Annotated in this window: 49 protein-coding genes, 6 tRNA genes and 3 pseudogenes (2 of these 58 cut by a window edge); 34 read left to right on the forward strand and 24 right to left on the reverse strand. The window is 36.5% G+C overall.

The features are described 5' to 3' along the window. Nucleotides 1-90, reverse strand: the 5' portion of a protein-coding gene (purN, locus tag PVV70_RS01455) for a phosphoribosylglycinamide formyltransferase (protein ID WP_273757651.1). 522 nt of this gene lie to the left of the window's left edge; the window shows 90 of its 612 coding nt (coding positions 1-90); the start codon lies at nt 88-90; its stop codon lies beyond the left edge, outside the window. Beyond that, nucleotides 87-1,178 carry a phosphoribosylformylglycinamidine cyclo-ligase gene (gene purM, locus PVV70_RS01460; RefSeq protein ID WP_273757652.1) on the reverse strand — a complete coding sequence of 364 codons (1,092 nt, stop codon included), beginning with the start codon at nt 1,176-1,178 and terminating at the stop codon, nt 87-89. Before purM ends, purN begins: the two co-directional genes overlap by 4 nt. A gap of 159 nt (nt 1,179-1,337) precedes the next feature. Here purM and PVV70_RS01465 point away from each other — a divergent pair, with 159 nt between their 5' ends. From PVV70_RS01465 to PVV70_RS01485, 5 genes are all read left to right on the forward strand, one after another. Next, a complete protein-coding gene (locus tag PVV70_RS01465) occupies nt 1,338-2,549 on the forward strand; it encodes an AI-2E family transporter (protein WP_273757653.1) in 1,212 nt (403 codons plus the stop codon). Next, nucleotides 2,546-3,250 carry a DnaA regulatory inactivator HdaA gene (gene hdaA, locus PVV70_RS01470; RefSeq protein ID WP_273757654.1) on the forward strand — a complete coding sequence of 235 codons (705 nt, stop codon included), beginning with the start codon at nt 2,546-2,548 and terminating at the stop codon, nt 3,248-3,250. The genes PVV70_RS01465 and hdaA overlap by 4 nt, the downstream gene beginning before the upstream one ends. Nucleotides 3,251-3,616: 366 nt before the next feature. Further along, nucleotides 3,617-3,693, forward strand: a tRNA-Pro gene (locus PVV70_RS01475). A gap of 89 nt (nt 3,694-3,782) precedes the next feature. Then, complete coding sequence (locus tag PVV70_RS01480) at nt 3,783-4,088, forward strand: ETC complex I subunit (protein ID WP_273757655.1); 306 nt, start codon at nt 3,783-3,785, stop codon at nt 4,086-4,088. Nucleotides 4,089-4,126: 38 nt separating this feature from the next. Further along, nucleotides 4,127-4,203, forward strand: a tRNA-Arg gene (locus tag PVV70_RS01485). Between the two features lie 1,868 nt (nt 4,204-6,071). Here the strand turns inward: PVV70_RS01485 and PVV70_RS01490 are convergent. The 3 genes from PVV70_RS01490 to PVV70_RS01500 all read right to left on the reverse strand — a co-directional run bounded on the left by PVV70_RS01490 (nt 6,072) and on the right by PVV70_RS01500 (nt 8,317). Continuing rightward, a tRNA-Val gene (locus PVV70_RS01490) sits at nt 6,072-6,146 on the reverse strand. Between the two features lie 98 nt (nt 6,147-6,244). After that, on the reverse strand, nt 6,245-6,607 hold the full coding sequence (gene cpdR, locus PVV70_RS01495; RefSeq protein WP_005773448.1) for a cell cycle two-component system response regulator CpdR: 363 nt from the start codon (nt 6,605-6,607) through the stop codon (nt 6,245-6,247). Between the two features lie 804 nt (nt 6,608-7,411). Beyond that, nucleotides 7,412-8,317, reverse strand: coding sequence for a serine aminopeptidase domain-containing protein (locus tag PVV70_RS01500; protein ID WP_273757656.1), 906 nt, complete (start codon nt 8,315-8,317; stop codon nt 7,412-7,414). A gap of 277 nt (nt 8,318-8,594) precedes the next feature. Here PVV70_RS01500 and PVV70_RS01505 point away from each other — a divergent pair, with 277 nt between their 5' ends. Further along, nucleotides 8,595-9,062, forward strand: a complete 468-nt coding sequence (locus PVV70_RS01505; protein ID WP_273757657.1) for an Hsp20 family protein — start codon at nt 8,595-8,597, stop codon at nt 9,060-9,062. Between the two features lie 239 nt (nt 9,063-9,301). On the opposite strand, the gene PVV70_RS01510 is transcribed toward PVV70_RS01505, so the two are convergent. After that, a tRNA-Pro gene (locus PVV70_RS01510) sits at nt 9,302-9,378 on the reverse strand. Nucleotides 9,379-9,983: 605 nt separating this feature from the next. Here PVV70_RS01510 and PVV70_RS01515 point away from each other — a divergent pair. Further along, entirely contained in the window at nt 9,984-10,358 is a 375-nt protein-coding gene (locus tag PVV70_RS01515; RefSeq protein WP_273757658.1) for an iron-sulfur cluster assembly accessory protein, read from the forward strand. 61 nt (nt 10,359-10,419) lie between these two features. On the opposite strand, the gene mazG is transcribed toward PVV70_RS01515, so the two are convergent. The 8 genes from mazG to PVV70_RS01555 all read right to left on the reverse strand — a co-directional run bounded on the left by mazG (nt 10,420) and on the right by PVV70_RS01555 (nt 24,040). Continuing rightward, a complete protein-coding gene (mazG, locus tag PVV70_RS01520; protein WP_273757659.1) occupies nt 10,420-11,226 on the reverse strand; it encodes a nucleoside triphosphate pyrophosphohydrolase in 807 nt (268 codons plus the stop codon). Nucleotides 11,227-11,258: 32 nt separating this feature from the next. After that, nucleotides 11,259-12,188, reverse strand: a complete 930-nt coding sequence (locus PVV70_RS01525) for a lipid A biosynthesis lauroyl acyltransferase (RefSeq protein ID WP_273757771.1) — start codon at nt 12,186-12,188, stop codon at nt 11,259-11,261. A 6-nt stretch (nt 12,189-12,194) separates the two neighbouring features. Continuing rightward, nucleotides 12,195-13,223 carry a zinc-binding dehydrogenase gene (locus tag PVV70_RS01530; protein WP_273757660.1) on the reverse strand — a complete coding sequence of 343 codons (1,029 nt, stop codon included), beginning with the start codon at nt 13,221-13,223 and terminating at the stop codon, nt 12,195-12,197. A gap of 68 nt (nt 13,224-13,291) precedes the next feature. Beyond that, entirely contained in the window at nt 13,292-14,566 is a 1,275-nt protein-coding gene (locus PVV70_RS01535) for a beta-ketoacyl-ACP synthase (RefSeq protein WP_273757661.1), read from the reverse strand. Between the two features lie 15 nt (nt 14,567-14,581). Continuing rightward, complete coding sequence (locus PVV70_RS01540) at nt 14,582-15,757, reverse strand: beta-ketoacyl-ACP synthase (RefSeq protein ID WP_273757662.1); 1,176 nt, start codon at nt 15,755-15,757, stop codon at nt 14,582-14,584. A gap of 10 nt (nt 15,758-15,767) precedes the next feature. Next, nucleotides 15,768-16,052 (reverse strand): acyl carrier protein, encoded by a 285-nt coding sequence (locus PVV70_RS01545; protein ID WP_005773457.1) that lies wholly within the window; start codon nt 16,050-16,052, stop codon nt 15,768-15,770. A gap of 188 nt (nt 16,053-16,240) precedes the next feature. Then, entirely contained in the window at nt 16,241-18,559 is a 2,319-nt protein-coding gene (locus tag PVV70_RS01550; protein ID WP_273757663.1) for an NADP-dependent malic enzyme, read from the reverse strand. Nucleotides 18,560-19,480: 921 nt separating this feature from the next. After that, nucleotides 19,481-24,040, reverse strand: a complete 4,560-nt coding sequence (locus PVV70_RS01555) for a hypothetical protein (RefSeq protein ID WP_273757664.1) — start codon at nt 24,038-24,040, stop codon at nt 19,481-19,483. 664 nt (nt 24,041-24,704) lie between these two features. Here PVV70_RS01555 and hfq point away from each other — a divergent pair. The 4 genes from hfq to PVV70_RS01575 all read left to right on the forward strand — a co-directional run bounded on the left by hfq (nt 24,705) and on the right by PVV70_RS01575 (nt 29,535). Next, nucleotides 24,705-24,944: an RNA chaperone Hfq gene (hfq, locus tag PVV70_RS01560; RefSeq protein ID WP_005773461.1), complete on the forward strand. Its 240-nt coding sequence runs from the start codon at nt 24,705-24,707 to the stop codon at nt 24,942-24,944. 54 nt (nt 24,945-24,998) lie between these two features. Continuing rightward, entirely contained in the window at nt 24,999-26,342 is a 1,344-nt protein-coding gene (gene hflX, locus PVV70_RS01565; RefSeq protein WP_273757665.1) for a GTPase HflX, read from the forward strand. Between the two features lie 144 nt (nt 26,343-26,486). After that, nucleotides 26,487-28,313, forward strand: a complete 1,827-nt coding sequence (locus tag PVV70_RS01570) for a hypothetical protein (protein WP_273757666.1) — start codon at nt 26,487-26,489, stop codon at nt 28,311-28,313. A 130-nt stretch (nt 28,314-28,443) separates the two neighbouring features. After that, nucleotides 28,444-29,535, forward strand: coding sequence for a COX15/CtaA family protein (locus PVV70_RS01575; RefSeq protein WP_273757667.1), 1,092 nt, complete (start codon nt 28,444-28,446; stop codon nt 29,533-29,535). Between the two features lie 21 nt (nt 29,536-29,556). Here PVV70_RS01575 and argC read toward each other — a convergent pair whose 3' ends face one another. Further along, on the reverse strand, nt 29,557-30,489 hold the full coding sequence (gene argC / locus PVV70_RS01580; protein ID WP_273757668.1) for an N-acetyl-gamma-glutamyl-phosphate reductase: 933 nt from the start codon (nt 30,487-30,489) through the stop codon (nt 29,557-29,559). Between the two features lie 340 nt (nt 30,490-30,829). Between argC and glyA the strand changes: the two genes are divergently transcribed. The 6 genes from glyA (at nt 30,830) to nusB (ending at nt 35,366) form a co-directional block, all read left to right on the forward strand. After that, nucleotides 30,830-32,143, forward strand: coding sequence for a serine hydroxymethyltransferase (gene glyA / locus PVV70_RS01585; RefSeq protein ID WP_273757669.1), 1,314 nt, complete (start codon nt 30,830-30,832; stop codon nt 32,141-32,143). A 13-nt stretch (nt 32,144-32,156) separates the two neighbouring features. After that, on the forward strand, nt 32,157-32,639 hold the full coding sequence (gene nrdR / locus PVV70_RS01590; protein ID WP_273757670.1) for a transcriptional regulator NrdR: 483 nt from the start codon (nt 32,157-32,159) through the stop codon (nt 32,637-32,639). Continuing rightward, nucleotides 32,632-33,759, forward strand: coding sequence for a bifunctional diaminohydroxyphosphoribosylaminopyrimidine deaminase/5-amino-6-(5-phosphoribosylamino)uracil reductase RibD (gene ribD, locus PVV70_RS01595; protein WP_273757671.1), 1,128 nt, complete (start codon nt 32,632-32,634; stop codon nt 33,757-33,759). Before nrdR ends, ribD begins: the two co-directional genes overlap by 8 nt. Continuing rightward, nucleotides 33,741-34,358: a riboflavin synthase gene (locus PVV70_RS01600; protein ID WP_273757672.1), complete on the forward strand. Its 618-nt coding sequence runs from the start codon at nt 33,741-33,743 to the stop codon at nt 34,356-34,358. Before ribD ends, PVV70_RS01600 begins: the two co-directional genes overlap by 19 nt. A gap of 79 nt (nt 34,359-34,437) precedes the next feature. Next, a complete protein-coding gene (locus PVV70_RS01605) occupies nt 34,438-34,893 on the forward strand; it encodes a 6,7-dimethyl-8-ribityllumazine synthase (RefSeq protein WP_273757673.1) in 456 nt (151 codons plus the stop codon). A gap of 2 nt (nt 34,894-34,895) precedes the next feature. Continuing rightward, nucleotides 34,896-35,366 (forward strand): transcription antitermination factor NusB, encoded by a 471-nt coding sequence (gene nusB / locus PVV70_RS01610; RefSeq protein WP_273757674.1) that lies wholly within the window; start codon nt 34,896-34,898, stop codon nt 35,364-35,366. A 78-nt stretch (nt 35,367-35,444) separates the two neighbouring features. Here the strand turns inward: nusB and PVV70_RS01615 are convergent, their stop codons facing one another. Beyond that, the gene (locus tag PVV70_RS01615; protein ID WP_273757675.1) at nt 35,445-35,924 is read right to left on the reverse strand and encodes an outer membrane protein assembly factor BamE; all 480 of its coding nucleotides are present in this window, start codon (nt 35,922-35,924) and stop codon (nt 35,445-35,447) included. Nucleotides 35,925-36,146: 222 nt separating this feature from the next. On the opposite strand from PVV70_RS01615, the gene PVV70_RS01620 reads away from it, so the two are divergent. From PVV70_RS01620 to PVV70_RS01640, 5 genes are all read left to right on the forward strand, one after another. Continuing rightward, nucleotides 36,147-36,704, forward strand: coding sequence for a DUF177 domain-containing protein (locus tag PVV70_RS01620; protein WP_273757676.1), 558 nt, complete (start codon nt 36,147-36,149; stop codon nt 36,702-36,704). Nucleotides 36,705-36,860: 156 nt separating this feature from the next. Then, a complete protein-coding gene (gene plsX / locus PVV70_RS01625) occupies nt 36,861-37,931 on the forward strand; it encodes a phosphate acyltransferase PlsX (protein WP_273757677.1) in 1,071 nt (356 codons plus the stop codon). Nucleotides 37,932-37,980: 49 nt separating this feature from the next. Beyond that, nucleotides 37,981-38,955, forward strand: a complete 975-nt coding sequence (locus tag PVV70_RS01630) for a beta-ketoacyl-ACP synthase III (protein WP_273757678.1) — start codon at nt 37,981-37,983, stop codon at nt 38,953-38,955. Between the two features lie 77 nt (nt 38,956-39,032). Next, complete coding sequence (locus tag PVV70_RS01635) at nt 39,033-39,347, forward strand: integration host factor subunit alpha (protein ID WP_273757679.1); 315 nt, start codon at nt 39,033-39,035, stop codon at nt 39,345-39,347. A gap of 192 nt (nt 39,348-39,539) precedes the next feature. After that, on the forward strand, nt 39,540-40,043 hold the full coding sequence (locus tag PVV70_RS01640; RefSeq protein ID WP_273757680.1) for a MerR family transcriptional regulator: 504 nt from the start codon (nt 39,540-39,542) through the stop codon (nt 40,041-40,043). A gap of 1,014 nt (nt 40,044-41,057) precedes the next feature. On the opposite strand, the gene thrS is transcribed toward PVV70_RS01640, so the two are convergent. The 3 genes from thrS to PVV70_RS01655 all read right to left on the reverse strand — a co-directional run bounded on the left by thrS (nt 41,058) and on the right by PVV70_RS01655 (nt 43,924). Then, entirely contained in the window at nt 41,058-43,034 is a 1,977-nt protein-coding gene (gene thrS, locus PVV70_RS01645) for a threonine--tRNA ligase (protein ID WP_273757681.1), read from the reverse strand. Nucleotides 43,035-43,145: 111 nt separating this feature from the next. Beyond that, on the reverse strand, nt 43,146-43,496 hold the full coding sequence (gene yidD, locus PVV70_RS01650) for a membrane protein insertion efficiency factor YidD (RefSeq protein ID WP_273757682.1): 351 nt from the start codon (nt 43,494-43,496) through the stop codon (nt 43,146-43,148). Next, complete coding sequence (locus PVV70_RS01655; RefSeq protein ID WP_273757683.1) at nt 43,463-43,924, reverse strand: iron-sulfur cluster assembly scaffold protein; 462 nt, start codon at nt 43,922-43,924, stop codon at nt 43,463-43,465. The genes yidD and PVV70_RS01655 overlap by 34 nt, the downstream gene beginning before the upstream one ends. A gap of 126 nt (nt 43,925-44,050) precedes the next feature. Here PVV70_RS01655 and folE point away from each other — a divergent pair, with 126 nt between their 5' ends. The 7 genes from folE (at nt 44,051) to PVV70_RS01690 (ending at nt 48,217) form a co-directional block, all read left to right on the forward strand. Then, nucleotides 44,051-44,674 (forward strand): GTP cyclohydrolase I FolE, encoded by a 624-nt coding sequence (gene folE / locus PVV70_RS01660; protein WP_273757684.1) that lies wholly within the window; start codon nt 44,051-44,053, stop codon nt 44,672-44,674. A gap of 136 nt (nt 44,675-44,810) precedes the next feature. Beyond that, nucleotides 44,811-44,895 (forward strand) — tRNA-Leu (locus PVV70_RS01665). Nucleotides 44,896-45,094: 199 nt separating this feature from the next. Next, a complete protein-coding gene (locus PVV70_RS01670; RefSeq protein WP_273718487.1) occupies nt 45,095-46,282 on the forward strand; it encodes an alpha/beta fold hydrolase in 1,188 nt (395 codons plus the stop codon). A 134-nt stretch (nt 46,283-46,416) separates the two neighbouring features. Continuing rightward, entirely contained in the window at nt 46,417-46,911 is a 495-nt protein-coding gene (locus PVV70_RS01675) for a hypothetical protein (protein ID WP_273757685.1), read from the forward strand. A gap of 286 nt (nt 46,912-47,197) precedes the next feature. Continuing rightward, entirely contained in the window at nt 47,198-47,527 is a 330-nt protein-coding gene (locus tag PVV70_RS01680) for an HNH/ENDO VII family nuclease (protein WP_273757686.1), read from the forward strand. Next, nucleotides 47,520-47,687 carry a hypothetical protein gene (locus PVV70_RS01685; RefSeq protein ID WP_273757687.1) on the forward strand — a complete coding sequence of 56 codons (168 nt, stop codon included), beginning with the start codon at nt 47,520-47,522 and terminating at the stop codon, nt 47,685-47,687. The genes PVV70_RS01680 and PVV70_RS01685 overlap by 8 nt, the downstream gene beginning before the upstream one ends. A 65-nt stretch (nt 47,688-47,752) precedes the next feature. Further along, a complete protein-coding gene (locus PVV70_RS01690) occupies nt 47,753-48,217 on the forward strand; it encodes an SMI1/KNR4 family protein (protein ID WP_273757688.1) in 465 nt (154 codons plus the stop codon). A 583-nt stretch (nt 48,218-48,800) separates the two neighbouring features. Here PVV70_RS01690 and PVV70_RS01695 read toward each other — a convergent pair. After that, nucleotides 48,801-49,236, reverse strand: a pseudogene (locus tag PVV70_RS01695) (late control protein); the annotation flags it as partial. 319 nt (nt 49,237-49,555) lie between these two features. Here PVV70_RS01695 and PVV70_RS01700 point away from each other — a divergent pair. After that, a pseudogene (locus PVV70_RS01700) lies at nt 49,556-50,175 on the forward strand (lambda exonuclease family protein); the annotation flags it as partial. Between the two features lie 70 nt (nt 50,176-50,245). Then, nucleotides 50,246-50,448 (forward strand): annotated as a pseudogene (locus PVV70_RS01705) (helix-turn-helix transcriptional regulator). A gap of 99 nt (nt 50,449-50,547) precedes the next feature. On the opposite strand, the gene PVV70_RS01710 reads toward PVV70_RS01705, so the two are convergent. From PVV70_RS01710 to PVV70_RS01725, 4 genes are all read right to left on the reverse strand, one after another. After that, nucleotides 50,548-50,623, reverse strand: a tRNA-Thr gene (locus PVV70_RS01710). A 200-nt stretch (nt 50,624-50,823) separates the two neighbouring features. Then, on the reverse strand, nt 50,824-52,182 hold the full coding sequence (gene accC / locus PVV70_RS01715) for an acetyl-CoA carboxylase biotin carboxylase subunit (RefSeq protein ID WP_273757689.1): 1,359 nt from the start codon (nt 52,180-52,182) through the stop codon (nt 50,824-50,826). Nucleotides 52,183-52,196: 14 nt separating this feature from the next. Next, complete coding sequence (gene accB, locus PVV70_RS01720) at nt 52,197-52,697, reverse strand: acetyl-CoA carboxylase biotin carboxyl carrier protein (protein WP_273757690.1); 501 nt, start codon at nt 52,695-52,697, stop codon at nt 52,197-52,199. A gap of 255 nt (nt 52,698-52,952) precedes the next feature. After that, on the reverse strand, nt 52,953-53,825 hold the full coding sequence (locus PVV70_RS01725) for a DsbA family protein (protein WP_273757691.1): 873 nt from the start codon (nt 53,823-53,825) through the stop codon (nt 52,953-52,955). Between the two features lie 334 nt (nt 53,826-54,159). Here PVV70_RS01725 and glpD point away from each other — a divergent pair, with 334 nt between their 5' ends. From glpD to cobT, 3 genes are all read left to right on the forward strand, one after another. Continuing rightward, complete coding sequence (gene glpD / locus PVV70_RS01730; protein WP_273757772.1) at nt 54,160-55,692, forward strand: glycerol-3-phosphate dehydrogenase; 1,533 nt, start codon at nt 54,160-54,162, stop codon at nt 55,690-55,692. Nucleotides 55,693-56,223: 531 nt separating this feature from the next. After that, nucleotides 56,224-57,207, forward strand: a complete 984-nt coding sequence (dusA, locus tag PVV70_RS01735; protein ID WP_273757692.1) for a tRNA dihydrouridine(20/20a) synthase DusA — start codon at nt 56,224-56,226, stop codon at nt 57,205-57,207. Nucleotides 57,208-57,504: 297 nt separating this feature from the next. Beyond that, nucleotides 57,505-57,671, forward strand: partial view of a nicotinate-nucleotide--dimethylbenzimidazole phosphoribosyltransferase gene (gene cobT, locus PVV70_RS01740; protein WP_273757693.1) — the 5' end (the start) only. It continues 841 nt past the right edge of the window; 167 of the gene's 1,008 nt are visible here — the first part of the coding sequence; its start codon is at nt 57,505-57,507; the stop codon falls past the right edge of the window.

Below are 57,671 nucleotides of genomic sequence, written 5' to 3' on the forward strand. Positions count from 1 at the left end.
AGCGGGATATTCCTTTTGTTGACTTGCTTGAGCAAGGGCGACCATATTGGACCCATTACCAGAAATAAAAACGACGATTTGTTTTTTCATAAATGCAGTCCCCCTTTATAAAGTATACCTTTATTTTGATCTTGGCGTTTTGTTAAAATGCCAAGGGGAGTCACAATTTCTCCATTTTTTTCAAGAGCTTGTGTAACTGTTTCAACTGCATGCTGTGCTACGATAACGATCATACCAATACCACAATTGAACGTTCGTAACATTTCTGTTTCTTCTATTTGACCTTGTTTGGCAATCCATGAAAAGACGGAGGGAACCTTGATGGTAGAAAGATTAATTTCAGCGCAAAGAGAAGAAGGAATGACACGTGGAATATTTTCAAGAAAGCCTCCACCTGTAATATGCGCTAGAGCTTTAATTCCTTCGCATTTTTGCATGACAGGAAGAAGCGATTTCACGTAAATGCGTGTTGGTGTCAGGAGTGCTCTACCAAGGCTGTCTTTTGGGGAAAAGGGGGCAGGGTCATTCCATTTTAGATGATTTTGTTGACTGATTCGTCGAACAAGCGAAAAGCCGTTGGAATGAATTCCAGAGGCGCTTAGACCTAAGATAATATCGCCCTCTGTCAAGTCTTTTGAAGGGAGAAGCGCACTGCGTTCACATGCGCCTACCGCAAAACCCGCTAGATCATAATCTCCTTCTGCATACATTCCTGGCATTTCTGCAGTTTCTCCCCCAATAAGAGCAGCGCCGGCTTGTTTACATCCTTCTGCAATGCCAGAAACAATTGCAGCACCTTGTTCAGGGTCAAGCTTTCCAGTTGCAAAATAATCCAGAAAAAAGAGAGGTTCCGCTCCTTGTACAAGTAAATCATTGACACACATAGCCACCAGATCAATTCCTACAGTGTGATGATAGCCTACTTCAATGGCAATTTTTAGTTTTGTTCCAACACCATCATTGGCTGCGACTAAGATAGGATCTGTAAAGCCTGCTGCTTTTAAATCAAAAAGGCCACCAAAACCGCCAATTTCTGCATCTGCTCCAGCTCGTTTTGTCGCGCGTATAAAGGGTTTAATTTTTTCTACCATAGCATTACCCATATCGATGTTTACACCGGCTTTTGCGTAGGTAAGACCAGCTCTGGATTTAGTATTTGTAAGATCTTGATTGCTCATTGGAGCCTTCCTTTAGTGGAAAATCAGGTTTTGACGTTATGCAATGCCATGATAGAGTTTTCTCTGCAAGAGATATTGATAAGAAAATAAGCAACTTTACTTGTACCTTATTTTGAAGATGTTTATAATTTTTGTGAAGAATTTTTTTTAGGATATTTTATGAGCAAGGTATCAGATAATCAGGGACAGTCTTCTTGGCAACTTATGAAAAAGAAAGTGAGTGAGAGTACATCCCGTGATCGTTATAAAACTTATAAGCCCGCATATACACAATTACCGTTGCCAAATAATATGAAAAGACAAATCTTTTTTTGGCTGGGGACGCTGTTTTTTTTCATTTTTTTTATGGTTGTTTTTGGATCAATTTTGCTTCCTTTTGTGGCAGGAATTGTGTTGGCTTATTTTCTTAATCCCATTGTTCAACTCCTTGAAAAGTTTGGTATTCGCCGTGTTTTTGGTACTGTCCTTATTACCTTATTTATTGTTATTATCTTTGTTGCTTCTTTAGTTATTCTGATTCCTATTATTAGTTCGCAAATACAGCAATTTGTGAGTGATGGCTTACCTGTTTATATTAATCGTATTCAAACTTTTTTCGTTGAGCATGATTTTGATTGGATAAGGCACTATTTTGGAAGTGATCCAAATGAATTACGGAGTAATATTAAAGGGCTTTTAGGAGAAGGTTCTGATTTTATTACATCTCTTTTGAATTCACTTTTGAAATCAGGGAAGTCTATTGTTAATATTGTTAGCTTATTTATTGTGGCGCCTGTGGTGACATTTTATATGTTATTAGATTGGCCACGTATGGTGACAGCAATTGATTTGTTAATACCACGTGATCATCTTGAAACCGTTCGAAGTATTTTTCATGAAATGGATAGAGCTATTGCAGGTTTTGTTCGTGGACAAGGGACTGTTTGCCTCATATTGGGGGGCTATTATGCTATTGGTTTAACGATTGCAGGACTCAATTTTGGTCTTTTGGTTGGTATGTTTATTGGCCTTATTAGCTTTATTCCTTATATTGGAACCATGAGTGGTTTGGTTCTTTCTGTTGGGATTGCATGGGTTCAATTTTATCCTAATAATTGGGGGGGAATCATCATTGTGATGGTACTTTTTTTAATTGGTCAATTTATTGAAGGTTATATTCTTCAACCAAAACTTGTTGGTTCATCAGTGGGATTACATCCCGTGTGGTTAATGTTTTCGCTTTTTGCTTTTTCTTCACTCTTTGGTTTTACTGGTATGCTTGTTGCTGTTCCGGCAGCAGCGGCTGTGGGCGTTTTAGTTCGTTTTGCCCTTCATACTTATCTTAGTTCTCAGATGTATTTGCGAAGTGGAAAGTCGGAGCCACTAAAATGAATGGGCGAGAAACGCAATTATCTTTAAACTTCCCTTATGAGCCGATTTTTCAATTTGATGATTTAGTCGTAACGGATAGCAATCGTATGGCTTTTCAGCTTATTGATCACTGGCCCAATTGGAGCGTGCCTATTGCAGTTTTGGTTGGAAAAGAAGGATCTGGAAAAACGCACTTTTCGAGTATATGGCAGCAAAAAGCAAATGCATTCAGGATTCAGTGCAATAAAATTGATCAGGCTGTTGCTATGGCTTCTTTAGGCAGATCATTTTTAATAGAGGATATTGATGCAGAGGAAATTAATGAGACAGAACTTTTTCATTTAATTAACAGTGTTAAGCAAGCAAATGTCGATACACGACAAGCTACTTTATTGATGACGGCACGGACACTCCCTTCCGCTTGGAAGTTAAAGTTAAATGATCTTAAAAGTCGTCTTAATTCGGTGATGTTTGTTGAAATTAATCAGCCTGATGATGCATTGTTAACAGCCGTTGCCTTTAAGCTTTTTTCCGATAGGCAGCTTATTGTACATCCAGATACAGTTTATTATCTTATCAGCCGTTGTGAACGTTCTTTATTTTCATTAAAGCATGTTATTGATTCTGTTGATCAGTTGGCGTTACAAAGAAAAAGAAAAATAACGCGTGCTGTGATTGCTGAAGTTTTGAATAGAAAAAAATATAAATGCTCCTTATCATGATTTTACATGTTTTTGTTAGAATATGAGGAGAGACAAGTATTTAATTTTTTTACTTTTTTATACGTTTCTTTTAAATGGCTTTCAGATTTTTTTGGATGAATATTCTTTTTACCACTTTTAGACGCTATATATTTTTGTGTTTGTAAATATTTCTAAAAAGAGGCTTATTATTTTTTTATATTGATGGAATTTTGGTACCGATGCTATTTTCTATTTTCGTCAATAAATATGTTATGGGGGGAGGAAAAAATTTGAAAACGTTCTTTTTTGTAAAGAAATGCAACAAAATTGAAAAAAAGTGTGTTTTTCTCTTGCACTTCTGTTGTGAAAATTTTAGGAAATGTGCATCAAATAAATGTTAAATGGCGGAGCGTAGCGCAGCTTGGTAGCGCACCTGATTTGGGATCAGGGGGTCGTAGGTTCGAATCCTATCGCTCCGACCATGTTTGATAAGATGTATGAGAATGAACCCAGTTGGGTACGTGTGGTGAAAACGATCATTCAAGCATTGTGTAATCTGAAGGGAAAAGGCATGATCGCACGTATTTATAGTCCTGCTAAAACAGCTATGCAGTCAGCGAAGGGGAATACAGGCTTTTGGATTCTACAGTATGAGCCGATGAAAGCAAAAATGCTGGAGCCTCTTATGGGTTACACGGCAACATCTGATATGAATAGTCAGGTAAGAATCCGATTTAATAGAAAGGAAGAAGCGATTGCTTTTGCACGCAAGAATGCTATCCCTTATCGTGTAGAAAAGACACATATGTCGATTCGGCGTGTTATTTCTTATTCTGATAATTTTCGCAGTGATCGGCAGCAATCTTGGACACATTGAGTTAAAGATGCTATTTTGAATTGAGGAAATAACAGTTGGGTCCCGTAGCTCAGTTGGATAGAGCAACGGCCTTCTAAGCCGTGGGTCACAGGTTCGAATCCTGTCGGGATCACCATTTTAAGAAAATTAATAGATAAAAAATTCGGGAATTTCCCTTTTTTGTTGGCTGTTTTGGTGTAAAGTGACGGCATGCTGTTTTCTGGCCAGCCAGAAGTATTTTAAGTTGTGATATCGTAGCTCCTATATTTGCTTACCACGTATTGCTGATCATTTTTTCACTCATTGCTACTGTTTTTTTTAATGCAGCTACATTCTATGCTTTAGAAAACAAATTGCCAAAGCTTTTTTTAGGCGCTTTTTTCCATTTTTCTAAAAATGAGTGTGATATTTCTTAGATGAGATTTAAGCATTGCGACTAATGCCGGTAAAATTGCACAAAAATGTCTACTTTAAATTTTTTTATGAATAATATTATTATGTTTTTCAGTATGATCTTTGGTAAGATTGGTTTTCAAGGCATGGAAGATTCTATTTAGAAATGTTTTATGGGATATTGAAGAATAAAAATCTATCTGTTTATAATGAGAGTTTAGAGACATATTCCTAGGAATGAAGTGTGTCTTCTTGTATTGAAAGCTGTGCCTTATAGCGCATTACGATTTTAGAGTCCTTTGGTATAATAAGAAGCTGTGTGTGCTACGCAGATAAGATATTTTTTCTATAGATACATTTATTGCCAATCTGATTGAGTGTGGTTGTCACTGTTTCTCAGGGTAAGGCTATATTCAGCAATGTTTATGGTTTACTTAGGTTTTATTTGTTTAAGAATGTATGCTGCGTATTTATGGGTTATCTTGTACATATTCTGTTTGAATTATGAATGAAGATGAATGGTATCTTAGAGTTAAGTTATTAGATTTCGCATTTATATTTTCAAACGTTTTTTCTCGTTTGTACCTCATGCAAGAGCTATTTTAGCCTTGAATAATGATTACACTAAAATGTTATGTGATAAGATCTGATGTTCTCAAACACATAGGATTTAAGGTGCTCATTGTTTTAGGAATATCGTGTGAAGAACAGAGCGCCATTGTATATGGTATATTTATGCATTTGTTTTAAAGAGACAGCCCTTAAAGCTCCTAAAAGCCCATTTCACACCGACTCTCATGAATGGTATAACGCTAAATCTATAGAGCTCTATCATTTTTACGCTTATAAAGAATAAGCGAGGATATCATACACTTTGCCTATTTGCTAGCCGCCAATGTTGCTATAGACCTTAGCTTTACAGATCATTATAGGTATTTTAGTGCTTTCTTGTGCAACTATTATCTACATGCCCATCCTTCTTGTGATGTACAAGGGAGATAGTTTTGATGATTCAACAGGGGAGAGGCTTGAAATGAAAGAACTTTATAATATTCGGATTTCTTATTCAACATGTCTAATAGTAATATATGATTATAAATCAATGTTTTTAGCAAATAAAAAAGTTTTTTTTATCGTATTTTTTACTCTTTTAGATATTTTATAGTAACCTGCCATTGGTGAACTTAAAATATCGCTCTAAAAACCAAGTTTTTTACGTACTGAAAAGACTGTTATTATATCTCTAAGTATTTTAACAATAGGTGTTCCATCAATAGAGAAGAAAGAATCAAAAAAATAGAAGATCGATCAAAAAATAAACAATTTTTTTTAGAAAAATAGTTGGAGTTTGTCGGAAGAATTTTACAATAAAACCCTCTAAGCCGTTGCAACTGAAACTGTTTTGGCTTTTATGATTCTTTCAAATAACGCATCAAAAGAGGCGTTAGCAGAACTCAGAAAATACCAGAAATATCCCATAGAGCATGCTCTTTATAGAGACATGTTGCAGGATCTTATTCTCTAATCATTATTTATGAATCCCGTATTCTGAAAGGAATATGACAAATCGGTAAGTCACTTATGGCATAAAGCTTATGGTATAAAATTAAATGGTGGGCGTGACAGGGATTGAACCTGTGACCCCTACGATGTCAACGTAGTGCTCTCCCGCTGAGCTACACGCCCATTCACCGATGTTGCATACACCATATAGAATGGCAAACGTCAATGCTTAATTTCATTTTCTCTTACAACAGATGCAAATAACTTAGAAAAATATCCTTTTAAGCAGCAATAAGGATCTTTTCAACCTCATTGACGAGCTCTCGTAAGTGAAATGGCTTAGAGAGGACCTTTGCATCAGGAGGAGCATCACTATTTGAATTGAGTGCAACCGCTGCAAAACCTGTAATGAACATGACTCGTAAATCAGGGTCAATCTCAGTAGCACGTCGTGCCAGTTCAATTCCGTCCATCTCTGGCATTACAATATCAGTCAGGAGAAGAGAAAATGGTTCTTCTTGTAAACGTTCATATGCGCTAATACCATTATCGAAATCGGCGACTTCGTAGCCTGCACGTTCTAGGGCCTTTACGAGAAAGCGACGCATATCGTTATCATCTTCTGCGAGCAGGATTCGTTTCATGATTGTGTTCCAATGGCTCCATTTGTCAGAGTTTTTGCCATATCAATTATACAATATAGAGTATTTATAAAAAAGATCGAAAAATACTCATAATCGAAATGAATGGCAAAATGGTTAATTCTTATATTTTTATTCAAAATACAGCATATTCGTTGTGAGTTGGTTAAATTCGCAATATATGTGATTTGGAAAAAAGCAGGGACGATCCAAAACTTTTAAAATGATTCATTACTATTTTTTCTTTTAAATTTTCTGTTTCTTATCAGAACTCCATTAAAAAAAATTATGAAAACCGTTACTGTACGGATTGCTTCTGTCGAGAAATGAGAAGAATATTATGTTAATTTATTGTTTTTAAAAGGCTATCCTAGAAAAATAGAATTTTTATAGAGACTTACAAATAAATATTATAAATAAAATTTATTTTCAAAGTTATTTTAATATGTAAAAATATTATTTTTTATTTATACTATAAAATAATCACTTAATAATATATCAAAAACATTATTTTGATTTTTTAATTATAAATCTTTATAAAGATATATTAATATAAATTTATTATAGTTATTTTATTATTTATTATTATAATAATATTATATTTTGATATGATAATATTTTATACATTCATTATTTTTATTATTTATTGTGATGAATATTGGTTTCATGGTTTGCTTATAGAGTCTATAAAAAGAATCATATGAGTGGTTAGAAGATGGAATCCATTATATAGGAGATATTTATCGAGCGATGTCGCTGATAGAAATCTTCGTTTTGGCAGAGCAAAATGGAAGTTAAGATTTTGTATTATTTTATAGAGGCATTATCGAGAATAAATGCATCAAATGCCGCCCAAAATTGTTTTTTATAATCCTCGTTATACATAATTGTATCAAGTTCAGCGCCTGTAATGGTAATACTTTCTGTCAGACGTGTGTGTTGGCATAATTCCCGTACTTCAATGTTGTTGGCGAAATTGTCTTGGTTGGCGAGAATAAAGAGTGTTGGAATTTGTAAATGCCCGTGGAGTATATTTTTCTTCACAGAATCAATCGCGTTAAATACCGATGCCATCCATCGGGATGTTGTGGGTTTAATGGAAGGGAATGCGTACTCCAATTGGATATTTTTGAGGTTTGTTTTTTTTAATTTTTTTCCACCTTTCACGGGTATAAAGCCAAGACCTATATCAGAAAGAAATTGTGTTAATTTATGTTGAAAACCATTTGTTTTATTGCCGAATGGAGCAAAAAGAGGAGAAACGCAGAGCAATCTATTAAATTGATGGTTAATAAGATCTAAGCTGCTAAGGGCTATCAATCCACCTATGCCATAGGCAAGCATGGAGTAAGGTGGAGGACAATTAGGATAAATAACATTTTTAAGAAATTCATATAAGTCATTAATATCATTATTTATATCAAAGTTATAGTGTCGGCTTTTTTTTCTTGTTGTGAGGGATGTTTTTTTTTGATCAAACCAGTCAAATATTGCTGTATGAAAACCGCGTTTAGAAATTTCATTGATGGGTAAAAAATATGTTTTTAAAGAATTTACGTCGTTTTCAAGAATAACAATTGTTCCCTTAGATTTTTCCGCTTCAGGATATGTTATTGCAAAACGAATTTCACGATCTATTGCTATTTTAAGGGTACCATGATGGATATGAGGAGGAGTGAAACCCAAATCTATGGGATAAAGAGGTGTTTTCAATTGAAATCCTTTAAGTGTATTTTCGCTGAGTTCAACGTGAGATAATGAGAGGACTTGGATATGTATGTAATGACGCAGAAGGATTAAGAAAGGGGTAGGTTGTTTTTTAGATAGTTTTTGTCAATTTAGGTATAAAAGAGTTGAAATAAGAGAAAACAATTACCAGATAATACAATGTGGTTGCCATGATGGGACCACGGCTTCACAAGTAAGTTTGCCATTTGGGAACTTTGTGAATCAATTATAAATTGTAGTCGCTCTAGAGGAGGGCAGTATTATGCGTCAAGTAGACTTTTCACCATTTTATCGTTCCACAGTAGGTTTTGATCATCTTTTTAACTGGTTTGATTCAAGAACACAACCAGAAGAAGTTTCTTCTTATCCCCCTTATAATATTGAACGTTTAACCGAAGATTCTTATAGAATTTCTATGGCTGTTGCTGGTTTTTCTCAAGATGAAATTGATATTGAAACGCATTGTAATCAGCTGATCGTTAAGGGAGACAGAAAGCCTGAAAAGGATGATGAAGAACGAGAATTTCTTTATCGAGGTATTGCTTCGCGTGCTTTTGAACGGCGTTTCCATTTAGCTGATCACGTGAAAGTTATCGGGGCAGAGCTTGGAGATGGGCTTCTTCATATTCAGCTTAAAAGGGAAATGCCAGCTGAATTAAAACCCAAAAAGATAACCGTGCAGATGTCACCATCCATTACAAAAAATGATAACAACGGCATTGTCGCATAAAGAAAATTTAGAAAATATGAGAAGCAAATAATCATAAATTTTTTAAAGAATAACGTAACGCGAGGCACAGATCTCGCGTTTCCTGTGTATTCTCATGAGAACGAAGGTGATTCTCATAAAAAGGCTCTCTCTCAAATTGATGATAAAAGTTTATCGCACTATTCTATGCTGAAAAAAATCATGGATGTGCAATTGAAATAAAAAATTCTAAATAAGCTTATTTTATAGCGTTTTTAAAATGGTCGGAGCGGCGGGATTTGAACCCACGACCCCTTGACCCCCAGTCAAGTGCGCTACCAAGCTGCGCTACGCTCCGAGTCCGTGTGAAACGATTAAATGACTGTTTCTTTAAAGGCAAGAGAAAAAATAAACAGAACAAAATCTAAAATGCCCTTACACCTACGATTTTTGAAAGTGAAAAATCTTTCCCATTAATAGATCGTTATTCGTTCAAAATAAGTCATAAATCTGTAAAGTTCTTTGTTATCATTAAATTTTGAGCTCTATAGTCGATAGATTTATGCATTGAATTCTTTTGCAGATTGCGAAGGGAGAAGATTTGCGCTTCGGAGAATTGGGGAAGGAGAGGAGAACCCATAAGTACGGGAGATATGTTTTTTATCGCATAGGTCATAAAAAATGAATATTTTAAAAACTTTGGAATTGAATGTATGGCATTGAAATGTTTTCTTTGCTTTAGAGTTTTTATAGCAGAAATATTTTGCATTTTACGGGGACAAAAAATTTTAAATTCTAGATTATATAATCAAAAATCTTATTTTATGAGGATGCATTTTTATCCCAATAAAAAGGTTAGAATGTTTTCATTTATGTCTTGTTGTTTTTCTTCTAAAATACCAGATAGAATATGGTAGAGAAAAAATGTTTAAAGTGTCTATTGAGCTAAGAAAAGAGTAAACGATGAGTCGTTTTTCAGTAATAAGTTTAACACAAACCGCTGTGAATCGTGTTAAAGCGATTATGGATACTAAAGATGCACGAGGTATTCTTGTTGGGATTAAAAAAGGCGGCTGTGCAGGGATGGAATATACAATTACTCTCGTCAAAGAAGAGGGGATAGATGCGGATGTTGTTGAAGTGAATGGTGCTCGTGTTTTTATCGCGCATGATGCGGTGTTATTTTTATTAGGAACACAGATGGATTATGAAGTGACAACGCTTCGTTCTGGTTTTGTTTTTAAAAATCCTAATCAAGTTTCAGCATGTGGGTGTGGCGAGTCGGTAGAACTTCGTCCTGTTTCCCAAAATCAATATAAAACAAATCGAGCGTCGTGAAATTATCATTAAATAAATTCTGGGAGGTTTATTCTTTTGGGTAGGAAAAATCTGATATTTTTTATTGTTCTTTTTTAGCTTTCTTCCAAAGTGCTTCCATTTCGTTCAAGGATGCGTCAGTGAGTGTTTTAGATTGAGTGGATAGCTTTTTTTCAATATAGGCAAAACGGCTTCGGAATTTTGTATTTGTCTTTTTTAATGCTTTTTGTGAATCAATTGCTAAGTGGCGTGCGAGATTGAGAAGAATAAAGTAGAGATCTCCAAACTCTGCTTCTATCTCTGATTTTTTTTTATTTTTGATAGCTTCTTTGAGTTCTTCGAGCTCTTCTTCTATTTTTGCAAAAACTTTACCACTTTCTTGCCAATCAAAACCCACTTTAGCCGCAGCTTCTTGTAAAGCAAGGGCCTCTTGGTTTGCTGGCTGGATTGGTTTTATTTTTGCAAGAATGCTTGAATTGTTGTTTTCTTTGTGCAATTTCTCTTGTTTAGCCTGTTCTTCTTTTTTTATATATTCCCACTCTTCTTTTATAAAACCTCGTTTTTTTTGCTCGGCATTTCTAAAAACATGAGGATGACGGCGAATCATTTTTTCCGTAATTGCATAAACGACATCTTCAAAAGTAAAGCTACTTTCTTCTTGTGCAATGGTAGCATGATAAACAACCTGTAAAAGAAGATCACCAAGTTCTTCACAGAGATCTTTTTGGTTTTTTCGTTCAATGGCGTCGATGACTTCGTAAACTTCTTCGAGCAGATAGGGTATGAGGGATTCAAAAGTTTGTTTTTTATGCCAGAGACAACCATTATCAGGATTTCGTAATGCAGTGATAATTGCGGTGAGATCTTTGATATTTTTTGAGGCTAACATTTGTACTTCCTCTGTAAGCAATAGAGCTTATGTTAGATGTCCCAACGTCTATGTAACCACATCCATTGTCCGGGATATTCACGCACCCAAGTTTCAACAATATCATTTAATTTTTGCGTAGAAGCAGCGATATCGATATCATTTTTTTCATCTCGTGGAAGTTCTACACGTTCATATAATTCTAAACGATGACGTCCTCCAGGCAGACGAATACAACGTGCTGGATAAATATCACAGTTATATTGTCGTGCAAGCTTTATAATTAAGGGATTTGTTTTAAGGGGTCTGTTAAAAAATGTTCCCATGATACCGCGGCGAAATTTTTGATCAACGAGCATACCAACATTTTCACCTTCTGCTAATTTACCTGCTAATGCCCACGCTGCACCGGCTTTTGAGGGAACAAGATGTCCCATAGAAGTTTGTCGTGCTTTAAGGACTCGTTTGGCAACATAAGGGTTATTGGGTGGTCTAAATAAGACCGTAACATTCAGATCAAAACTTTGTGCGCAAATAGGCAGAAGTTCAAAATTTCCAGTATGCGCTGTGAAAAAAATATGGGGCTTTTTTTCTTTTTTTAATCGTTTAAAGATTTCAACTCCCTTAACCTCAATAAAACCTGGCTCTTCCGCATGAGGATCAAAATCAAAAATTTTATCAAGAAAAATATATTCGGCTAGGAAGCGTCCTATGTTTTCCCACATTTCGATTGCAATCGCGTAGCGTTCTTGCTCTGTTTTTTCTGGATATGCATTCCTAAGGTTCGAAAGGGTTATTTGATGACGATGTACGAGGGGGCCGATTTTTTTTGCCAACCAAGAAAAAAAAGAAATTCCCATTTTGGCTGGAAAGCATTTTAGAATAAATAAAGAACCAAAGAGCAGATATGCCCATAACAAGTAGGATATTTTTTTAGCTATAACTTTAATACGATAGATGAGATTGTTAAGAGAAAGCTTCATCATAATTTAATTGATTTTAAGAATAATTTTACCAAAAATATCACGGCTCTCCATTCGTTTTAAAGCTGTATCTATTTCATCAAGTCCAACAATTGTATCAATGACAGGGTGTACGGCTTTTTGTGCCATTTTTTGCATGGCATTTTTCATATTTTTCATACGGCAGCCAAATGAACCGAATATCTTAAGTTGTTGCTGAAATAATTGCATGAGATTTATTGATGCTGAAACACCAGAGGTAGAACCGCAAGTTACTAAGCGTGCTCCTTTTTTCATACACAACAAAGAACCGTTCCATGTATCGACCCCAACATGCTCGAAAACAACATCAACACCTTTTTTTTGGGTTAATTTACGCACCACACCTTCAAAACGATCTTTACGATAATTAATCACATGATCTGCTCCAAGAGACTGTGCTTTTGCAATTTTTTCATCTGAACCTACCGTCGTGATAACGGTACATCCCATATTTTTTGCAAGTTGAATGGCAGCAGAGCCAATACCGGAACCACCAGCTTGTATCAGGATTGTTTCTCCTGCTTGTAGTTTTGCGTTATCGAAAAGCATATGTTCTACGGTCCCAAAAGTAATTGGAGCAACAGCGGCTTGGAGTTCATCACATTGGGGAGGAGCTGGAACCAATAAACGTGCGGGTAAATTGACAAATTCACAAGCAAAACCATCAAGATGAAAACCATAGACTCCTTTTACATCCGTGCAAAGATTATCTCGTCCTTCATGACAAGCTTGGCATACCCCACAGGTTTGTGCTCCATAAATTGAGACAATCTGTCCAAGTTGAAGATGTTTAACGTCATCTCCTACTTGTATAACCTCACCGGAAGCTTCTGCACCAATGATAAGGGGCATTTTTCTTTTTGCGAAAGCCATCCCACGCCAGCCCCATACATCAATATGATTAAGAGCAACAGCTTTGATCCGTACTGTTACTTCATCGGGGAGTGGAGATGGTGGCGGTGCAATATTGGTAATTTCAAGCTGTCGTTCATTTAGCAATTGTAGCGCACGCATTATTCTTCCCCTTCAATTGATAATTGCTATTGCTTCAGTATGATTAATTTTGGTCAGTATGGAAAAGATTATCCTTTATAGGCTGTGAGAACAAGACTCGTATTTTGACCACCAAATCCAAATGAGTTTGACAAAACCGCATTGACATTGGCTCTACGGCTATGATGAGGAACAACGTCTAAAGGGATAGCAGGGTCAGGATTATCGTAATTTATTGTAGGTGGAAGTATTCCCGATTGAATAGTCAAAAGCGAAAAAACAGCTTCTATGGCACCAGCAGCCGTTAAGGTATGCCCAATCATTGATTTATTAGAAGAAACTGGAATATGCTCTAGAATGTCACCGAAGACTGTTGATAACGCAAGATATTCCATTTTCTCATTTTCAGGCGTTGAAGTTCCATGGGCATTAATATAGTCAATTTCATGGATGGCTATTTGTGCATCATTTAAGGCTTTGCGAACGGATCCGATGGCTGGTGATGCATCTGGTTTTGAACGTGTACGGTGAAAATCATCGGCTGTTTCTCCACAGCCCGCTAAAATTCCTAAAATTGTAGCATTACGGTTTAATGCGCTTTGAAGAGATTCAAGCACAAGAGCGCCGGAGCCTTCTGCCATAACAAATCCATCTCGATCTCGGCTGAAGGGCTTTGCTGCTTTTTCTGCAGGTTCATTCTGAGTGGAAAGAGCAGAGAGTAATGAAAAGCGAATGAGAGATTCTGCTGAAACGGATCCATCTGTTGCAATGGTAAGAGCCCGATCTGTTTCTCCTCGTCGAATAGCTTCAACACCTAATTGAATTGCTGTCGCACCAGATGCACAAGCTGTGGAAAGTGTAATAGGAAGTCCTTTTGTACCAAATGTTTTTTGCAGTTTTTCTGCAATTGCACCAAATTGTGTGGTTTCAAAAAGTGCCTCATGGCGTTTATACTTACAGACTTTAAGAAGATGTGCATAAGAGGACTCATTATTGAATTCCTCCTCTTGATCAAGACTAAAACGTGCTTGCCATTCGAGTTCAACAGGAGGCGCAGCTAAAAAGAGTGGTCCATTAAAGTTTGTTTTATCAAGAGCAGCTTGTTCTAAAGCTTCTTCAGCAGAAAGATGGGCAAGCTTTTCAGAAAGAGCCGAAGCACCAAGCCTACTTTCTTTGAGAAAATCAATTGTTCCAGCAATATATGTATTTAATCCCTCAATAGGAAAACGCGTTATTTTGTGGATACCGCTTACACCGCTTGTTAATTTTTGCCAATTCTCATGTTTTCCCTGTCCTAGTGATGTAACAACGCCTGCTCCAGTGATAGCTACGAGTGGACGTCCAAAATGATCATGATATTTCACGATAGAAATTCCCCTTCAAACAGCTGTGAGACGCACAACACCTTCAGCTCTTTTTATACCAATAGTGGTAACAAATATTTCATGGACTTCTTTAGAAAAAGGTTTTTCATGAGGACACAACGCTGGAAAACAGCGTTTTTTTTCAATTGAAAGTGCTGCAAGGGCAAGTGCTAAAGGAAATTGTGTTTCTCGCATATAACCGAATAATGTTGTAATACCCCGATAAGATAGATTAGCATCATCAAGAGCATTTTTTTCTGCTTTTGTTGCTTCATGAGCACCTGAGGCTGCTGAAATGGCTAAGGAATCTTTAGCACCTATCGTTTTCAACATTGTTGCAATTGATTCCTTAAGCGGCATTTTGGTTCTATCTGTTTGGTCTGTGAGGATTTGGTTAATTTCAGCATAAGCACGTGCATTCCGTTTTTTTGCATGTTCTCCACTTTCAAGAACCAGAAAGACACCACCAGAACCGGTGATAATACCACCACCAGAATAAATTTCACGATCCCACACTGGGCTCCACCCATTATGGGTTAAAAGACCACCAAGCTCGTGGGCCAACAACATGTCATAACTTTGTGCATTATAGGAGCTTCCTACAAGAGCATGGGTACTTTGTCCTGATTTAATACGAGCTACAGCAATTTGAAGTGCAGAAAGTCCACTGCCTTCTTCTCCCATAAATGTGCGAGATGATCCAGTGACTTTATGAACGATTGAAATGTTTCCTGCCAGAAGATTTGAAAGTTGTGCTAAAAATAATGTTGGACGAAGCTCAGACGAAAGTGCGACATTTAATATAGAGGTTTGATCGGTGACTGCGCGCGCTTTAGAAAGAATCTGTGTATCAACAGTAATATCACGTTCTCCTCCACTTGCTGCTACAATCATGTCCATTGTTGACGTGAATTGTTCATTATTTTTCATGCCGGCATCATCAAGAGCAAGACCAGCCGCATAGGTACCAAGACGTTGCCATATCCCCATTTGCCTTTGGTCACTTTTTTTGGGAATTTGTAAACTCCAATCAATTTCAGGCAATTTATGAACTGTGTAGGGCGAAAAAGTTGTACAATCTAGATTTGGTGTACAGATTGGATCATTTAAGAACTTCCAATGTTGATCAGTTCCTTCCCCCAGAGAGCTTATGAGACCTATACCAGTGATGAATACAGATTGATCATGCATAGTGAAAAAATTACTCCGCCTGTTTTAAGGCAACGAGATCATCAATTTTTGCACAAAGGTTTTTAAGAACAAAGTATTCTTCTGTAGCAACTGTACCTTCATTGACTTCTTGAGTCCATTGTTCTAGGGGAACTTTTATCCCGAAAGCTTTATCAATAGCGAAAACAATATCAAGAAAATCAAGACTGTCGATTCCCAAATCATCAATTGTATGACTTTCAGGTGTGATTGTATTGCGATCAATTTCACTGATTTCTGCAATAATATCAGCAACTTTATCAAACGTGGAAGGCAATGTATGGATTCCTTATTATAGAGTTAGTAAATTCAAAATACATTTAATATCACCCTTCTAGCCTTTTTTCTCTTTAAAAAAAAGCCTTAATCCAGAATATAACTGTCTTTTCTAGAGAGAAAAGAGCTTTACAGTATGTGAAATATTATACCTCAATATTTAAAAAACTTTGAAGTTTTATTGTACATTTATTTTATAAGTTTATTTTTTCTATTTGCTGCAAGGACGGCAAGGGCTGTGATATTAACAACGCCTCGTGAAGTTACTGAAGGCGTTAGTATATGGGCGGGACGTGCGGCCCCAATTAAGATAGGACCAACATGGAGTGCATTTGTGAGGCTTTTAACAGTGTTGAGCGTGATATTGGCTGAATCAAGAGTTGGAAAGACAAGCAAATTTGCTTCACTTTTGAGACGAGAATCAGGAAAAACACGATCACGAAAAACTTTGGAAAGGGCAGCATCACCATGCATTTCACCATCTGCTTCTAAATGAGGGTGTAATTTGGCAAGAATTTCCGTTGCACGGCGCATTTTACGCGCACTTTCTGTGTTTTTAGAACCAAAGTTTGAGTGTGATAGTAAAGCTGCTTTGGGTGTTATTCCAAATGCTTCAACTTCTTGAGCTGCCAATACAGTCATTTCAGCGATTTCTTCTGCAGAAGGATTTTCATTAACGTAAGTATCGGTGAGAAAAAGAGTACGCTGTTGAGAGATAAGCAAACTCATAGCAGAAAAACGATGGACATGAGGATCAAGCCCGATAATTTGTTCAATCAATTCAAGTTGACGTTCAAAACGCCCCTCTAAGCCGCAAATCATCGCATCTGCTTCTTCACGCATGACGGCAAGGGCAGCAATCGCCGTTGTTGATGTTCTCACGATTGTTTTTGCCATTTCAGGCGTAACGCCACGTCTTCCTGTATAACGAAAAAATAAATTAACATAATCACGAAAACGTGGATCATCTTCAGGATTTGTTAATTCAAAATCTATATTAGGGCGAATTTTCAAACCAAAGCGTTTTAATCTTGCTTCTACGACATGTGGACGGCCAATCAGGAGAGGTGTTGCTGTTTGTTCTTCAATGACAACTTGTGCTGCACGAAGGACGCGTTCATCTTCACCATTGGCATAGATGACGCGTTTATGTTTTGCTGTTTTTGCGGCAGCAAATACAGGCTTCATTGTTAAACCAGAAAGAAAAACAAATCGATTGAGGATATCATGGTAGGCTTCCATATCTTCAATGGGACGAAGGGCAATACCCGTTGCCATTGCTGCTTTAGCAACAGCAGGAGCAATACGTAGGATTAAACGCGGATCAAAAGGAGAGGGGATCAGATAGTTGGGTCCAAAATTAGGCGGTGCTTTTGCATATGCACGAGCTACAACATCTGAAGTTTCTTCACGAGCAAGGGCAGCAATCGCGTGAACAGCAGCCATTTTCATTTCTTCATTAATTGCAGTCGCACCTACGTCTAATGCACCACGAAAGATATAGGGAAAACAAAGGACATTATTAACTTGATTGGGATAATCAGAGCGTCCTGTGCAGATCATTGCATCGGGTCGTATAGAATGTGCTTCTTCGGGCATAATTTCTGGTGTTGGATTAGCCAGCGCTAAAATGAGTGGATTTTGCGCCATTCTTTTAAGATATTCAGGCTTTAAAACTCCCCCCGCCGATAGGCCTAGAAAAATATCTGCATCATTAATAATATCAGATAAAGTTCGTGCGTTAGTTTTTTGTGCATAATTGACTTTCCAACGATCCATAAGGGTCTTGCGACCTTCATAAACAACCCCCTCTAAGTCACTCAACCAAATATTTTCAGCTTTTGCCCCAAGACGGACCAAAAGATTAAGACAGGCTAGGGCGGCAGCACCGGCACCTGAGGTAACTATTTTTGCATTTTCAATTTTTTTTCCAGAAAGATTTAAGGCATTTAATACAGCTGCAGAAACAATAATGGCCGTTCCATGTTGGTCATCATGAAAAACTGGAATATTCATCTTAGCACGCAGTTTTTCTTCGATTTCAAAACATTCAGGAGCCTTAATATCTTCAAGATTAATACCACCAAATGTAGGTTCTAAAGTCGATACCGTTTGTACCATTTGTTCTATATCGGATGCATCAATTTCAATATCAAAAACATCAATATTGGCAAACTTTTTGAATAAAACGGCTTTGCCTTCCATAACTGGCTTTGAAGCAAGTGGGCCAATGTTTCCTAAACCAAGAACAGCCGTTCCATTTGATATAACAGCGACTAAATTAGAACGAGACGTATATTGAGCAGCAAGATTGGGATCTTTATGAATTGCAAGACATGGTGCTGCAACACCTGGGGAATAAGCAAGAGCTAAATCACGTTGATTATCAAGAGGTTTTGTTGCTTGTATTTCCAATTTTCCAGGTTTGGGGTGTTGGTGATAAAAAAGTGCAGCACTGTCAAGTTCAGCTATTGGTGAACTGAAATCATTATTTCGTTCTCTAGACATTTTTATGATATCCAAGTTAGTGTATGTTTATATGAGTGTTCCATCTACGATAAGGTTTTGTCCACTAATAGATCCTCATTTCTCTGAATATCAAAATGCATGAGCATGAGAAATTTCTTCTGGATCATAAAACCAGTTTGATGTTTTTTTTCATTTGTGCGCAGGAATAATTTTATTGACAGCGGCACGTTTGTTTTTCTTTCCTTAATAAAATGCGTAAAAATTGATTAGTCTACAAACAAATAAAATATTTAATAATGATCACATTACCAAGCCATTATTGTTTTTGCAATGCTTACAAAATAAGGAAAGAACAGAAGAGCTTATTTATTCATTTCATCCGCTTTTTATAAAATATATATTTTATTTAAATTTCTATACGGAAGTAGAAGAAATTTTAAAACATAAATTTGAACGTTATAAACTGTTTGTTCAGCTCTTTATAAGAAGATGGGAGCATTTGAATTGTTAATCGTTTAAAGCTGTATTTTTATATACTGGTAAGTTATGTGTTTTTAAACGAAAATGTCACTGAAAAAGCTGACATTGCACATTTCATATATGAATTTATATATTCTGTCTGATACGTTACTTTATAATTTAAAATGAAATAGCTCGTAAGTTGAATGGGAAACTTAGATATAATAAGATTCATCCATTTCAAATTTATCATATAATAAAAGGATTAAGGAGAGGATAAAGAAGTAGAAAATATGTCTTATCATTTTTAAGAATGATAGATTGTTTGATAAGTTATTATGCTTTTTTTAGGGTTATCACTTAGGTTATCAAAGAAAACGCATGCCAATTATCAGTCTTTGAAGTACAAAGCTCGAGCTGATCGCAAAGCACTCTATGATAAGCAATTAAGACAACTGGAAATAAAAAAGTGGAAAAATATTTTCTCCACTTTTTTATTGTCTATTGGATTCGTCCACTTGCATGAGCAAGCATGGTATAAACTTTTCCTGTATCTGATATCAGGTATTTGCGAACTGAGTTGGAAGAACCAGAACTGCGCGATATATCACGTAAGAGCTTTTCGAAATCCGCAACATATTGATTCACTGAACGTTTAAACTCAAAATCGCTCATATATTTTTTCTTAATCATTTCAAATATCGTTTTTCCATTCAAGGTATAAAGGTGTTCTGTTACGATGTTTTTTTGGCCGCGTTGATAATGATCCCATAGCTCAACAATGGCATTATGATTAATTGCTTGCACTATACCTGATGCTAATGCGTTAAGAGAACTGTTTGTAGGACGTGGTTTTGTTTGCATTGATGTTAAAACAACATCGTTTGGGGTTTCATCATAAAATGTTTCTTCACGTGAAGCTCTTTCTAAGAGATTTGACACCCATTTATTTGGTCTTTTTATGCTTTGATCTTGTTGTAAAACAGGTTTAGGAGGAATGATCTTTTTAATGAACTCAGGAGAATTCTCACTTCTCTTATTAAGCACTGATGATGTAGGAAATGCTGACATTAACTGCTCTTTTGCGTCCTTTTGATCATTTTGCATAACACTGATGAGATCTTTTAATGCTGTAATTTGCTCATTCAAAGCCGTACGAATTGTTTGCGTTGTTTCTTTTGTTTTTTCAGGAAGCTTTTTAGCATTTTCATGAATATCATTATTAATCTTTGAAAGCTCTAAACGAACTTCATCCGCGGAGCGACGTATATCTTCTGCTGCTCCTGAAAAACGCGTTGATGCTTCACTAATAAGCTTATTAAGGGATTGTTGGAATGAATCTGTGGCGTTACGCGCATTCTTATCAGAGCGTTCAAGAGCTAAGTTGAAGATTTTTTCATAATGCTCAATCATTTGATTAATTTCATGAGACTTTAAAACAAGAGCATCGCTTAATGCAGAAAGTGTATTATGTTTTTCTTCAAGCGTTGTATTTAGTGAACTTTCAGACTGTTCAAGAACGTGAATAGTTTGGGAAAGTGTTTTCGCATGTTCACCAAAACTGTTCGTTATATGATTAATTTGTTCAAAGGTGTTGTTTGAGAGTCCTTGCAGAATTTCAACATTATTATTAAGCGCTTGATTTGAGGCTGATAAACGCTCTGCTACTTGGTTCGTGTTGCGGAAAAAATTGTTCGTCGTTTCATTAAACTGACCATCAATATTTTGAACAGCTGATAATAAAACATTACTATTTTCTTGGAAGTTGTAAATTGACTGATTCAACTGCTGTAAGATGGATGAGACATTATTTACAAGCTCTTCCTTCATAGCTGTTACTGTTTGAAGTGTTTCAGAGTTCGCTTTGTTCAAGCTATTCACTAAAGATTCATTATGTGCATAAATCCTTTGTTCAGCATCTTGTGTGGAGAGAGAGAGTTGCTCACCGATATGCTGCGTTAAAGAATCAATTGATTCTGTTGTACTTTGTGCTGCTTGATTTAAGTGGTTTGTCAGTTCTGTTATTTTTCCAACATGTTCTGAAATTTGTATTGCTGTCTGATTCTTCGCATCTTCCAGACGGCTTGTTACATCAGAAAGCTGATATCCTAAATTACTTTTAAGATTTTGCATAGAATGATAAAGAACATCACAACGTTCATTAAGGACTTGCTCTATTGCTGTTGTTGATGTGTGAATTGTTTCATTCAATAATGCTTGTGCATTATGACTGGCTGTTGTGAAAGCTTCGACAGTATGCGCTGTTTGTTCAGATAGCACAGACAGAACTTTTTCACTGGTATCATAAACTGTTTTCTTAACGTTTGATACAATTCGATTGCCTGATTCTGAGAGGATATTTTCAGCTTGTGCAGTAGCATTTGTAACAGATGAAAGAATTTGTTCACCCGTAGAAGAAAGCATATCAGAAGCTTTTATAATCTTATTATGCAGACTATCTGTGACTGTATTCACAGAATCTTCTAAGCTAACACGCATATTGTCAACACTGCTCTCCAGCGCTTGTTGAATTATCTGACTTTGCTCATTACTCAGCATGAGAGACGTTTTTAACGTGTCAGAACGTTCCTCAATAGCAGATGTTTGCATATCAATGGCTTCACAGACTTGGCTAAATTTTTCAGATAATGTTTCCTCTAGCGTTGTTGTCCGTTCAAAAATTTTGTGTGCATGATCTTCTAAATTTGTATCGAATGATTCCATACGTGTTTCAAGGGTTTCAAAGAAAACACCACTCGATTGAGAGAGAGTATTCTTTAAAACTTCAGCGTGGCTTTCAAGGTTTTTTATATGATCTTGAACCATTTCAGTAATGTTTTTATTATTGGCGGCGATTGCACTCTCAACTAAATCTATTTGTTGTTTTAATGCAACATCGACACGTATATCACTTTTTGCGATAAGGTTATGGATTGTTTCCATGCGTTGCTCAAGTGTACGTGCTTGATCAGCAAGAACTTCATTGAGAGAAAAGCTATTAATTGCCAAAGAGTCACGTAGAGCATCAGCACGGATATCAATATTTCTCGCTTGTGCTTCTAAAGCGTCTTGCGTTGTATTGCAACTTTGTACAATGACTTCTTGTAGTTTGTCAGTGCATTGAATGATATTTTCAATATGATTTTCAGCTTGTTTATCAACGAGTTGAGCGTTGTCCGTCAAAACTTTTTCAATATGAGACGTATTTTGGACCAAGACATCAATCTGATTTCTTAATGCATCAGCGATTTTATTCTTCTCGCTATCAAGCATGTCTGCCATGAGAGCTCGTTGATCAGAAAGTTGCAGTTTAAAATCTTGTGAACGTTCTTGTATAATATCAACAATGGCATTGTCGACATGTTGAATTTCTTCTCTCAGATTTTCTTTACTTTTATCAATTGCAGACAGAATAGCTTCACGTCCACTTGTAAATGCATGGGTAATGTCTGCTGTTTTTTCTTGGAGGTTTTCATTTATTTTCAAAACATGAGCTTCCAAAAAGTTACCAAGTTTTTCAGCATTATCCTCTAAAGCTTGACTGCGTTCTATAAAGGAATCAATAATGGAGTTACTGTGTTCTTTAAGAGAAAGATCAACAGTTGCTAAACGTTGTTCAAAGGCTCCAATTGCTTTTGATGTGACGTTATCAAATTTAGAAGAGAGTTTATGTGTTTGATCATCAAGCTTTAAGATCTTCTCATCAAAATTCTGTAGAGATTGATTATTGCGATCAAGAAGAGCTTTATCTAAGGCTTTAAACTTTTCATCGACAACGTGCAAAGTTTGATCTGTTACTGCTTGTATATGCGTTGCAATTTTAGCAGCATGCACTTCTGCTTTTGCTGCTGTTTCATTAAAGGTTTTTTCTATTTGTTTCTCATTATAATCAAATCGTTTTGCAAAACCATCAAAGTTTTTTCCTAATTCATCAAAAAATTTTGTGTTCTTCTGCTGAATTTGGGTTGTTGTTTCGTTAAATTTTTCAACAAGCTGATTTGTTACACCATCACCGGCATAGGAAAGTTTTTCAACAAGGTCCTCCCCTTGTTTTTGTAAAGTTTGGGAAAGGGTTTGTGCAAGCTTTTCAACATTGGTTACAATTTTAGAGGTAACCAAGCCAAATTCATCGCTCAGTTGTTCTTGGGTTCCTTTAATTGTTGATTGTACGCGATCGGCGTGATTCAAAATGGCTATGCGTTCATTACTCAATTCTTTGATGAGCGTATGAATGCGTGATTCATTCTCAGCGTAGGCCTGTTCTAGGTTGTGAACTTCACCTTGTATGATTGCTTCAAGTTCAACAGCACGTCCAAGGGTCCGTTCAATACCTTCGTTCATTGCCGCGACTTCTTCACGAATGGTTTGTCCTATAGCAATAGCTTGTTTTTCAGATAACTGTTGTGGTTCACTAAGGCGTTGCGCAGCATTTGTCATAAGAAGAGCAATATTATGCAATTCGTTCGAACGTTTTGTTAATTGAGCAACGCCCCAAGATATAAGGATAGGAATCGCTGTTCCAGCCGCTACAGCGAGTCCTGTTGGGGATGTCACAAAAGTGCTGATATTAGACAAGGAGCTTAGTCCGACAGGGGCCAGTTTATGGGCAACAAAAGCTCCCCCAGTTGCCCATAAAGCACTAAGCGCTGTTGTATACCAGTAGATTCGAGAGGAAGAACGGTGCTTTAAGAGTCCAAAATTTACAGGCGATGTTATATCATCATTTGCAGGAAGAAGTTTTGTCGACAACAATGTATTGTGAACCGTTCCCCCTGAAGTATCAGGTGAAGGTTTTGGAGCAAAAAGCTGTCCAACAACGGATTTGTCAATAACAGCATCATCATGAATATTAGAGACAAAAGTTGAAGGACCATTTTCAGCAAAAAACTCTTCTTCTGCCATTGCAATTTTTTGAATCAAATCATCGACATTCACAATATTTTCAGAATTATTGGATGATATTGTCTCAAATGCTGTGTCATCGAAATCAAAGCTCATCGCTTTTGTGAGGGCTTCTTCAACTTCAACTTCAAATGTTTGCAATTTGGTTCTGCGTGCCATACTCGCCTCGTACTCTTACAGACGGAAAAAGGGATACGTCCTCTTCAACATAATTTCCGCATACTAGCTGTTAATTATTTAGAAAGGAATATGCTGAGAAAAAAAATTTGAAAACTTATCAAAATAAAGTTAACGCAGTATCTTACACTCTGTTTAAAAAGGTTATAAATATAATAAAAACAATTTGTTATTAATTCTCAAAAAAACAAAAATACTGTTTACAACTTGTGCTTATAAAAAGCTGTATTAGCTTATTTTCTTTGAGATAAGGACAATTTAATGGCAGTTATATATTGATATTAAAAAAACAGTGCAGTACAAATGCTTTTTTTGAATATCGATAATACGTGTTATCGTCTATTTCCTTTTATTGATTCTCAACAAATAAGGATTCATCATTTCGTACATCATCTGTAATAGCTTAGGATGTATAAAAATCTGTTTCTTAACTGTAAGTTCACAAAAAAGTAAATGTGGAAAAATTTTGAATTTAATGATAGCTTCTGATAAGAAGTACTTTAATTGTTCCCTTAAAAAGCAGTTTTTTCTCTGATTTCAGTTGTTTGTTGCTAAAATTTGAAGCTTCTACGTTGACAATTGAATATTTTTCAGTCGATATGCATGCACAAATATTTTATGCAATCGAGATGAAGGTGTAAGAATAATGGCAGAGCGATCACAACACCTGCAAGATGTATTTTTAAATACGGTGCGTAAGCAAAAAATTTCCCTTACCATTTTTCTTGTTAATGGCGTTAAACTCACAGGTATTGTAACTTCATTTGATAATTTTTGTGTCCTTTTACGCCGAGATGGACATGCGCAATTGGTTTATAAGCATGCTATTTCTACGATTATGCCTGGACAGCCTGTACAGATGTTTGAAGGAGAAAGTCCTGAGTAAACACATCTTTTTAAAATGAACCTCTTATCCCATTTCAAAAGTGCTTAAATTGCTATGATAAATGAAAATGAGAGATTAAAAGGGGTGTGTTCGAAAATTGTAAAACAGGTGCGCGCACTTGTTTTGATACCGATTTTTCAAGAAAATAGAAGTGAAAACTCTTTGAGAGAGTGTTCTATATCTTCCCGTGTTCAAGAGGCATTGGGGTTAGCACGTGCTATAAGGTTAGAAGTTGTTCATTATGAAACAATTAATATTACCACACCTCGTCCTGCGACTCTCTTTGGAAAAGGTAAAGCAGATGTGCTCGCCGATTATATCAATGAATATTCTATCGAGCTTGCGATTATAGATCACTTTTTAACGCCAATACAGCAGCGTAATTTAGAAAAATTATGGAATTGTAAAGTGATCGATAGAACGGCTTTGATTCTTGAGATTTTTGGTGATCGTGCACGAACAAAAGAAGGGGTTTTGCAAGTAGAGTTGGCGCATTTGTCCTATCAAAAAGGGCGGCTTGTGCGGAGTTGGACGCACTTGGAAAGGCAACGGGGAGGGCGTGGTTTCCTAGGTGGACCTGGTGAAACACAAATTGAAGCGGATAGGCGTCTTTTACAAGAGAAAATTATTCGTATTCGTCGCGAATTGGAAACGGTTATTAAAACACGTACACTTCATAGAGCAAAAAGAAAAAAAACATCTTATCCTGTTGTTGCTTTGGTAGGATACACGAATACAGGAAAGTCAACTCTTTTTAACCGTTTAAGCGGTGCTGATGTTTTAGCAAAGAATATGTTATTTGCGACGCTTGATCCGACTTTGCGCAAAGTTGTTCTTCCCCATGGAAAAACAATTCTTTTGTCTGATACTGTAGGTTTTATCTCTAATTTACCAACAAACTTGATTGCAGCGTTTAGAGCAACCCTTGAAGAAGTGGTTGAAGCGGATCTCATTCTTCATGTAAGAGATATGTCAGATTTTGATCATCGTGCGCATGCCCAAGATGTCTTAGAAGTACTTTCAAGTCTTGATATCGATATTGATGATACAGAACATATCATAGAAGTTTGGAATAAGATTGATATGTTAGACGAGCAAGCATTGAATGTTTTACAAACCAGTGCAAAGGCACGATTAAATCCGGCTCTCATGGTATCAGCCCTTAAAGGGGATGGACTTGATCAATTATTAAGAACTATTGAAAAGCGAATTTTTGGAGAAGTGCAAAGCATTGAATATCTTTTAAAACCTCATGAAATGTCACTTATTGATTGGTTTTATGAAAACTCTGCAGAAATAAAGCAGGAAGGACATGATGATGGCTCTGTTACTATTAGAGCCGTTCTTACTTTTGAAGCAAAAAAACAACTAGAGAATATCAAAAAAAATATGAATTAAGTTTTTTAAAGCTATTGTTGAACTTTTTTGCTCAAATTTTATGTTTTTCTTATTCAAAAATAATATGACAGCAAGTTAAGAGGATAGTTACTACTTTCTCTTAATAAAAAAATATGAAGAAGTATTTTGCTGGTTAAAATAAAGATGAGTCTTACATGTAATAAAAGACTGTTCGTACGTACAGTATGGCGAAACATTTTGATTGTTTTGCTGTTGCAAGTACTGTGTATCTCTTTGATTTGGTTTTATTATTTTATTCAGCCCCGTGGTTATCAAGCAACTATAGTCTTTTCATTATCTGATTCTGCAGGAACGCCACTCCCGATTGAAAAACAAGACAATATTATCACCTTTTTGTTTTCACAGCCTATATTTTTAGATGATTCGCATTTTTCTTTAAGTGCTTCTTATAAGGAAAAAAAACAGGAAAATATCCGTTTATCGCGTCATGGTGATCTTATTAATCTTACTTTCGAAGCTGAAACACTTGAAGCAGCTCAACGGGGGGTGGAAACTTGGTTTTCTACTTTTTCACAAGTAATCATAAAACAGAAACAGTCTTTGTTAAATGAGAAATTAGAAGACAAACGATATGATAATACTGCGATCGTTAATATCATGCAGGGATTTCGTGCTTCTGTTGATTCTTTTATTCAGCATGGTGTCAAACAAACAGAGCTTCATGATCTTTCGATGCAATTAATGCAAGCAACTTTAAAGCGTATTCATTTAACAAGTTTGAATTCAACGATTAACATGATGCGTGAAAATGGGCAGTCTTTACTATCTTTATCATTTATTGCAAGCAATTCAGCAATTGTAGCTCTGGAATCTAAACGCGATCTTTTGGAAACACAAAGGGCACATATGGCTGCGCAATTGGGATGGTCACATCCTCAAATTAAGGCCATGACTGCGGAATTAGAGGCGGTTTCTCATCAATTAAAAAATAAAATTTTACAGATCGTTGACCAAGTTCATTCCGATGAGATTATTGCAACGGAGTTGGAAAAACAGCTTAAAAAGAAGATGAGCTTTTTTGTAAAAGATCAATCACAATCTTTGAATCAAATCTTTAACGTGTTTGAAAATAAAATAACAGCAGAGATCGATGCGCAAAATAAAGCGATGAGTAAGCTTGCTCAAGGGAGCGAAAAAATTATGGGTTCATATCAGGGATTGAGTGATGATTCTCTTCTCTTGCAAAATGCAAAGATCCACGTGGTTATACCAACAAAGTTAGCACCAATTTCTTTTATGGCTCTCTATGGAAAAAATATTCTTGTGAGTGCATTGACGAGCTTCTTTCCCCTTTTGTTCGGAATAATGTTATTTTCTCCATGCTCTAGAAGCAAAAAAAATCAACTCTCAGAAGAGGATTTGAGATCAAAAGAAAATACTCTCAAGAAGAATGATAGTATTTTAGTCTCTCAAGAAATGAAAAATCTTGAAGCTTTTATTACGATAGAGGGATTATCTGATGTTTTAAAATGGTGTGCTTCAACTGTTATTTCAATCATTGGACCAGAAGCTGCACGGACAGCGGCAAAACTTTCACTTTATCTTACAAAAGAGCACAAAACAATTTTGTTGGTTGATATCTCTGGTCAACAAATCGAGAAAGTCATTGGTCCACATCGGGGACTGAGTGATATTTTAACGGGTCATGCTCAGTTGCATGATGTTATTTACCGTGATTACGATACGGGGGTTGATATTCTCCCTCAAGGGTTAACAAGCGCTGTTTCTGCACAAGATTTTTCAGACAATATTTCTCATGTATTACAAGAATTTAAAAAAGAGTATGATTTTATTATTTTAGAGATGGAAAGCGAACCTAAATATGGGGGTGAGCAATTTTCAGAGCTAACGGACTATTATATTTGTAATACTGCTCTTAGTGAACAGAATTGGATGATGCGGATGGTTAGTCGCTTTCCAAAAACTGTGTATCGTGCTGTTGCATTATGAATTTCGTAAAAAAAGAAATAGGTATCGCATGTTATAGTGGTACGCTTGTTTTTTGCTACAGTTATAGTACATACTAACATGAGAAGATTTTGTGTTTAAATTTAAAAATGCGTTGTAGTTGGAGAGAAGCGTGGGGCAATCAGAGATGGCAGTAAAAAGATTAAACGATAACCTTTTAACACCTGTGCAAAAGAGAAATCGAAAGCAAATTCAGGTGTGGCTTTATTCTATTTTATTGCTTTGCTTAGCGATTGTTTTGGTAGGAGGAGCAACCCGTTTGACCGGATCAGGATTATCAATAACGGAATGGAAGCCAATTCATGGTGTTATTCCACCGATCGGTGTGGATCAATGGCAAGAGGAATTTTTAAAATATCAACAAATAGCGCAGTATAAGTTGCTTAATTCTGATATGACTTTAAGTGCTTTTAAGGTCATTTTTTGGTGGGAATGGGCGCACCGTGTTCTCGGACGTCTTGTTGGTCTTGTCGCTTTATTGGGGTTAATTTGGTTTTGGGTGACGAAGCGTATTGAAAAAAATATTTTGCTCCCGCTTGCAGTTGTGCCGATTCTTATCGCCTTTCAAGGCTTTATTGGTTGGTGGATGGTCGCTTCAGGGATTGGCCAAAGTAATCTAACAAGTGTGAGCCAATATCGTTTGGCATTTCATCTTATAACGGCATGTTTGGTTATTATTTTTGTTACTTATTTATCTCGAGGACTTGCAGAATATTCAGAAAAACCAGCCGATCAGAAGGTGCAATATTTTGCGGCTTGGCTCGTTATTTTCGTCTTGATAGAGATTTATTTGGGGGCTTTGGTTGCAGGGCTTCATGCTGGAAAAGTCTATAATACATGGCCCCTTATGGATGGTCAGATTATTCCTGATGGATTGTTACTGCATCGTCCTGTTTGGCTCAATTTATTCGAAAATCCCTTAACGGTTCAATTTATTCATCGGTTTTTTGCTTATTTTTTATTTATTGTCTCGGTTTTTCATGCTTTCTATGTACAAAAAAATGTTCCGCATTCAACTCACTCTCGTCGGGCATTTCTTATCTGTGTTATGATCATTATCCAAGCACTTTTAGGTATCTTGACACTTTTACATGAGGTTCCAATAAGTTTAGGGCTCATTCATCAAGGTATGGCATTAGCCGTGTTATGTTTTGCGGTTGCACACTGGCGAGCAACAAAAGGGGCATATCACGTTGTTGAATAAAAGTATGTATCCAGATGGCATTTAATTGCTTGAGAGCATTAAATCGAGGTTTTGGATAGCGGCAGCTGATGCGCCTTTTCCTAAATTATCGAAGAGGGCACAGAGATTAAAAATTCCTTCGCGATCATTTCCAAATACGAACAATTTCATACCATCTTTATTGGCGAAGCATTCTGGATTTAATCTTTGAAGAGAAGCGATTTCATCTTGTGATGCCACTGAAATGATGTTTTGTCCTTCGTAATGGTTTGCAAGAATTTCGCGCAGATCAGAACAGTTTGCTGATTTTGTGAATAAATGGCGGTGTAGTGGAAGATTCACAACCATTCCTTGAGGAAAACGACCTACACTGGGTATAAAAAGTGGCGTTTGATTAATTTGTCCATGAAGTTTAATTTCTGGCACATGTTTGTGTTCAAGATTGAGGCCATAGATAAAATAATTTTCCTGAAGATTTTCTTGGGATTGATTTTCCATTTGTGTAATCAGTTGTCTTCCACCACCGGTATAGCCGGAGGTTGCATGAATCGAGATGGGATAATCGGCATCTAACAATCCTGCTTCGCGAAGGGGGCGAATCAAGCTAATGGCACCGGTTGGATAACATCCAGGATTAGAGACGTAATGGGCTGCTTGAATGCGTTTTTTTTGCCCTGCTGTCATTTCAGGAAAACCGTAAACCCAGTTTGGTGCAATACGGTGAGCTGTTGAGCTATCAATAACCCTAATGTTTTTATTTTTTTTAAGCCAATGAACAGTTTTACGTGCTGCATCATCTGGAAGACATAAAATAGCAATATCCGTTTGAGTAAGATAGTCTTGCCTCAGATGAACATTATGGCGATCCTTATGAGCAAGAGAGAGTAGTTTTAAATCTGTGCGTTTCTCTAAGCGTTTTTGTATTTGTAGTCCGGTTGTGCCGTGTTCACCATCAATAAAAACTTTGGTTACCATTCTTAACTTGCCTTGTATTAATTTTCCCTACGATATCCAGCTTTTCTCATTATAAATTATTTTAAATCATTACCAACTTAAATAATAATCATTAACTTATTGAATTTCTTTGGATTATAGATATTTTTTGTAAAAGGTATCAATAAGGGCGTAAAAAAAGAAACTTAACTTCATTTTTCACTCTTCTTATGAGCGAAGTTTTTTGCTGTTTCTATGACGAGGAATAAGATAGATATTTGTATCAGTATTTTTGAGTGTAAGTGGTTTAAAATGTTTGGTTTGCATGGTTTGCTGTGTTATCGTTTAGTGACTTTATTTTTCAATGTTAGGAATGTGTTTTATGACTCAGCAAGAAAATGACGCACAAAAGCGCTTTTTTAATGATAATTTACAGACAGTTGATGGTGCGGTTTTTAATGCCATTAGAGGGGAATTTGAGCGGCAACAACATGAGATTGAGCTGATTGCCTCAGAGAATATTGTTTCAAGAGCAGTTCTTGAAGCACAGGGGTCTGTTTTAACCAATAAATATGCAGAAGGTTATCCAAGAAAGCGCTACTATGGTGGGTGTCAATTTGTCGATGTCATTGAAGATTTAGCCATTGAAAGAGCAAAACAGCTTTTTGGTGCTGCTTTTGCCAATGTACAACCCAATTCTGGTAGCCAAATGAATCAAGCCGTCTTTCTGGCATTACTCCAGCCTGGTGACACATTTATGGGATTGGATTTAAATGCTGGTGGTCACCTTACGCATGGTTCATCTGTCAATATGTCGGGAAAATGGTTTGATGTTGTTTCCTATGGTGTGCGTCAAGAAGATCAGATTATTGATATGGATGAGGTTGAGCGGCTTGCGAAAGAACGTAAGCCAAAACTTATTATAGCAGGGGGCTCATCTTATCCTCGATTCTGGGATTGGGAACGATTCCGTGAAATTGCAGATGAGATCGGTGCTCATCTCCTTGTTGATATGTCTCATATTGCTGGTCTTGTTGCTGGTGGCGTGCATCCTTCCCCTGTTCCCCATGCACATATTGTAACGACAACAACGCATAAATCGCTTCGAGGTCCTCGGGGTGGTTTGATATTGACAAATGATGAGGCTTTATCCAGAAAAATCAATTCTGCTATTTTTCCTGGTCTTCAAGGAGGTCCTTTGATGCATGTGATTGCGGCAAAGGCTGTGGCATTTGAAGAGGCTTTGCAGCCTTCTTTCAAAAGTTACAGTGCCAATGTTGTCGCTAATGCAAAAATTTTAGCAAAAACATTACGGAGTAATGGTTTTAATATTGTTTCTGGCGGTACAGACAATCATTTATTGTTGGTTGATTTACGTTCGAAAAATCTAACAGGAAAACGTGCCGAATTGGCTTTGGGACGCGCTCATATGACTTGCAATAAAAATGGTATTCCTTTTGATCCTGAAACACCATCTATAACATCGGGAATTCGTTTGGGATCACCTGCTGCCACAACACGTGGTTTTTTAGAAAAAGAGTTTACACAAATTGCTCATCTGATTTCAGAAGTTCTTGATGGCCTTCGGAATGCAAAAAGTGATGAAGATAATCATGTTATTGAAATGGCGGTTAAGAAAAAAGTGGAAGATATAACGAATCAATTTCCTCTTTATTCTTATCTTAGCACGCGTTAAGGATAAAAAAGAGATGCGCTGTCCTTACTGTCAATATGAGGATACACAGGTTAAAGATTCACGTCCAGCAGAAGAGGGGGCGGTGATTCGCCGCCGCCGTGTGTGTTCCGTTTGCGGTGGTCGTTTTACAACTTTTGAACGTATTCAATTACGTGAGCTTTTGGTTACTAAAAAAAGTGGACGATGTGAGCCATTTGATCGTGATAAATTAATGCGATCCGTTGATGTGGCTGTACGAAAGCGCAATATTGATCCTGATCGTATTGAACGAGCAATCTCTGGTATTGTACGCCAGCTTGAGAGTTTGGGCGAACCAGAGGTTGCTTCAGAAAAAATTGGACAGCTTGTGATGGAAGCATTAAAAAGAATTGATGATATTGCTTATATCCGTTTTGCTTCTGTGTATCGAGATTTTCGTAATGCAAGCGATTTTCACGATATTATCGATGAGTTGTCAAAAGGTATAACGGATACAGAATCTCGTTTTGATGAATAAAAAAGTGCAAGATGAACGGTTTATGGCTGCCGCTATCCGTTTAGCAGAGCGTCATGTGGGACTTACAGGTGAGAATCCTTCCGTGGGTACGCTAATTGTGCAAAATGATGGCGGTAGGGGACCATTTATTGTTGGTTATGGCGTAACAGCTCTTCATGGAAGTCCTCATGCGGAAGTGCAAGCTTTACACATGGCCGGCTCCTTGGCTCAAGGAGCAACTGCTTATGTTACTTTAGAACCTTGCGCACATTATGGAAAAACTTCTCCGTGTGTTAATGCGCTTATTGATTCAGGTGTTTCTCGAGTTGTTGTTGCTCTGATCGATTGTGACAAGCGTGTGGATGGTCGTGGTCTTGCTCTTTTGCGTGCAGCGGGTATTGAAGTCGTTGAGGGTATTTTAGCTGAAGAGGCTTTTGAAGCTTTATGGACGCATTGGTGTATAAGAAAGTTGCAACGTTGTGCAGTTACTTTTAAAATGGCAATTTCTGCCGATAATAGTGTGGGAAAAAGAAAGGAGGGGGGAATAAAAATTAGTGGAACGCTTTCCCATACCCATACCCATATTCTACGGGCTCAAAACAACGCTATTCTCGTTGGTATTGGGACTATATTAGCCGATGATCCTCAGCTCAATTGCCGCTTGCCAGGAATGGAAATACGCTCGCCAATTCGTATTATTTTGGATGCAGATTTATCTATCCCTCTTGATGCGAAAGTTGTCCAAACAGCCATAAAAATTCCTACGTGGGTTATTTGTAATGAGACTCTTTCAAAGAAAAGCAAAAAAAATGCATTGGAGCAATATGGTGTGTCCGTTTATTCGGTAGAGATGAATAATGGTTTTGTAGAACCTGTTTCTCTTTTACAGATGCTTTATAAACATGGGATTAATAGTGTTTTACTGGAAGGGGGGGTAAAGACAGGGGAAAAGTTTTTGAATGCTGGTTGTGTTGATCATTTGATATGTTTTTATAGTCCCGTTGTTTTAGGAAAAAAACGTATTGAAGCTCCTCATTTTGGAAATTATCTCTCGCAATTTCATGAGGTTGAGACAAAAATGTTTGGAAATGACCGTTTTTATAAATGGAGACGTAAGACATTATGTTCACAGGAATTATAACGGATATCGGTTGTGTTGAAGATGTTCAATCTTTAAAGCAGGGGATGCGTGTAAAGATTTCTACACGCTATGCTATAGAAAGCTTAGTAATTGGTGCGTCAATTGCGTGTTCAGGAATTTGTCTGACAGTTGTGGAACGAGGTTTTAAACAAGGAAATTCCAATTGGTTTGTTGTTGAGGCGTGGGAAGAAACATTACGTTTAACAAATCTTGCACAATGGAAAAAAGGAACTTTTATTAATTTAGAGCGTTCGCTTCGATTGGGTGATGAAATGGGAGGGCATTTGGTTTCTGGTCATATTGATGGTTTGGCTGAAATTATTGAACAAAAAAATGAAGGAGATGCAATTCGTTTTTATTTAAAAGTTTCAAGACAATTTATGCCTTTCATTGTACCTAAGGGATCACTTGCACTTAATGGAACATCTTTGACTGTTAATGGTGTTGAGGATTGTGTTTTTGATGTTCTTATTATTCGCCATACACTCGATGTGACAACATGGGGAGAAGCTAAAATTGGAGATTGGGTCAATTTGGAAATTGACCAACTTGCTCGTTATGCTGCTAAGCTTTTTGCTTTTAAAAGAGAAGATGAATAAGCTACAATTCTATTGATCGTTTTTAGAATTTTATGCTCTATACCTTTGAATTTTTTGATTCGTTTTTATGGATTTTCATATGATGAAAGAGATACGTAAAAAGCCTCACGTATTGATTGTTGAAGCACGTTTTTATGAAGAGATTTCTGATGCCCTTTTGAAAGGGGCTGTGAGTGCCTTGCAAAAAGCTGAAGCGAGTTATGATATTATAACAGTTCCAGGAGCCTTAGAAATACCAGCTGCAATAGCTTTTGCTGAACAAAATAAGATATCTTATGATGGTTATGTTGCACTGGGTTGTGTTATTCGGGGTGAGACATATCACTTTGAAATTGTTGCCAACGATTCTTGTCGGGCCTTAATGGATTTAACCGTTCATAAGTGTTTGGCTATTGGAAATGGTATTTTAACTGTTGAAAATGAAGAGCAAGCATGGGTACGCGCAAAACAAGATGGAAAAAATAAAGGTGGTTTTGCAGCTGAAGCTGCTTTATGTATGATCGCTCTAAAAAAGAAATTTGGAGATAATCGTTAAATATGGCTGATATAAACAGCAGACATTTTCCGCGTTCAGCCAATAAACGTGGAGCAGCAAGGCTGGCTGCGGTTCAGGCTCTCTATCAAATGGATATCGTGGGTTCGGGAGTGATGGAAACGGCTGCGGAGTATGAGGCTTATCGTTTGGGAAAAGATATTGATGGAGACCAGTATCTTGAAGCTGATTTTCAATGGTTTTTGGCGATTATAACGGGTGTTGTAAAAGACCAAAAGCAGCTTGATCCTCTGCTTCATCAACAGCTTTCTGCAGAATGGTCTCTTTCACGTCTTGATTCTATATTGCGCGCAATTTTACGAGCCGCTTTATGGGAGCTGATCAACCGTAAAGATGTTCCTGTTGCGGTCGTCATGAATGAATATGTTGATATAGCTAAAGCGTTTTTTGAAGGGGATGAGCCAAAACTTGTTAATGCAGTTCTTGATAGTATGGCAAAAAAAATCCGCTCTTAATCGTGATATTTCACCCTACGATGAGGCCTGATATTATCAGACCTCATCATAGGAAAACGATAAGTGGACAAATATCTTCTACCTAGGGGGTGGTAGATTCGCAGGGCCTTTTATAATTTGAATTAAAAAGGGATGTTCTTTTGTTAATGTTGGTGTTGTTTGCGTAATGAAATCAAATACTTGACCGTCCTGTAGACCATAGTGAGCAACCTTTGCAACCTGATTGTTTCTATTGAAGTAAATCGCTAAAACTTTGCGGTCAATAATCTTTGTTTTCATAAACTGCATCCCACGATAACGTGTTTGTGAGATGTAATAGAAAACTTCATTATCATATTTTGTTTTTAATGAAGGAGTCCCTAAAGTTAAAAGAACTTGCTCTTGACTTGAGCCAGCAGAAATAGAACTTAGAGCATTTTTATCAAGAATATAGCCCTCTCTATAAATTTGGCTTGATCCTGAAGAATCAAGAAGACTGCAACCTGCAAGTGTCACCATACTTGCTACTGATAAACCAACCAACAATTTGCGTTTGATTAAGGCCATTATGTGAGGCATTTGAAACAATGGTATCTCCTTTATACTGAGATGTATGACAAGAAGGCAACCTCAAGTTTTTTCTAATTTTAGCTTAATCTACCGTAGCTTACATTGAGTTTCCCTGTTATAAGGCAAATTATGCCATATAGAATTTCTTTAGAAAAGAAAAAAATGAATGAAATATACTTGAGCTAAATAAAAGCACAGTGTTTTATAGGTTTTTATGTTTGGGAGTTGTCAATGAATGTTCAAAATATTTCTCAAATGGCATTTGCTTTGGCCTATCCAATATCCGTTCGTTCCCTTCCTGCTAAAGGGATAAGAGTTCATCTTTGTGCAAACAAAAAGGAATGTACACATTTAGCTCAAAACCATGATTTAGTTGAAGTAAAATTTTGTAAGGGAAAATTTCATATTCTTCCGTGGAAAAAACGCGGTGTGCGTATAAAAGGTTTGTTGCAAGCGCATATAATACAGTTATGTGTTATTACATTAGAACCATTAGAAAATATTCTCCGTGAAAATATTGAAGTTGTTTTTGTTCCCGAAGATTCAAATTTAACGAAGCCCAAAATATCAGAAGATACACGAGAATTGTTTTTGGATGTGGAAGGGCTTGATACACCGGAAGTATTTTATAATGATCGAATTGATATTGGTGCAATCATGGAAGAGTTTTTTGAGTTGTCTATTAATCATTATCCACGTAAAGAGGGGATAAAAATGCATGTGGTTAAAAATTTAGAAGAAGCAGAACAAAAGTTTTCGCCATTTTCTGTTTTGAAAAATTGGAAGTGATTGTAAAAACATAAAAAAATTATCTATTGTATGCTATGATAAAAACGGTATTTTCTGCGGAGCTGTTTTCGCAAGATATGTTTTATGAGTGTTTAGTCACCCAAAATCATAATATGCATTTAAAAATGTAAATGAAAAAATGTGGGATATGAAAGCGTGATTAGAATTTCTGTAGATGTCATGGGTGGTGATTACGGTCCAGAAGCAGCTATTGCAGGAGCAGCAAGTGTCCAAAAATATTTATCAGATGTTTATTTTCTGTTTTATGGGATAGAGGAGGTCGTTCGGCCGGTTTTAAAAAAATATCCCCGTTTGGATTCTGTATCGTGCTTTTATCCCACAGAAAGTTACACACGCATGGATGAAAAACCAAGCCAAGCCCTTCGCAATGGACGTGGTAAATCATCAATGTGGTATGCCATTGAAGCGGTAAAAAATGGTGAAGCTGATGCTTGCGTTTCTGCTGGTAATACGGGGGCGCTTATGGCCATGTCTTATTTTTGTTTAAAAATGTTGGCAGAGGCTGAACGTCCTGGTATTGCGGGTATCTGGCCAACACTTCGCAGTGAGAGTATCGTTTTAGATATTGGAGCAACGATTGGTGCATCTGCTCGTCAATTGGTCGATTTGGCGGTTATGGGTGCGGGGATGTTTCGCGCTTTATATCATACTGAAAAACCAAGTGTTGGACTTTTAAATGTGGGGGTGGAAGAGGTTAAAGGACTTTATGAAATAAAAAAAGCAGGCATGATATTGCGTGAAGTGCAATTAGAAGGATTGGAATATAAAGGATTTGTTGAGGGCAATGACATTGGAAAAGGGACAGTCGATGTTGTTGTAACAGAAGGGTTTTCTGGTAATATTGCTTTAAAAACTGCAGAAGGGACCGCGCGACAGATAGCAGAGATTTTAAATTCTGCCCTGCGCAGTTCTTTTTTAACATCTCTTGGTTATTTTTTATCGCGAGGGGCTTTTCGTACACTGAAAAATAAAATGGATCCCGATAGGGTGAATGGAGGTGTGCTTTTAGGTTTGAATGGTGTTGTCATAAAAAGTCATGGAAGTGCTAATGCTAATGGCTTTGCTTCTGCTATTCGTGTTGGTTATGAAATGGTTAATAATGGACTTTTACAAAAAATAAAGGCTGATTTACGGCGGTTTCATGAGAATAAAGATACACTTTTTGATCAGGAAGATGAAGTGGTGATGAGTGGAGAATCCTTATGATGAGCTCTTATAATGGAAATAAAAAGTCTGAAGAAAAGGTGAGAGCTGAATGATTCGATCAATTATACGTGGTGTAGGAAGTGCTTTGCCGAAAAGAAGTTTATCAAATGATGAGATTGCAAAGTTTGTTGAAACGTCAGATTCATGGATTGTTCAACGTACAGGAATACATCAGCGTTATATTGCCAGTGAAAATGAAACAACGGTTTCTTTAGGCGTTGAAGCTGCGCAAGCAGCTCTTATAAATGCTGGTCTTACAATAAAGGATATTGATTGTATTATTTTAGCAACCTCAACGCCAAATCGTACGTTTCCTGCTTCTGCTGTTGAGATTCAGTATGCTTTGGGAATGAGCCATGGATTTGCTTTTGATATCCAAGCGGTTTGTTCTGGTTTTATTTTTGCTTTAACCACAGGAGATTCTTATTTACGCTGTGGAGCCGCTAAAAGAATTTTAGTGATTGGATCCGATACATTTTCTCGAATTTTAGATTGGGAAGACCGTACGACATGTGTTTTGTTTGGTGATGGTGCCGGTGCTGCTATTTTGGAAGCACAAGAAATCAAGGGAGATGTTGCTTTTGAACGAGGTATATTGTCTACAAAATTACGCTCTAATGGTGCTTATATCGATAAGCTGTATGTTGATGGTGGACCTTCAACAACACAAACAACAGGCTATTTGCGTATGGAAGGACGAGAAGTTTTTAAATATGCTGTTGGTATGATAACGGATGTGGTTGATGATTGTTTTGTAGCTGCAGGTATTGATTCTTCACAACTAGATTGGTTTGTACCTCATCAGGCTAATAAGCGCATTATTGAAGCATCTGCTAAAAAACTGGGAATTTCACCAGATAAAGTTGTGATTACCGTTGATCAGCATGGTAATACGTCTGCAGCATCGGTCCCGTTGGCTTTAACAACAGCTGTTTGCGATGGAAAAATAAAAAAAGGAGATCTTATCATGTTAGAAGCCATGGGAGGTGGATTTACATGGGGAGCAATTCTTATTCGTTGGTAAATTATGTTTACTTGATCATATTTGAATAAAACGTATAAGTCATTTTGTAATTTTTAATATTTTAATAGGTGGTTATAATGACAAGTAAGACAGTAACGCGTGCAGATCTAGCGAGCGTAGTTTGTAAAAAAGTGGGCTTGTCACATACTGAATCAGCAGCTTTGGTCGAATTGGTTTTGGATGAGATTTGCAACTCACTTGTAAGAGGTGAAGCGGTTAAATTATCTTCTTTTGCAACTTTTCAGGTTCGAAGTAAGAATGAACGTATTGGACGCAATCCAAAAACAGGTGTTGAAGCACCTATTCCGCCACGACGTGTTGTGACGTTTAAGGCTGCAAATATCCTTAAACAGAGAATTTTAGATTCACATCGTGCAAGACAAAAAAAATGATCTCTCATAAATAAATGCTATGGTAATGTTTGGTACTTGTTAGAAAATGTATAAAATAAAGACTTATGTTTTTTAAAAAAAGGCTGTTTAATAAGTAGTCGAGGTCCTATTTTTGACTAATCTTGTTGAGAAATTGAGATGTAATGAATCATTATCAAATTATTTGTTGTGTTTTAGATAAGGTGTTGCAAAATGGATAAAAGCTCTGATGCTTTTCGCACAATTAGCGAAGTAGCCGAATTATTGGAGCTCCCGCAGCATGTTTTAAGATTCTGGGAAACGCGTTTTAGGCAGATTAAACCAATGAAACGTGGGGGAGGAAGGCGTTACTATCGTCCAGTCGATGTTGATTTGCTCAATGGTATTAAGCAGTTATTGTACGATCAGGGTTATACGATAAAAGGTGTGCAGCGCCTTCTGAAAGAAAATGGTGTTACTTTTGTGACTGCATTTGGTAATGGCGATCTTGATGCTATGAATGTTGTCATAGAGAAGAAATATGCTGGGCAAACTTTTGAAAATACAAGCAATAAACCTAAAAAGTCTTCTTTTGGACTTTTGAGTTTCATGAGAAATGAGGGAGAGACCTCTGTTGGTTCTGTGAATCTTTACAAAGATAAAACCGATAAAGCATTGTTGCAAGAAATTCTGTTTGAACTCATTGAATGTAAGCGTGTTCTTGATAGAGTACGATAACAATAATATTTTGCATTTTATATTGTGCTTCTTTTTTAGAAAAACATGCGTTTTAAAAGTTTTTTATAAATCAGTATTTAGCGTTTAATGCCGCAAGGTATTTTATAGATATTTAGAAGCTTTATAAGTATGTCCCCAGCTTTGTTATATTAAATGAGCAACTCATATATCCTGTGTGCATAGTTGATTGTTTTTTTAGGAAGAGTTTTTAATTTGATTCAATATGAAGAGAGAAAAGAATGAACACCGAATGTTGTCATTCTCCTTTAATTTAGCTTTATAATTCTCAAGAGAAGTAAAGCATATCTTCATTAGTGTAGATTGTAAGGTGCTTTTATAGAGCGCTATGGAGTTATCATTCACGTTCTTGTTTTAAAGAGATCTTTTTTTAAGGTTTTCAAGTCCATTTCGCGACAGCCCACATGAATGAATGCTATAATGTTAAATTTAACTATTTTTTACGTTTGTGAAGGAGCAACACACATTTTATCAGCACTCAATATTGCAGCAAACCCTTGGGTACTTGAAATGGTTTAAGCATTTTTTAGTCTTTTCTAAATTTTTTATTCACACGCGCCTTCTCATTTGTCACGTGCAAACGAATGATTTTGATTGCTGCAGCGTAAACAAATTTAAAGTGAAAGAAATCCTATGATCTTTAAGATTCTTGTTTAATATGAATAACAGTAGATGATGATTATAAATCAAACTATTATCTTTTTTTGATGAAGTTACATTTTATGAATAAACGTCACCTTTCTATTATAAAAAAGATTAATGCTTTCAGTTATTCACTAATATTCAATTGTTTATAATTTTTGTATTTAAATAGCTTATAGCACTTACATTGAACTCTTTTATCAACCAACCTCGCAAAGTATCACCACGTGATTTTTACGGCTGATTGGTAATCATGTATGAAACCGAAAAAAACAACACCACCAAATCGTTTGATCTTGTACAAAGATGGACGATTTATAGTAAAAAATTAATGTCTCATCATTTTCTGCAAAGTTATGCATTTATTACACGCTGTAAATCTGGAGGCATGGCTTCATTTGAGAGTTGCTTAATTGCATCTTCTACAGATAAAAAGGTTTGATTCGGACTTCCTAAGCGACGCATATTTACGCTGTTTGTTTCAGCTTCACGTTTGCCACAGACCAAAATGACGGGAACTTTTTGTAAAGAATGCTCTCGTATTTTGTAGTTAATTTTTTCATTGCGGAGATCTGTCGTTGCGGAAAGCCCAGCAGCTTTAAGTTTTGCCGTTATTTTTTGAGCATATTCATTTGCTTCGGATGTAATTGTTGCGACAACAATTTGTTCAGGAGCAAGCCAAAGAGGCATATGTCCAGCAAAATTTTCGATTAATATACCGAGAAAACGCTCCATTGATCCAAAAATGGCACGATGAATCATAACAGGCTGGCGTTTTTCTGAATCTTTATCAATATAGAATGCACCAAAGCGCTCAGGAAGATTAAAATCTATTTGTGTTGTTCCACATTGCCATTCACGACCGATAGCATCTTTTAATGTATATTCAAATTTGGGACCATAAAAGGCTCCCTCACCTGGAAGAATACTTGTTTTGATTTGTCCTGCAAATTTCGTTTCAATTGTTTTAAGGACAGACTCCATGATATTTTCTGCATGATCCCATAATGCATCAGATCCAACTCGTTTTTCTGGACGTGTTGAAAGCTTAAGGCTGATTTCTTTAAAACCAAAATCCGCATAAGTTGATAAAATAAGGTCATTAATACTAAGACATTCATCGGCTAATTGTTCATCCGTACAAAAAATATGCGCATCGTCTTGTGTAAAACCACGCACACGCATAAGACCATGCAAAGAGCCTGAAGGCTCATAACGATGAACAAGACCAAACTCAGCAAGTCTAATAGGTAAATCACGATAAGATTTTAAACCATGTTTAAAAATTTGCACATGACCAGGACAATTCATTGGTTTAAGAGCATAAATATTTCCATGGTCTGGATCTTCTGCTGCTGGAATTGCTTTGAACATGTTCTCCTTATACCAGCCCCAATGCCCCGATATTTCCCAAAGTGATCTATCGAGAACCTGTGGTGCATTAACTTCGGCATATTGATGATCATCAAGGCGTCTGCGCATATAGTTGATCAAATTTTGGAACATTTTCCAGCCTTTTTGGTGCCAAAAAATCATTCCTGGCCCTTCTTCTTGAAAATGAAATAAGTCCATTTCACGTCCCAAGCGGCGATGATCACGTTTTTCAGCTTCTTCTAGCATATGGAGATAGGCTTTTAAGTCATTGTCGTTTGCAAATGCCGTTCCATAAATTCTGGTAAGCATTGGATTATTGGCATTGCCACGCCAGTAAGCTCCTGCCACTTTCATTAATTTGAAAGCATTTCCAATTTGCCCTGTAGATTGCATGTGCGGCCCGCGACAAAGATCAAACCACTCCCCTTGATAATAGATTTTTAAATCTTGATTTTCTGGAATGCTTTCAATAAGTTCAACTTTATAAAATTCTTTTTTCTCAGAAAAAACTCGTCTTGCTTTTTCACGAGACCAAATTTCTTTTCTAAAAGGTTTATTGCGTTGGATAATTTCACGCATTTTTTTTTCAATGATGGTGAGATCATCTAGCGTGAAAGGTTGTTGACGTGCAAAATCATAATAGAATCCATTCTCAATCACAGGACCTATTGTCACTTGTGTTTCAGGAAAAAGTTCTTGCACTGCTTCAGCAAGGACATGGGCGCAATCATGTCTTATGAGCTCAAGAGCCCGTGAATCTTCTCGGGTAATAATTTCTACTTGACCAGATTCTCCTAATGGATCCGATAGATCTCGTGTGATGCCATCAAGGTTATAGGCGACGGCTTTTTTTGCGAGTGATTTAGAAATGGATTCTGCTAATTCCAAGCCTGTCATTTCGGCGGGGTAATTACGTTTTGAACCATCGGGAAAAGAAAGAGAAATAGAGCAAGACATAAAAACACCCTTTTAATCCAATTCCGCCAACGATTGCGGATGGTTTTGTAAAAACTGAGTAAAAAGCTTATAGATTAAATTTTTATCAATACATATGAAAAAAGAAAAGGATTATTTGTTGTGTTTGTCATAAATTTTCCAGTAACGCCAAGGTTTATAAAAGCAACAAGAATTTCCAAGCGAAGGAGGTACTGGATCAAAGCCATCTGTTCCAAAGGGACCACAGCGTATGATACGAAAGAGACCCATCCATGCACCAGCCCAAAGCCCATGGCGTGCGATCGCCTCATATATATATTCCGAACACGTTGGGGCATGGCGACACTGATTGCCTATAAGACTCGAAAGTGTTATTTGATAGAAACGTATTAAGAAAATACCCAGTAAGCGCCCAGGTGTTTTTTGCCAAGCACCTGTGTAATTTCGAGTCATTTTTTTTTGTTGAAATTGTGATTTGAGCATTTATTTTCTTCAATTTGTTGAATGCAGTCTATTGTTGCATCAAAGGGTAATAGTGTTGCAGCATGGCGCACTTTATAGTCTTTAATGGGCTGTAAGCAAGAAAAATCCTCAAAGGGAGCTTGAGGAGAAGGACCATCTTGGGTCAGCATTTGATAGATAACTTTATGTAATATTTTCAGATCTTGTGTTGTTTGTCCGATGATATGAGATGCTAAAAGTGATGCCGAGGCTTGCCCTAATACACATGCGTGTATTTCATGAGCAAAATCCGTAATGATATCATTTTCCACCTTTAAATCTACAGTGATTGTTGAGCCGCAAGGATGTGCATGTTTTTTTGAGGTTGCATCAGGATTATTAAGACGTCCAATTTTCTCTATATGCGCAGCATATTCAAGTATTTTATCACTATAGATATTGTCACTCATACCCTATTGCCTGAAATTTTAAAAGTCGTGATTGTTTAAACTTTTAATTCGCTTATATAGAGATTATACAAAATGAAATAGGTCTGTAGCAAATGTTTTTGTATAGAATAAGGTTGGAGTTTTTGAATGCGTAATGGTGTTAAAAGAGGCACAAAGGCTTCTTTGTTATCTGAAAAAAAACGTCCGAGTATTGAAGAAGTGGAAGAAGCGATTCGCACATTACTCCTATGGGTAGGGGAAAATCCAAGGAGGGAAGGGCTTTTAGAAACTCCAAAACGTATAGCTAAGGCATATCGCGAGCTTTTTAATGGTTATCATCAATCAGTTGAAGAAACTTTAGGAACGGTTTTTGAAGAGGTTTCAGGATACAATGAATCGGTAATCGTAAAAAATATTCCTTTTTATTCGCACTGTGAACATCATATGATCCCGATTATTGGAAAAGCACACATAGGCTATCTTCCTGATGCAAAAATTGTTGGTCTTTCAAAAATTGCGCGTATTGTAGATATTTTTTCTCGTCGTTTACAAACACAAGAAGCGATGACAGCGCAAGTGGCTCATGCTTTAGAAATGCATCTGAAGCCTCGTGGTGTAGCTGTATTGATCGAGGCTGAGCACATGTGTATGGTTATGAGAGGAATTCAAAAGCAGGGGTCTACAACAATTACAAAAAAATTTCATGGTTATTATGAAAAAGATCAAGCTGCACAAGCCCATTTTATGATGATGGTTCAGAGATCATCGTAACGTTGATATTTCTCATAATCTTTATTAAGTTATAAATCATCCGGATAAAATAAATTATGGGAAAGAAAAAATAGGCTTGTACCTTTCTTTGTGATTTGTTAAAGGCTGAAAATCGAAATCTTTTTCTTAATCACGTGCGGTCGTGGCGGAATTGGTAGACGCGCAGCGTTGAGGTCGCTGTGGGGCAACCCGTGGAAGTTCGAGTCTTCTCGACCGCACCATTGGCTTAATTTCTCTGTAACGAGAAGGCGCTGTGCAGAGATGAGGTGATCTATGCAAATTATAGAAAAGTTTTTCCCATTATAGAAAAATTTTTCTTTTTGTGTTATTTTCTGGTGTTTTCTTCATAATGTTTCATTTTTTATTACTTTATCTGTGCATTTGAAACGTTATATTTTTTATAGGTGGGGTAGAGTTGCAGTGAGAAGTATCGTGTTTCTAAGGTATTTAACACTTCTTATTTGTATTTCTTTATTATCAGCGTGTAGCGATTCGCGTGCTGTTCTTTGGCATGGGGTGCATGCAACTCCTTCTATGACTGCAGTAGAAAGAGAAGTTGAGGGAAAACCGATTTCTCCAAAAGCCATCATTCCAGTGTATGTTGCGACAAGTCGTATGATGCAAAATAATTACGCTCAACCTTATGGCTCAGAGCGATCAAATAAAGTACATTATAATCGCGTTGACGTAGGAATTCCTCAGCAACATGTAAACGGGTTTGTTGAAATAAATGCGTATAAACCTACGCATGATAAGTATTTTGCAGCAGTCTCTTTGCAAAAATACGATAATAAAGAACAGTTTAAACAGCAATTAAATGCTGCTTTAGCAAAAAAACCAAAAGGAAAAAGAGAAATTTTTCTTTTTATCCATGGATATAATAATAATTTTGCAGATGGTACATTTCGTACGGCGCAGTTTACACACGATTATTCTTTAAATGTTGTCGCTGTGCATTATTCTTGGCCTTCTGCTGGATCAGTTCCTCTTTACATTTATGATCGTGACAGCGCTAATTTTGCCCGTGATGGATTGATAGAACTCTTAACACTTATTAGTGAAACCAATGCTGATCAGATTTCGGTTATTGCACATTCTATGGGCAATTTTGTTATAATGGAAGCATTTAGAACCTTAGCTCTACAGGGAAAATATAAGCCTATTCGTCGTATTACAAGTTTATTAATGGCTGCACCAGACATTGATATTGATGTATTTGAGCGCCAACTTAATGATATAAAAAAACTCCCACAGCCAACAGCGATTTTAGTATCCAGAGCGGATAAAGCTCTCGCTGTTTCAGGACGTCTTACGGGTGGACATCATCGTGTGGGTGATGGCTCAGATATTGAAATGTTGCGTAAAAATGGAATAGCTGTTCTTGATTTCTCTCATGTGGATGGGGGAGCACACAATGTCTTTGCGTCTTCGCCAACGTTAATGGCTCTTTCTCGCGAAGGTTCTTTGGCTTCAACAATTATGCAAGGTACGGAATTGTCACCTAGTCAAGCTCTTCTTGCAGATAGTAGTAGTGTGTTAGAAAAAACAACACATCTTATCCTTTATACGCCTTTACGTTTTCTTTCTCCACGGATTCCTCGTCGATAGCGAAAAGAGAGGAAAGGGGACTATCGAATAATGCATTGGAGGAATATTTTTTAGCACTTTCTTTAGAATGGCTTTGTAAAATAAAAAAGAAATAGTGGGATGAATGTAAAAAACAGTTATTAGGTGAGTTTGTGATGATTGCACGCAAAAGCTATGTCAATACGCCTACAATTGTTGATTATTTATCTCATTCCGCAATTAAGTTGTTAGAAATTCATGCTATGCTTGTGAAGGTGAGAAAAGGTGATATGGGGGAGAAACCAAATTTATTGCGTCAAATTGATTCTACAAAAAAACAATTAGATGAGATAAGCCATGCTCTTATTTTAGAATATCGTAAACGCCAAGAAAATGAGCGCTTTTTGAAACAAATTTTGCTATCCATTTCCGATCAACTTTTTTCACTTAATAATGGTTTTAAGGAAACTGGACGTCTTTTCTTTCAAGAAGTTAGAATACTTCAATCTCAGATGCAATGTTTATATGATGGGAAGGAGAAGCTGCATTTGTTGAATAGTGAAGAGTCTTTTTGTTCTCCATCAAAAATTGATGAAGTCATTAAACAGTTACAAAAAGCGCGAGAAAAGCTTATTGTTGAAAGCCCACATCTGTTTGAAAAAGAATGTTAAAGTGAAAAAAAATCTAAAACAAGAAAATTGATAAAAACATTTTCCCTTTAATCGTAAACAGTGCATTTAAATTACAGTTATTTTCTCTTCCTTTCGTTTTCGTCTTAAAAGTGCACTGACTTTAGCTAAAGAAGTGGCAAAATCTAAATAAATCCGCTCTGCTTTGATTGAGAAGGGGAAAGGGGGACGATCAATTAGAATTATTTTAGTGGAAAGTTATGGTGTTCTCTCAAAAAACTTAAGTCTAATCCATAATTATTGGGGGTGAACTGAGGGATTATAGATTATGAAATGGATGAAGAAAAAAAAGCATGGGGCGACTGAGCCTTTTGAATTTAAAGGAAAAAAGGTTTATCAGGAAGATACGCTTTTTGAGCTTGAAACGATTTCTTCTTGGAAAGAAAAAGGGCAAATAGTATCTGGTACAAATGTTGAGAGAATGCTGTCAGGAAGAGCCCCTATTGGTGTCGATTGCAGGCCTATAATGTTGTATCCTATGACACAAGAACAAAATGGACCTATAGTGGAGGTTCTCTACTCTTTCTATCAAGAAAAGTGTTCTGTTGGATTTCTCAAAAAATTCCTTCTAGGAAGAAAGAAGAGAAAAAGTGATTAATGCTAATATTGAAAGTATGGCATCAGGAAAAGCTTCTATTGGAGCTGATGCTACAGCTTATTGTTTTGTATTACATGCTGCAAGTGCGAAGATTATAATAGAGAGTATCCAGTTATTTCAAGAAAAGAGCTCTTTATTATTTCTATTAATCCAAATCTAAGCCCACTGGATATCAATAGAAGCATTAATAAGCAAAGACTTTCTACAATTTATGGAGCATAATTTATGGATAATTTCACATTATCTGACGTTACACAATTCGTTGAGGTGCATAGTCATGTTATCAATTTTGGGACTGCGGATAATGCGGTTGATGATATAAGGATTAAAAAAGCTGAGGAAATTCTTGGTCTAAAATTCACTTCATCCTATAAGAGTTTTTTAAAAAATTATGGAGGAGGAGAAATTGGTGGTGAAGAAATATTCAGTATTTATGAGATCTGTGCGGGTATTCCTTCTGGTGATATTGTTTACCGAAACTTACGCGATAGAAGAGATGGTTTTATAAACCCAAATCAGCTTATTGTCTGCACAACTGATTTTGGTGAAATGTTTTATTTTGATTATGCTCAATTTCAAGATGACGAATGCCCACTCTATCTCAGGTTTTCCTCTGAAGATTTCCAGTATTACGCAAGTAATTTTTATGAATTTCTCTACAAAAGAATTAAGGAACATACGGGAGAATAGTCTTTTATAGCGACTTTGCTTTTGAAATATAATGCCTAAACCGTCTATCTTTCCTGAATAGGTGTAAAAAATTAGTCCTTTTAACCGAAACACAGGCCAAGTCTATTAAAATGCTAACTTTATAAAAATAAGAACGTCAAGTCTGTAAAAATGTGAAATAGCGACAAAATTGCTGAAATCATGTTTATTAAAAAACTCTGTCTTTGGTTGACTGAGATAAAATAACAAAAGATATTTTTTAAAAAGATAAATACGCTATGAAAGAAGGAATAAAGAAAACTGCAGCAATTAAATAACATTGATAAATAGAAAACTAGTATGCCTTCGTATTAAAAAAAGATTTAATCATATAATAAAAAAGTCGAAGGATTAAAAACTATCAAAATATCTAACTTATTTTACAATTAAGTTTTAAAGATATAATGGTGCTCCAGAGAAAAAGTAGGGCTTTAGCAACAACAAGATTCAAAGTATATAAAGATGTGTAAGAGCTTATTGATGTCTATATTTTGTATGCTTCAATAAAAGAATTAAATAAAAAATCTCAAATCAAAAATTTAAGATAGCCTAAAGTTTTAGGTAAATTAGAGACATCATTTTTATCCATATAAATAACATCTTTATCTCCATCAATTTCTCTGGTTCCCTTGCATCAGCGGCGTTTTTTTGATCATCTCCCGCATCTATTTCTAATCATTAGCTATACCTGATTCATCTCATACACTGTATTTAAAATCCTTATAGGTACAGTATTTTTCATGAATAACATCAATAGACTTTGTTGCAGCATCATATTCTTCTATAAGGCGTGTGGCAAAAGGCATATCGATTTCTGTTGTTTAATCAATGGAATGCACAATAATTTTTGCAAGAGTAGAGTTAATTTTTGCTGTATAGCCATCACGCTGTGCTATCTCTTGAAGAATCTTATCAAGAGATTTCTGGTGATAGGATTGGCTTTTGGGTGTTCTATAAGATGCATTCAGGGAGGTAGCGTGCCCTGTAACACTTAAGGTTTTGTCGTGTGTTGCTTAAAAACTATATTTTGTGTGTTCTTTTATTTTAAAACAGAATATATAGGATATTTTAAAATATTTTAGATGTTATAAATTGATTAAGAACTTATTATAGGAGGGAAGAGAAATGACAGGTTCAGAAATATTAGATGCCGTGTATATGATATCAATGATAGTTATATCTCTCTTAACTATAGCGTTTTGTTTACCTGCTGCTTTTTGATTTTCATCTTTATGGACAAGAGCAAATAGACGCACCTATACAAGATGCCAAATATGTTCATATCCAATATTAACCAAATAACAAGCGGCAGTGTGAGATGAAACAAAGAACACAGAATGGTTTCAAACGCGGCTAGGTAAAGTCACTGCTTCAAACGTTTACAACGTACTCAGTAAGACAGCAAAAGGTTTGCCTACAAGCAAATATGAAGACTACAAAATAAAGCTTATGACGGAGCGATTAACAGAGGAAATAAGCCAATCTTATATAACACCTGCTATGCAATGGGGCATTGAACATGAAGAGGATGCCTTGAGAGAATATGTATTCATTTATGACACCAATACCACAAGATGCGGGTTTATCCAACACCCCAAAATGGAAATGGCGGGGGCGAGCCCTGATGGGTTTGTTGGTGAGGACGGTTTAGTTTAGATTAAATGTCCACAATCACCAAATCATCTACGCTTCTTTGTCGATAGTAATATCAAGCCTGAATATCTTGCGCAAATGCAATTCCAAATGGCTTGTACGGGACATAAATGGTGTGATTTTTCAGTTATGACTCACGTTTTGTAGGCAAATCTACTGGTTCGAGAATGAAAATCAAGCGCATCCACCGCGATGAAAAACAAATCGAACAAATCAATCAAGCGGTTGAGATATTCTTGGAGGAAATAGAACGAGACCTAAAGCAGATCTTAACAAAAGCCGCTTGACATTATGGGGGTGCTCTCTCCTCCCAGCACGCCCACTCATTTATGTAACATAAAAAATAAAGGTAATGAGATGATAATTGATGATGGCGATAGATATGTAACAACCTGTGAATTTGCACAGCTTTTTAGTGTATCCACAATAAAGATTCGCAATTGGGTGCTTCAAGGAGTATTTCCAGAGTCATATAAGCTGGGGAGAGCCGTAAGGTGGAGAAAAAAGAGATTCTAACCTTTACTCCAAAGAAAAATAAGGAGCAAATAAGAACAAATTAGGTAAAATTATATAAACTGTAGAAGGTGGTCTAAAAGGTGGTCTGAAAATGGCTATTTAAAGAAAAAATCTATATATTTCAATATGTTTAAGAAATAAAATGGTGCCCCCAGAGAGACTCGAACTCCCGACCCCCTGATTACAAATCAGGTGCTCTACCAACTGAGCTATAAGGGCATGACCACGTAGGAGTTAGCACAAACTCACAAAAAGGAAAACAGAAAATTATCAATTTTTGTACATATTAAAAGAAAATTATATAACAAATAAAAAATAATTAGCTTATTTCTTTTTTAACAATGTTTACAGCAACGTTGGAATTATCCTTATGCTAATCTTATAGCATCTGATGATAAGCTAATACTTTCGTTTTTGAATTAAGAATCTGAAGAAGTTGGTTTCTGAGAAAGATACTTCTCTAGCCAGTGAATATTATAGTTACCGTCCGCAACATCTTGATTATTAATGAGATCTCGAAAGAGAGGCAATGTGGTTTTGATCCCATCAACGACAAATTCATCTAAAGCACGCCGTAAACGCATCATGCATTCCAAACGTGTACGCCCATGAACAATCAGCTTTCCAATCATGCTATCATAATAAGGAGGAATCCGATAACCTGAATAAGCACCTGAATCAACGCGAATCCCTAAACCTCCAGGTGTATGAAAATGTGTAATGGTTCCTGGTGATGGTGTAAAGGTAAGAGGATCTTCTGCATTAATACGACATTCAATGGCGTGACCGGAAAAACAAACATCATCTTGTGTCACTGAAAGCTTGCAGCCTGATGCAATATGAATTTGTTCATGGACTAAATCTATACCTGTAATTTCTTCAGTTACAGGATGTTCGACTTGTAAACGCGTATTCATTTCAATGAAATAAAATTCACCATTTTCATAAAGAAATTCAACAGTACCAGCTCCACGGTATCCAAGTTCAGCACAAGCATTTGCAACAATACTGCCAATTTTTTTCCGTTCAGTTTCATTAAGTGCAGGTGATGTCGCTTCTTCCCATACTTTTTGATGCCGTCGTTGAATTGAACAATCGCGTTCCCCTAAATGAATAGCATTTCCTGCACCATCACCTATGACTTGAATTTCAATATGACGGGGTTTTTCTAAATATTTTTCTATATAAACAGCATCATCACCGAAAGCTGCTTTCGCTTCTGAACGCGTTGTTTTAAGAGCTATAGAAAATTCTTGTTCAGAATGAACAACTTTCATACCACGCCCACCACCACCGGCAGAAGCTTTGATAATAACGGGATAACCAATTTCACGAGCAGTGCGTAAAGCATCTGATTCTTCACTAACAGCTCCATCTGAACCAGGAACGACAGGAATACCAAGCTTTTTAGCTGTTTTTTTTGCCTCAATTTTATCGCCCATGATTCGAATATGAGCAGCCGTTGGACCGATGAATGTAATATCATGGGCTTCTAGAACATCTGCAAACTTTGCATTTTCAGAAAGAAAGCCATAACCTGGATGAACTGCATCAGCTCCTGTAATTTCACAAGCAGCAATAATTTGCTGAATACTCAAATAAGAATCGCGAGCAGGAGGAGGGCCAATACAAACACTTTCGTCAGCAAGACGAACATGCATTGCGTCTGCATCAGCAGTAGAGTGAACAGCTACGATTTTTATACCAAGTTCTTTACAGGCACGTAAAACACGAAGAGCAATTTCTCCCCGATTAGCAATGAGGATTTTTCGAATCATGGTTGCCCCTCGCTTTATTCAACAATAATAAGTGGTTCACCAAACTCAACCGGTTGGCCATCTTTGACAAGAACAGCGGTTACTTTGCCTGAGTGTGGTGATGAAATTTGATTCATTGTTTTCATGGCTTCAATGATAAGTAATGTTTCTCCTTCAGAAACATTTTGCCCTACTTCTACAAATGGTTGCGCACCTGGTGAAGGGGCAAGATAAGCTGTTCCAACCATTGGAGAGGTTATTGTATTTTTTGATTTATCTTCTTGGGGAGGTTGTGTGGGAGATTCGGTTGTTGGAACTGGAGAAGATGTTACAGAAAAGCTAGGAGTAGCAACAGGTGAATAAATTGCTTGTTCGGAAGAAGTTGAGGTATTTTGGCGTGAAACACAAATACGAAGCTCCCCTTGTTCAACTTCAATATTCGTTAAATTTGTATCATTCAAAATTTCAGCAAGATCGCGAATAATTTTCGTATCAATTGCGGTATATTTTGCCGAATCTATTTTTTTTGTTGCCATTTTATTTCTAACTCCTTGATCAATGAAGATCGTCATATTATCTTAATTTATGACTGAATATCTCTAGATTAGGGATGATACCTTTTGAGGCTTTAAAGATATTTATTTCCTTTAAGTCGTTACACTTTGCAATTTTAAACTCGTATCTGCTTTACACAAAATTGCACTTATAAGCCTGTTGTCAAAAAAGAGAAAGCATAAAATCACTTCATTTACAGTATTCTTCCTAAAACGGATCAGCTATAGAACAGCTATTCACTGTATATTGTCTATTGCTTGTTTTAGAGTATCTTGTCCGGCTGCGCCAATGAGTACTTTATTACCGATAATGTAAGAAGGTGTTCCCGTAATATGAAGTTTAGAGGCAATTTGAATATTTTCTTTCAAGGTGTTTTGCAGATCAGGATCTTTTATTGCATTACGGAGTTTTTTTTCATCTGCTCCTAATGAAATAGCTATTTTTATAGCTTTGGCTTCATTCACGCGCCCCTTATGCATTAAAAGTGCTTTGTGAAACTGTGGATATTTTTCTGAAAACTGTTTTCGAAATGCATAGGCAACGCTATGGACCGCTATAGAATCAGGTCCTAAAATCGGCAAATCCTTGATAATAACCCGTAGATCTGGGTAATCTTTTATCAAGTTTTCTATATCTGAATAGGAGCTTTTACAATGTTGACAGTTGTAATCAAAAAAATCAACAAGTACTTTTTTACCATTTGGATTGCCCAAAACAGTGTCATGAGGAGAATGAAAAATCTCCTTTTCTAATAAATGGATGACAGAGGTTTGTATTTGACTTTCGTATTCATTCTGTTTTTCTAGCTTGTCTTGAAGGATAAGCTGCATTTCAATCATAATTTCTGGATGAGTAAGAAGATACTCTCTCACAATTTGTTGAATATAATGAGAATCAATATGGGGGGTAACTTTTTCTTTAAGCTTAGATAAAAAGTTAGAATCCTCCAGAAGTTGTATTTTAAGATTTTCTAAGTTTAAATGATCTGCTGTTTTGGGGGCTGATGTTGCGTTTGATAAAGAAGGGGGAAAAATTAAAATACTCAACATAACAGGGGCTAAAATTTTTAAGACAAGTGTTATTTTTGAGTTTTGAGGTTGATGAGTCATTTGTATCCCTTCATATTTTCTATTTGTTATTGGGTGAACTATATGAAAAGCGTTATCTATGTGCAATAAAGCATTCGCTATAGTGTATATTCACGAATAAGCAAAAACATCAATTTTTCTCTAACAAGCTTTATATGATGCACATTTGCAAAGATTATGTTCTTTGGAGGATAAAAAAACTCTCTTTAATTTGTCAAATGTTGTTTTGATAAAAGGGTGTAAAAAAGCTTTTTATGGGTATTTATTGTGGAAAAAAGCGGGGTGAGCATACAATGAAGTGCAGCTGTATTGATTTTTTACTGTTACTTTATTGAGTAGTGTGAAACAAAATTAAATCATGAAAAGTGAAATTATGAAAACCACAACGCATTATGAGCTGTTTATCATTGGGGGAGGTATAAACGGGTGTGGATTGGCAAGAGATGCAGCTGGACGCGGTTTTAAAGTAGGATTAGCTGAAATGAATGATCTTGCATCGGGGACATCAAGTGCATCAACAAAGCTTATTCATGGAGGGCTTCGTTATCTTGAACATTATGAGTTCAAACTTGTTCGTGAAGCGTTAAAAGAACGTGAGATCATATTACGTATAGCTCCACATATTGTGCGTCCTTTGCGTTTTCTTCTTCCTTATCATAAAGGATTGCGCCCTGCTTGGATATTGCGTTTTGGACTTTTTATTTATGATTATTTAGGGAAATGGAATCAAAAGTTGTGGCGCAGTAAAACAATTAATTTTTCAAAAAAGTTTTGCTCTACACTGAAGAAAGAATATCAGAGAGGTTTTGAATATTCTGATGCCAGAGTCGATGATGCCCGTTTAGTCATTGCCAATGCGCGTGATGCAGAAAAATGGGGAGCGGATATAAAAGTACGGACAGAAGTTCTCTCTTTAAAAAAAGAAGACAAAAAATGGCGTATTGTTCTACAAGATAAGTTAAGTGGCAAGAAATACAGTATCACAGCCTCTTATGTCGCGAATATGACAGGTCCGTGGATTAATCATGTTTTGACAAGTGTATTAAACTGTAAAGAACATCCACCAGTACGGCTTGTAAAAGGTTCTCATATTTTGGTTCCCAAGCTTTATACGCATGATCGTGCTTATATTTTTCAAAATGGTGATGGGCGTATTGTATTTACTATTCCCTATCAAGAAGATTTTACCTTGCTTGGAACCACAGATTGTGATTATCAGGGAGATCCGGCCAATGTTCATATTACTAACACAGAGATTGATTATATCTGCGCAGCAGCTAGTGAATATTTCATACAACCAGTATCGCCTAAAACGATTGTTTGGTCTTACTCTGGAGTTCGCCCACTCTATGATGATGGATCTTCAAAGGCACAAGAAATTACGCGCGATTATGTTTTAAAAGAAATGGGAACAGGAAGTACACCAAAGATTCTTAATCTTTATGGTGGAAAAATTACAACTTATCGTAAATTGGCTGAAGATGCAATGAAATTCGTTGAAAAAGCGCTTGGTAAAAAGGGGGCATCATGGACGGCTAATGCAATTCTTCCTGGCGGTGATTTTCCTTATAACCAATTAAATAAAATTGAAAATAGGATTGCTCTTTTGACGCCAGATTTAGATGCTTTTACACATCGCAGACTTGCTCGCTCCTATGGTACGGAAGCATTGGTGATATTTGCAGATGGTAAGGCGAATAGAGGAAAAAATTTTGGACATGGACTTTATGAAATAGAAGTAAAATGGTTGATGGAAAAGGAATGGGCGAAAACAGGTGAAGATGTATTATGGCGTCGTTCAAAACTTGGCCTTTTCTTTAATGAGCAAGAGGTTGAGACTCTTTGTTTCTATATGCAAAGCCAAAAAGAAATTGAAAAACGTTTATAGTCGTTTAGTTTTACAGGTTTTATCTGCAATATTGTAAAATATTTTTCTTCAGGAGTCTTGATACGAGCCATACACATCGAAAGAATATTGTTTGTCTATATTTTTAGTTTAGTTTTTTTTCAACAGCCATAAAATGGCAAAATTGTATGGAATAAGAAATCTTTGCTTTTTATTGGAGAAGAAATAGAAGCACTTTCTGTTGCATTTGATTCACGATGAATTGAAAAAGGCTGAAGAAAACTGAGCCTTTCATGGGAAGTTGTGGAATGTTTTCGTTTATTATTTAAAACTCTGTGCTAAAACGTGTAAGGATAGGAGATTAATCGACATAAAAAGAGCTTGCAAATGAGTTTTTTACATTACAGATGAAAATCTTCTTTTTTGGTGTTTATATACTTTAGCATTCCTCTATGAAAAGTGTGGTTTAGTATGCTCATAATGGTCTCAAAGAATGAAACTTTCTATAAACGAGAAGGTAAGTATTTTTTGCGTATGAAGAGAGAGCTATGAGGATATAAGAGCAATGACCTCATGATATTTTATAATCTTCCATCGCCTATAAAATTTGCAGTAGCGCCAATGTTGGACTGGACAGACCGGCATTGTAGGTTTTTTTATCGTCTTTTAACAAAAAAAGCACTCCTTTATACAGAAATGGTGGTAGCAGATGCCGTCATTCATGGTGTTCGCGAACAATTGTTGGCTTTTAGCCATAAAGAATGTCCCGTGGCATTACAATTAGGGGGAGAAGATCCAAAAAAGTTAGCAGAGGCTGCACGGATTGCTGAAGATTTTGGTTATAATGAGATAAACCTCAATGTTGGTTGTCCATCAAATCGTGTTCAAGCAGGTGTATTTGGAGCTTGTTTGATGTTAGATCCTGATACTGTGGCAAATGCTGTGGAAGCCATGAAAAAAGTGGTTACGATACCTGTAACGGTCAAATGTCGTCTTGGGGTCGATGATCAGGATGAAGAATTAGCTTTAGATCTTTTAGCGGAGAAAGTTTGGAATGCAGGATGTGATGCTCTTTGGGTTCACGCGCGTAAAGCGTGGTTAAAAGGATTGAGTCCAAAAGAAAATCGCAATATTCCGCCCCTCAATTATGAAAGAGTTTATAATTTAAAACGTAAATATCCTCATCAATTCATTGGGATAAATGGTGGAATTAAATCAATTAATGAGATAAAAGAGCACTTGATTTTCTGTGATGCTACCATGGTTGGTCGCCAAGTTTATCATGATCCAACTTTGTTAAAGCATATTGATTTTGAACTCTATGGTGAGTCGCAGAATAATTTGAGTGAGAGTGATCTTATTGAAATCATGTGTGATTATGCGGCTCGACATATTGCATCGGGAGGGCGTCTTTCTCACGTGACACGTCACATGATTGGTTTATTTCATGGGCGGGGAGGGGCACGTCGATGGCGGCAAATATTATCAAATGAGGCGACAAAACCAAATGCAGATATCTATATTTTGAAAGAAGCTTTTTCCGCTCTCATGGGATAAAAGCGGGACATTGACATGTGTAAAGCTTAGATCCTTTGTATTTTGATTTTTTCGCGATAATTTTGATCATTTGAATTTTATAGTTTTGGGAAACTTATAATTTTTATTATGGAAAGAATATATATATTAAACGGCATGCTGATGACATCTATTAGACAGAAAAATAGAATATAAAAATCATCGCGTTTACAATATTTAATATTTTTAAAACACTGTTTAAAAAAGCAATAAATTATTCATACCCTATCTATATGACGTGATTTTCATGAAACATTGTAGATTTTAAAAGGTATTCTCATGACCGCTCGTCCATTTGATGATTTTCGTGCTTTGCTTACAAATTTACCTGTTGCTGATGAGTTTTCTATAATTTTGGCTAAAAAACGGCAAGAAAATTTAACAAAAGCGCGAGGATCATTAGGAAAACTAGCAGATATTGCTATTTGGTATGCGGGATGGAGAGG

This window comes from Bartonella sp. AU55XJBT (assembly GCF_028618525.1).

Excerpts from the sequence above, each read along its gene's own strand:
- PVV70_RS01540 (WP_273757662.1), bottom strand. The coding sequence starts at position 15,757 with ATGCATGATCAATCTGTATTCATCACTGGTATAGGTCTCATAAGCTCT.
- PVV70_RS01465 (WP_273757653.1), top strand. The coding sequence starts at position 1,338 with ATGAGCAAGGTATCAGATAATCAGGGACAGTCTTCTTGGCAACTTATG.
- purM (WP_273757652.1), bottom strand. The coding sequence starts at position 1,178 with ATGAGCAATCAAGATCTTACAAATACTAAATCCAGAGCTGGTCTTACC.
- PVV70_RS01570 (WP_273757666.1), top strand. The coding sequence starts at position 26,487 with ATGAGTCTTACATGTAATAAAAGACTGTTCGTACGTACAGTATGGCGA.
- PVV70_RS01515 (WP_273757658.1), top strand. The coding sequence starts at position 9,984 with ATGAGTCGTTTTTCAGTAATAAGTTTAACACAAACCGCTGTGAATCGT.
- ribD (WP_273757671.1), top strand. The coding sequence starts at position 32,632 with ATGAATAAAAAAGTGCAAGATGAACGGTTTATGGCTGCCGCTATCCGT.
- PVV70_RS01555 (WP_273757664.1), bottom strand. The coding sequence starts at position 24,040 with ATGGCACGCAGAACCAAATTGCAAACATTTGAAGTTGAAGTTGAAGAA.
- PVV70_RS01615 (WP_273757675.1), bottom strand. The coding sequence starts at position 35,924 with ATGCCTCACATAATGGCCTTAATCAAACGCAAATTGTTGGTTGGTTTA.
- thrS (WP_273757681.1), bottom strand. The coding sequence starts at position 43,034 with ATGTCTTGCTCTATTTCTCTTTCTTTTCCCGATGGTTCAAAACGTAAT.
- yidD (WP_273757682.1), bottom strand. The coding sequence starts at position 43,496 with ATGCTCAAATCACAATTTCAACAAAAAAAAATGACTCGAAATTACACA.
- PVV70_RS01680 (WP_273757686.1), top strand. The coding sequence starts at position 47,198 with ATGAAATGGATGAAGAAAAAAAAGCATGGGGCGACTGAGCCTTTTGAA.
- hflX (WP_273757665.1), top strand. The coding sequence starts at position 24,999 with ATGATAAATGAAAATGAGAGATTAAAAGGGGTGTGTTCGAAAATTGTA.
- PVV70_RS01600 (WP_273757672.1), top strand. The coding sequence starts at position 33,741 with ATGTTCACAGGAATTATAACGGATATCGGTTGTGTTGAAGATGTTCAA.
- accB (WP_273757690.1), bottom strand. The coding sequence starts at position 52,697 with ATGGCAACAAAAAAAATAGATTCGGCAAAATATACCGCAATTGATACG.
- argC (WP_273757668.1), bottom strand. The coding sequence starts at position 30,489 with ATGGTAACCAAAGTTTTTATTGATGGTGAACACGGCACAACCGGACTA.
- PVV70_RS01675 (WP_273757685.1), top strand. The coding sequence starts at position 46,417 with ATGATTGCACGCAAAAGCTATGTCAATACGCCTACAATTGTTGATTAT.
- PVV70_RS01635 (WP_273757679.1), top strand. The coding sequence starts at position 39,033 with ATGACAAGTAAGACAGTAACGCGTGCAGATCTAGCGAGCGTAGTTTGT.
- hdaA (WP_273757654.1), top strand. The coding sequence starts at position 2,546 with ATGAATGGGCGAGAAACGCAATTATCTTTAAACTTCCCTTATGAGCCG.
- accC (WP_273757689.1), bottom strand. The coding sequence starts at position 52,182 with ATGATTCGAAAAATCCTCATTGCTAATCGGGGAGAAATTGCTCTTCGT.
- PVV70_RS01640 (WP_273757680.1), top strand. The coding sequence starts at position 39,540 with ATGGATAAAAGCTCTGATGCTTTTCGCACAATTAGCGAAGTAGCCGAA.
- PVV70_RS01620 (WP_273757676.1), top strand. The coding sequence starts at position 36,147 with ATGAATGTTCAAAATATTTCTCAAATGGCATTTGCTTTGGCCTATCCA.
- nusB (WP_273757674.1), top strand. The coding sequence starts at position 34,896 with ATGGCTGATATAAACAGCAGACATTTTCCGCGTTCAGCCAATAAACGT.
- PVV70_RS01655 (WP_273757683.1), bottom strand. The coding sequence starts at position 43,924 with ATGAGTGACAATATCTATAGTGATAAAATACTTGAATATGCTGCGCAT.
- PVV70_RS01480 (WP_273757655.1), top strand. The coding sequence starts at position 3,783 with ATGATCGCACGTATTTATAGTCCTGCTAAAACAGCTATGCAGTCAGCG.
- PVV70_RS01505 (WP_273757657.1), top strand. The coding sequence starts at position 8,595 with ATGCGTCAAGTAGACTTTTCACCATTTTATCGTTCCACAGTAGGTTTT.
- PVV70_RS01525 (WP_273757771.1), bottom strand. The coding sequence starts at position 12,188 with ATGAAGCTTTCTCTTAACAATCTCATCTATCGTATTAAAGTTATAGCT.
- PVV70_RS01725 (WP_273757691.1), bottom strand. The coding sequence starts at position 53,825 with ATGACTCATCAACCTCAAAACTCAAAAATAACACTTGTCTTAAAAATT.
- PVV70_RS01530 (WP_273757660.1), bottom strand. The coding sequence starts at position 13,223 with ATGCGTGCGCTACAATTGCTAAATGAACGACAGCTTGAAATTACCAAT.
- mazG (WP_273757659.1), bottom strand. The coding sequence starts at position 11,226 with ATGTTAGCCTCAAAAAATATCAAAGATCTCACCGCAATTATCACTGCA.
- nrdR (WP_273757670.1), top strand. The coding sequence starts at position 32,157 with ATGCGCTGTCCTTACTGTCAATATGAGGATACACAGGTTAAAGATTCA.
- hfq (WP_005773461.1), top strand. The coding sequence starts at position 24,705 with ATGGCAGAGCGATCACAACACCTGCAAGATGTATTTTTAAATACGGTG.
- glyA (WP_273757669.1), top strand. The coding sequence starts at position 30,830 with ATGACTCAGCAAGAAAATGACGCACAAAAGCGCTTTTTTAATGATAAT.
- cpdR (WP_005773448.1), bottom strand. The coding sequence starts at position 6,607 with ATGAAACGAATCCTGCTCGCAGAAGATGATAACGATATGCGTCGCTTT.
- PVV70_RS01630 (WP_273757678.1), top strand. The coding sequence starts at position 37,981 with ATGATTCGATCAATTATACGTGGTGTAGGAAGTGCTTTGCCGAAAAGA.
- PVV70_RS01690 (WP_273757688.1), top strand. The coding sequence starts at position 47,753 with ATGGATAATTTCACATTATCTGACGTTACACAATTCGTTGAGGTGCAT.
- PVV70_RS01605 (WP_273757673.1), top strand. The coding sequence starts at position 34,438 with ATGATGAAAGAGATACGTAAAAAGCCTCACGTATTGATTGTTGAAGCA.
- dusA (WP_273757692.1), top strand. The coding sequence starts at position 56,224 with ATGATATTTTATAATCTTCCATCGCCTATAAAATTTGCAGTAGCGCCA.
- PVV70_RS01550 (WP_273757663.1), bottom strand. The coding sequence starts at position 18,559 with ATGTCTAGAGAACGAAATAATGATTTCAGTTCACCAATAGCTGAACTT.
- folE (WP_273757684.1), top strand. The coding sequence starts at position 44,051 with ATGCGTAATGGTGTTAAAAGAGGCACAAAGGCTTCTTTGTTATCTGAA.